Origin of the sequence: Haematobacter massiliensis (assembly GCF_000740795.1) — a bacterium.
Classification (GTDB): Bacteria; Pseudomonadota; Alphaproteobacteria; order Rhodobacterales; family Rhodobacteraceae; genus Haematobacter; species Haematobacter massiliensis.
Map to the genome: position 1 here is coordinate 1 of NZ_JGYG01000012.1, position 56073 is coordinate 56073.

A 56073-nucleotide genomic window follows, 5' to 3' on the forward strand; every position below is an offset into this window, starting at 1 on the left:
GCTCTCAGCTCTCAGCTCTCAGCTCTCCCCCGCAAAGCTCTGTTCCCAGCCCACGACGACTGGCCTTGACAGCGGGCGCGCCTCCGGGAAGCTACGGTCATGCTGAACGTGCGACCTGTCGGATACATCATCGGTCTGCTGGTCGCCGTCATGGGGTTGGCGATGCTTGCGCCGCTTGCGCTGGAGGTGGCTCTCCGTACCCCACATTGGCGCCCGTTCGCGGAAAGTGCGATTGTCACATTTCTCACGGGCGCTCTGGTCGCACTTGCCTGCAGGGGGGAGAGCCGGCAGGGTCTCACCATCCGTCAGTCCTTTCTGCTGACCGCGGGAACATGGATCGTGCTGCCGTTCTTCGGCGCGCTGCCGCTGATGATCGGGGCGCCCCATGCGAATATCACAGATGCCTATTTCGAGGCGATGTCCGGCTTCACCACCACGGGAACCACGGTCTTCGTCGGGCTGGATGATCTGCCGCGGGGCACAAACCTGTGGCGGGTGATGATGAACGGCATGGGCGGGCTGGGCATCGTCATCGTGGCGATGATCTTCCTGCCGGTCATGCGCGTGGGGGGCATGCAGTTCTTCCGCTCCGAAGGGTTCGACACGCTGGGCAAGGTTCTGCCGCGGGCCATAGACATCGCTGGCGCGCTTCTGCGGCTTTACATCGTGCTGACGGTCGCCTTCGTCGTGATCTTCCGCATGCTGGGCCTTTCGGCCTATGACGCGACGGTGATGGCGCTCTCCTCCGTTTCGACGGGGGGATTTTCCAGCTACGACGACAGCTTCGCGCGATTTGGGCCGGGGCCGCAGTGGGCGGCGGTGGTGTTCATGATCATCGCTTCGACCCCGTTCATCCGCTACATCCAGCTCGTCCGAGGCGATCCCACACCGCTCTGGCGCGATGTGCAGGTCCGGGCCTATCTCCGCTGGCTGTTCTACGCGGTGATGCTGGTCTTTCTGTATCGTACGCTGGTTTCCGGCGCACCCGTCCTTCAGACGTTGCAGGAGAGTGCCTTCAACGTGGTGTCGCTGTTCTCCGGCACGGGTCTGACGACGGCGGATGCCTCCAGCTGGGGGCAGTTTCCGCTGACGGTCGTCATCCTGGCGGGATTGGTCGGGGGTTGCACGTCCTCCACCGGTTGCTCGATCAAGGTGTTCCGCTTCCTGATCCTTTTTCAGGCGATCCGCAGCCAGATCCTGCGGATCAACTCCCCCCATGCGATGCATCCTGTCCGATTGGAGGGACGGGTGGTGGATGCGGATGTGCTGAACTCGGTGATCCTGTTCTTCACCATATTCATGCTGAGCCTTGGCGTGCTGACACTTGGCCTGTCGGTCTGCGGATTGCATTTCCGCACCGCCATGACGGCTGCCTGGACGGCGATCGCCAATGTCGGCACCGTCTATGGCCCGGAGGTGGAGGCCAGCGGGGCGGTAGGGGGCTTTCCGCACAGCGCGAAATGGCTGATGACCTTCGGTATGTTGCTGGGGCGGCTGGAGCTGATCGCGGTATTCGTGCTGCTGATGCCCCGCTTCTGGCGCGCCTAGTTCCAGCAGGCGATGCGGAGGCTGATTGCCCGGGCCAGTGCGGCCAGCGCATCCGGCTCGAGCGTGACAGTCGGGGATGCGCCTTCCAGCGGCAGATCGTGGGCAGGGATGGCCCGGGCGACGGCGCCCGGCCCGGTCGCAGGCAGCAGCATGCCCAGCACTCCCCCCGTCCGGTCGAGCACCGGCCCGCCCGCATCCTCCGGCGTCGTGCGAAGGGCAAGGCGCGCCCGCCCGTCCGTCTCTCCGTTGTAGCGCCCGTTGAGGATGGCCGCCTGCGCGCCGCCCGGCACCGCCCCATAGCCCGCCGCGACGATCTCTCCGCGTCCCAGCGGTTCCGCAGAGACGCCTGCAGGGCGAGCGACGGGGCCGGATGGCGCGCGGCCCTCCGGCCGCAGAATGGTCAGATCGCCGCGTTGTTCCTCCACGACCATCGCGGTCGGGGAGGTTGCCTCCGCCGCCGCGGTGATGCGGGTGCAGCCGGCCACGGCCTCCGTGACGGTCGCCACGCGCCCTGCCGCATCGAGCCGGAAGCCGGTGGCACGGCGCGTGGGCCTGCCGATATCCACCCCGGCCAGCAGGGCGGCGCGATCCGCCTCGGCCATGCTGCCGGCCGTGGGGTCCAATGCGCGACCGGGCAGGGGCTGGAAGCTCCGCCGCATCTCCGCCAGGACACGTTGCATTTCCGTGTCCTTGGCCAGCGGCCAGACCACGATCCAGCCCTTGACGGTATCGCCGTCCAGCCGGGCCTCCCCTTCCGCCGCGCGGCTGTCATCCTTCGCGCTGAGAGTGAATCCCTCCGGTCCGAAGCTGTTCATGCGACCGCCGGGAAGGGCGAGGGTCTCCGTCGCCTCGAACGTGCGTGTCAGTGGATCGCCGGGGGCGGAGATGAGCAGCACCTCCACACCCTTTTCGCCAACATAGCGGACGAAAGGCGGCTCATAGCCGCTGAAGGCCACAAGGCCGAGCGGCAGGGTGATGCGGATACCGGAGGGGCCTTCGGTGACGTCCGTCATGCCGAGATCGTCCCGCTGCTCGCGATGGCGCGTCAAAAGGGCCATACGGCTTTCGGGGCTGAGCGCGCCTGTCTTCGGTTCCCCGTTCGCGCGCTGCCATGCGGAAAGTGCCGCGCGCGTGCCGGGACCGAAGGCCCCGTCGATCATGCCGTCGTAGAGGCCGAGCCATGCGAGCGCCGTCTGCACCTCCCTGCGTTCGTCGAGCGAAAGTTGGCTCTCTGCCCGCCGCGCGCTGTCTGGGCCGGTCGGGGCGGTTGGCGTTGACGGGCGGGGCGGCGGGCTGGCGACAAGCATGGCCTCTGCCTCGGCGCGAACGCCGGGGGGCCAGAAGCGCGCGCCATAGGCCGCGCCGCGCATCAGGTAGCTGTCATGCGGCACCCGACCTTCGCCCTGCATCTGTGCAAGCCGCTTCTCCGCCTCCGCCCGTGAAAACGGGCCAATGGCGAGCGCGTGCCAGCCGGTGGGCAGGACGAAGCCGGCCAGATCAGGAAATTCCCGCTGCCAAAGATGCGCCCGATCCAGCGCCTCTGCCTCTGCCGGGCGGGCCTCGATCTGGATCCAGACAGCATCCTCGGCCCTTGCCGGCTGCCCCAGCAAGAGTGCGAGCACGGTAACCCATGCTGCCACAACAAAAATCCGCATCTCTGCCCCTTCTTTTGCCGTGTTCCCGGCCTTGACGGCGACATTAGCGTGCCTGCCGCGATTTAGCATCCGCGAAAACGGGTGCTGACGTTGACCGCCCCGCGCCCCGCGCCTATGGAGATGACGACCTTTCAGGAGGCAGCATGGCACCCGCAACCACCCCCCGGAGCTTTCAGGAAATCATCCTGCGGCTTCAATCCTACTGGGCCGCGAAAGGCTGCGCGGTGTTGCAGCCCTATGACATGGAAGTCGGGGCGGGCACGTTCCATCCGGCGACCACGCTGCGCGCGCTGGGAACGAAGCCCTGGGCCGCCGCCTATGTGCAGCCGTCGCGCCGTCCGACCGACGGGCGCTATGGCGAGAACCCGAACCGCCTCCAGCACTATTACCAGTATCAAGTGCTCATCAAACCCTCGCCGCCCGATCTTCAGGCGCTGTATCTGGGCTCGCTCGATGCCATCGGCATCGACACGGCGCTCCACGACATCCGTTTTGTCGAGGACGACTGGGAAAGCCCCACGCTGGGCGCTTGGGGGCTGGGCTGGGAGGTCTGGTGCGACGGGATGGAGGTGAGCCAGTTCACCTATTTCCAGCAGGTCGGCGGCCATGACTGCAAGCCGGTCTCTGGCGAGCTGACCTACGGGCTGGAACGGCTGGCCATGTATGTGCTGGGCATCGACCATGTGATGGACATGCCGTTCAATGATCCTTCCGCGCCGATCCCGCTCACCTACGGCGACGTGTTCCGCCAGACGGAGCAGGAATACAGCCGCTGGAACTTCGATCAGGCCGATACGGCGATGCTGCTCCGGCACTTCGAAGATGCGGAGGCGGAGTGCGAACGCATCCTCTCTGCCCCGGAAGTGGACAAGGCGGGACGTCGGATCGTCATGGCGCACCCGGCCTACGACCAATGCATCAAGGCCAGCCACCTGTTCAACCTGCTGGATGCCCGCGGTGTGATCTCCGTGACGGAGCGGCAGGCCTATATCGGGCGGGTGCGCGCGCTGGCCAAGAAATGCGCGGACGCCTTCGTCACGACAGAGGCAGGCGGAGCAGGGGAAGCGGCGTGAATGGCAGGCTCGTCGGCGGGATCCTGATCGGCGCGGCGCTCCTTTCGGGCATCGCGATCTATTGGCTGCAGGTCTATGCCTTCTACCGCGACGTGCCGGAGGCGGAGGCTGCGCTCACGCTGACCGACCGGGACGGACGGGTGGAGCCGCTGGCGGTCAGCGATTTCCGCGCCATCGACGCCTCCTCCTCCCCCATCCGGTTCCGCGCCTGCTTCCGCACCAGCGTGGCGGCCAGTGAGATGGAGCGCTTTGCCCCCTATCCCGGTGCGGAGCCGCTGATCGCGCCCCGCTGGTTCGATTGCTTCGACGCCCCTGCCATCAGCGCGGCGCTTGCCTCCGGTGCAGCGAAGGCTTTCCTTGGCGCGGCGCATTCCGAAGGGTATGACCGCGTCATTGCCCTATATCCCGACGGCCGGGCCTATGCCTGGCAGCAAATCAACCCGACTTTCGCGCGAGAGACCGATGCCAGACCTGCTCCTTGAACTCTTCTCCGAGGAAATCCCGGCGCGGATGCAGGCCAAGGCCCGCGACGATCTGAAGAAGCTCGTGACGGACGGGCTGGTGGAGGCGGGGCTGACCTATGCGGGCGCCGCGGCCTTTTCCACACCGCGACGGCTCGCGCTGACCGTACATGGCCTGACGGCGGAGAGCCGCGCCGTGCGCGAGGAGCGCAAGGGCCCGCGGGTGGATGCGCCCGAACAGGCCATCGAGGGCTTCCTGCGTGCGACCGGTCTGACGCGGGACCAGCTTGAGGTGCGCGCCGACAAGAAGGCGCAGGTCTATTTCGCCGTGATCGAAAAGCCCGGCCGCGCGGCGCCGGAGATCGTGGCGGACGTGGTGGAGCGGACGATCCGCACCTTCCCCTGGCCGAAGTCCATGCGCTGGGGGTCCGGGTCGCTCCGCTGGGTGCGGCCGTTGCATTCGATCCTCTGCCTGCTCACCAGCGAGGCGGGGGCGGAGATCGTGCCCTTCAGTGTGGACGGGATCAAGGCAGGCGCCACCACGGAGGGCCACCGCTTCATGGCGCCGGGCCGCTTTGCCGTCACGGGATTTGAGGACTATGCCGCGAAGCTGAAGGCTGCGAAGGTGATGCTCGACCCCGCCGAACGGGCGGAGCATATCCGCAACGACGCGGCCCAGATGGCCTTTGCGCAAGGGCTGGAGATCGTGGAGGACGCCGGCCTTCTGACGGAGGTCGCGGGGCTGGTCGAATGGCCGGTCGTTCTGATGGGCCCGATCGGCGAGGAGTTCCTGAGCCTGCCGCCGGAGGTGCTGCAAACCTCCATGAAGGAGCACCAGAAGTTCTTTTCCGTCCGCGACAGGGCCGGGCGCATCGTGAAATTCGTGACCGTCGCCAACCGGGAGACGGCGGATGACGGCGCGACCATCCTGCAGGGCAACGGCAAGGTTCTGCGCGCCCGGCTTTCGGATGCGCGCTTTTTCTGGGAAAACGACCTGCGCACGGTGAAGACGGAAGGGCTGGAGGGCATGGCCGCGGGGCTTGCCCATGTGACCTTCCACAACAGGCTTGGCTCGCAGGCCGACCGGATCGGCCGGATCGAGGCGCTGGCGCGGGAGATCGCGCCGCTGACAGGCGCCTCTCCCGATCTCGCGGCGGAGGCTGCGCGCGTGGTGAAGGCGGATCTCCAGTCGGCCATGGTCGGCGAATTCCCGGAGCTTCAAGGGGTGATGGGCGGTTACTATGCCCGCGCCGCCGGGCTGCCCGATGCGGTGGCCGATGCCTGCAGGGCGCATTACTCGCCGCTCGGACCCTCCGATGAGGTGCCGACGGAGCCGGTTTCCGTTACCGTGGCGCTGGCGGACAAGCTGGACACGCTCACCGGCTTCTGGGCGATCGACGAAAAGCCCACAGGGTCGAAGGATCCCTTCGCGTTGCGCCGTGCCGTATTGGGCGTGATCCGGCTGATCCTGACCAACGGGCTGCGGCTCGACCTGCTCGATGTGCTGCTCGCACCGATCCGGCGGAGCCGCGCGGCCATGGCGGCAATCACGCCGGAATTTGCCGGCGCCCCCGATCTTTCCAACGAGCGGGTGGAAAAGGAATGCGCGCTGGTGCTCGCGGGTGACCTGCTCGCCTTCTTCCATGACCGGCTGAAGGTATATCTCCGGGATCAGGGCATCCGCCATGACGTGATCGACGCCTGTCTGGCGATGCCGGGGAACGATGATCTGACGCTTCTGGTGAAGCGGGCGGAGGCGGTGGCGGCCTTCCTGAAATCGGAGGACGGCGAGAACCTGATCCAGGGCTTCAAGCGTGCCAACAACATCCTGACGGCGGAGGAGAAGAAGGACGGCGTGGAGTATTCCTTCGGGCCGGACGTGAAATACGCCGAAGCGCCTCAGGAAAAAGCGCTCTTTGCCGCGCTGGACAGGGCGGAGGCGGAAATCGCGCCCGCGCTGGCCGCAGAGGATTTCGCCGCCGCGATGACGGCGACCGCCGCCCTGCGCCAGCCGATCGACGCATTCTTCGAGGCCGTGCAGGTCAATACCGAGAATCAGGTGCTGCGGAGAAATCGGTTGAACCTGCTGAACCGGATCCGCACCATCTGCACACGGGTCGCCGATCTGGGTCGCGTCGAAGGCTGACGCTGCGTCGCGGCAATTTTCCGAGCGCCGGGCTTGTCGGCCCGGCGGGAGCGGATATCTTGAAGGGGGGATTGCTGCGGTGCAGAAAGTGACGGATTTCGTCTCCATCACACCGACGGCGACGATCGCCGTCCAGAGCCACGGCTGGCGGGCGAAATGCCTCCAGCGGCTTGTGCGTCTTCAGATGCCGGTTCCGCCGACAGTGGCGCTCTCCTTTGATGCGGTGCGGGCGCTGGCGGCGGGCTATCCGCTGGATGCCTCCGCGCTTACCGATCTGCTGGGGCCGGGGCAACTTATCTGTGTCCGGCCCAGCCCCGAGAATACCGAATGGGGTGGCCCCTCTGCCGTTCTGAACATCGGCATGAGCGAGGCCTGTCACAGCGCGCTTTCGGAAACCCACGGGCGGGAGGCGGCAGATGCGCTCTATCTCCGCTTCGTGCAGGCCTATGCCGTCAACGTCGCGCGTCTGGACCCCGACATGTTCGAGAGCGACATGCCGACGGCGCAGGCCCTGCGTTTCGCGCTGCGGGCCTATGAGGATGAGACGGACGAACCCTTCCCGCAGGAGGCAGAACGGCAGCTCGCCGACGTGCTCCGCTCCATGTCGCGGGCTTGGGAGGGTACCTCGGCGCGGCTGCTGCGCCAGGCGAAGGGCGCACCGGCGGAGGCGGGGCTTGGTCTTGTCGTGCAGGCCATGGCGTTGGGTCTGGGCCAGGTGGAATCCGGGTCTGGCGTCATGCAGTTCGTCGACAGCACGACGGGCAAGCCGCGCGTCACCGGCCGTTACCTCAGCCAGAGCCAGGGGCGCGAAGCACTGGCGCGGCAGGAAGGGTCGCTCTACCTCACGCGCGATCCGCGCGGCCCATCGCTGGAGGAGCTCTGCCCCGGACCCTTCGACGAACTGATCCGGCTGGGCGCGGTGAGCCGTCAGGGTCTGCGCGAGGAAATGCAGATCGAGTTCACCATCGAGAACGGCCATCTGCACGTATTGGACGCGCTGAAAGTCGCGCGAACCTCCCGCGCGGCCGTCACCATCGCGGTCGCGCTGGCGGAGGACGGCGTCATCGAGCGGGAAGAGGCGCTTCTGCGCATTCAGCCCCGGGCACTCTCCGAACTGCTGCACCCACAGGTGGACCCGGCGGGCGAACGCGACGTGATCGTCAAGGGCATTGCCGCCAGCCCCGGCGCAGCACAGGGGCGGATCGTGTTCAGCGCCATGGCGGCGCAGGCCATGTCCGCGCGCGGGGAAGCGTGCATCCTTGTCCGCCGCGAAACTGCGCCCGAGGATGTTCGCGGCATGCACGCGGCGAAGGGTATTCTGACGGAACGCGGCGGGATGACCAGCCATGCGGCGGTGATCGCCCGGGGACTTGGCCTGCCCTGTGTCGTCGGTGCTTCATCGCTCCGCTTCAACCCAAGGGACAGGACGCTCACCGCCATGGACGGGCGCATCTTTCACGAAGGCGACGTGATCACGATCGACGGCACACGTGGTGAGGCCCTGGCGGGCGCGCCGGGTTTGCTGGAGCCGGCCCTGGACGATGCTTTCTACAGCCTCCTGCATTGGGCGGATGCGGTGCGCGATATCGGTGTCCGTGCCAATGCGGACACGCCGGATGACGCCCGCATGGCCCGTGTGTTCGAGGCGGAAGGTATCGGCCTTTGCCGCACCGAACACATGTTCTTCGAGGAAAATCGCCTGACAGTGATGCGGGAGATGATCTTTGCCGACCGGTCCGAAGATCGGGCCGAGGCTCTGGATCGTCTGCTCCCCATGCAGCGCGAGGATTTCATCGAGCTTTTCGAGATCATGGACGGCCATCCCGTCTGCATCCGGCTGTTCGACCCGCCATTGCATGAGTTCCTGCCCCAGACCCGTGACGGGATGCGCGAATTGGCCGAAGCGCTGGACCGCCCGCTGTCGGAGGTCACGCGCCGGGTGGAATCCATGACTGAATTCAACCCCATGCTTGGCATGCGCGGTGTTCGTCTCGGCATTGCGATGCCCGAGATCTACGACATGCAGGTCCGCGCGATCTTTGAGGCGACGCTGGAAATCGGCCGTCGCGGCAAGCGGGTTGTGCCGGAAATCATGATCCCGCTCGTCTCCGCTCAGCGGGAGGTCGAACTTGTGAAGGCCCGGATCGATGCCGTCGCCGCGCTGGTGCAGGCCCGCATGGGCGTGCCGCTGGATTTCCGGCTCGGGGTCATGGTGGAAACGCCGCGCGCGGCGTTGCGGTCGGGCGATCTTGCGCAGCACAGTGCGTTTCTGAGCTTCGGGACGAACGACCTGACGCAGATGACCTATGGCCTGTCGCGGGACGATGCCGGCCGGTTCATGGGCACCTACGTTCAGCAGGGTGTGTATCCCGAAGACCCCTTCCACCGGCTCGACACCGAGGGGGTGGGGGAGCTTCTGCTGATAGGGGCGGAGCGAGGGAAACGGGTGAATCCTGGTCTCACCATCTCCATCTGCGGGGAACATGGCGGCAATCCCGAATCGATTTCCTTCTGCAGGGCGGCCGGGTTCGACTATGTTTCCTGTTCGCCGTTTCGCGTTCCGGTTGCAAGACTGACGGCTGCTCACCTTGCGTTAGAGAGATGGCGGCGTCGGTAATTATCTAGAAGTTTCCGCTTAGTATCGGAAATATCTCGTATTATTTGCAAAAAACGATCGGCAAGGTTCCGCCAATAATCGTTGTATTTTTGCCACGTGAGTGGACCGCCTCTGCAATTGGCGCCTATTCCCGTTCGCGTAGCCCTTGGGGCGCGCGAATGAAAACCAGTCGGGGAATGGCATGACCAGGACAGGACGGGGTATCGTGGTGGCTCTGGCTCTGGCCTTGGGAACACCGGCGACCGCCTTTACCGATGCGGCGACAACCGCGACGAAAGCGCAGGATGCGGCGAGTACAACGAACGATGTGCGAAGGCCCGTCGATCCATGGCTGGTGAAAGCCGTCTCCGCCACGCCGGCAGGAGAGATGCGTGTCCGCTATGATGCGGACTGGCTCGACGAGCAGCCGAAGGCAAATGGCGATGCGAACTGGCGTTGTCTGGCCAAGGCCGTCTACTTCGAATCGCGCGGTGAACCGTTGCAGGGACAGTTCGCGGTTGCGGAGGTGATCCTCAACCGGGTCGAGAACCGCCAGTGGCCCAATTCGATCTGCGGTGTGGTGAAGCAGGGCTGCCAGTTCTCCTTCATGTGCGACGGTACGCCTGATCATATCGCGGAACGCAAAGCCTATGAGCGCGCAGGCAAGATCGCGCGGCTGATGCTGGACGGGGCTCCTCGTCAGCTCACCTACGGCGCGACCTTCTTTCACACGGTCCATGTGAAACCCGGCTGGTCGCGCAAGATGGCGCGGACCACCCTGATCGGCGACCATCTGTTCTACCGGCTGCCTGGCGCGACCCAGCGCGTAGCGGTGGATTGAGGTTGCGAACGGCATTGCTGGCATCTTCGGCTTCATCGTCCTAGGATCGGCACCTTGCAGACGCCGCGCGAGGAGCTTCCGATGACTGATGAAACCCGCCTCGCCTTCGCTCACCCGGAGGCGCGTGCGGCCGCTACGGCGCCGGAGCCGCCGCACGACCGGATCAGCCTGCGCGATCACGTGGTAGAGGCCGATATCGGTGCCTTCGCGGAGGAGCGGGGCAGGCGGCAGCGCCTGTGTTTCGACATCGTGGTGGAGGTGGCGGCCCGGCCGGAGGGCAGCGACGACGATGTGGATCACATTCTGTCCTACGACCGCCTGACGGAAGCGGTGCGTGATGAGCTGGCGGAGGGGCGGGTCAACCTGCTCGAGACGCTGGCGGAAGGTGTGGCGAAACGCATTCTGTCGCATCGTCTGGCGCGGCGCGCTTTCGTCCGTATCCAGAAGCTCGACCGGGGGCCGGGCGCGCTCGGGGTTGAGATCATGCGGACAGCGGGGGACGGGGCGCGGGCAGAGACTGCGCTTCCCGCTTTTGCTGTGCTGCTGGTGCGCGCGGGGGAGGCTGGGCGCGCTTCCGCCTTGCTGAGCGGGGTTGGGGAGGTCGTGGTGATCTGTCCGGGCCTTCCAGACGAACGTCCCTTGACTCCCAGTATGGCGGCGCAATGGCGGATCGACCTGCTCGCGCTCGATCAGGCGGCATGGCTTATTGCCGCCGCGGATCCGCGGCTGTCCGTCGTGGCCTCCCGGACGGAGATGGATTGGTCGCTGCGCCAGGGTCGTCCCATGGTCTGGGCGCCCGCAAAGATGCTCCTCGACGCGGGCGTGGAAGCGCTTCCCGCACCGGATGATCTCGCGGCGCTCGGCCTCTGGCTGGCGGACCGCTATGGCGCGGCGCGGATCATCGCACCGGAGGAACTCTTGCTGCCGGCGGGTCCGGTGGCCGTCACGCGTCGACCGGCCTAGCCCTTGCCTCCAAGGCTGCTTTCCGCCACAGAAACCGGATGACTTATTGGCGTCCTATAGTGATGAGCGACCCAGCCATGCCGGAGACGGCATTGCCGCTGGCGGGGGGACCGCTCTGGTTCGACCGGGTGGAGATGTGGGAACGGGGCGGGCCGAGGAGCCTGCTGCCGGCATGCGATCTGCCGCCGGAGATGCGGGCACGGCTGACAGAGCCGCGTGCGCCGGTATGGGGACTTACGCTCGACCATCCGGTGGTCATGGGGATCCTCAACGTCACACCCGACAGCTTCTCCGACGGCGGGCGTCACGACGCCCCTGATGCTGCGCTGAACCATGCCCGGAGCATGATCGCCGCTGGAGCCGGGGTCATAGACATCGGCGGAGAATCGACGCGGCCCGGCGCTCCCGAAGTGCCTGCGCGGGAGGAAATTGCCCGAACCGAGCCGGTGATCGCCGCGCTGAGTGCCGGGACGGCGGTTCCTCTCTCCATCGACACGCGCAAGGCCGTGGTGGCACGTGTTGCGGTCGCGGCAGGGGCGGCGCTGGTCAACGACGTGACGGGTCTCGACTTCGACCCGGGCATGGCTGCTGCCGTCGCGGAGACGGGGGCGGCCCTTTGCCTCATGCACTCCCGGGGCACGCCGGAGACGATGAACAATCTGACGCTCTATGACGATGTGCTGGCCGACGTGTATGACTGGCTGGAGGCCGCAGTCGCACGGGCGGAAGGGGCGGGCATTCCTCGCAGCCGGATCGTGGTGGACCCGGGCATCGGCTTCGCCAAGACGGCGGAGCAGAACATCGCTCTGCTGCGGGGACTGTCACTGTTTCACGGGCTGGGCTGCGGATTGCTGCTCGGGGTATCGCGCAAGCGCTTCATCGGAACGATCGGCGGTGCGTCGGAGCCTCGCCAGCGGATGCCCGGATCTATCGCCGTGGCTCTTGCCGGTGCCGGGCAGGGTGCGCAGATCCTGCGGGTACATGATGTGGCCGAGACGGTTCAGGCACTGCGTTTGTGGCGCGCCATGACAGGCAGAGGTTGGGAGACGGAAGAATGACACGCAAGCTCTTCGGCACGGACGGAGTGCGGGGGCAGGCCAACACCTACCCGATGACTGCCGAAATGGCATTGCGTCTTGGCGCGGCCGCCGGGCGCTATTTCCGGCGCGACGGGCTGAACCGGCATCAGGTGGTGATCGGCAAGGATACGCGGCTGTCGGGATATATGCTCGAAAATGCGCTGACGGCGGGGCTGACGTCCACCGGCATGAATGTGCTGCTGCTCGGGCCGGTGCCGACGCCTGCGGTGGGCTTCCTCACGCGGTCCATGCGGGCGGATGTCGGAATCATGATCTCCGCCAGCCACAACCCGCATCAGGACAACGGCATCAAGTTCTTCGGCCCGGACGGGTTCAAGCTCTCCGACGAGGCGGAGGCGGAGATCGAGGCGATGGTGGCGGGGGAGATCCTGCCTGCCAAACCGCAGAACATCGGGCGGGCCAAGCGGATCGACGACGGGCGTGGGCGCTATGTGGAATATGCCAAGACGACCTTTCCCGGGCGCGGACGGCTGAACGGGCTGAAGATCGTGGTGGATTGCGCCAATGGCGCGGCCTATCGCGCGGCGCCGGAGGTGTTGTGGGAGTTGGGAGCGGAGGTGATCGCCATCGGCGTGTCGCCTGACGGCTTCAATATCAATGCCAACTGCGGCTCCACCCATCCCGAAACTGCCGCGCGGCGCGTGGTGGCAGAGGGGGCGGACCTTGGCATCGCGCTCGACGGTGATGCCGACCGGGTGATCCTGATCGACGAGCAGGGGGTGATTGCCGATGGCGATCAGATCATGGCCCTTCTGGCACGGCGGATGCAGGAGAGCGGCACGCTTGCACATGAGACGCTCGTCGCGACCGTGATGTCGAACCTCGGGCTGGAGCGCTACTTGGCGGAGCGCAACATCGGGTTGAAACGGACCCCGGTCGGTGACCGTTACGTGGTCGAGGCGATGCGGGAGGGCGGCTTCAACCTTGGCGGGGAGCAGTCGGGCCATATCGTGATGACCGACTACACGACCACGGGCGATGGTCTTGTCGCGGCGCTGCAATTTCTGGCCGCGATGGCAGATACGGGTGAGAAGGCAAGCGTGCTCGCCCGTCAGTTCATGCCCGTTCCCCAGTTGCTGCGGAATGTCCGGTATACCACCGGGCAGGAGCCGCTTTCCCTCAAGAGCGTTCGGGATGCGATTGCTGAGGCGGAACGTGCGCTGGATGGCCGTGGCCGGCTTCTCATCCGCAAATCCGGTACGGAGCCGTTGATCCGGGTGATGGCCGAGAGTGAGGATGACTCACTGACGGAAACGGTCGTGTCGGGCGTCGTCGATGCGGTGGAAGCGGCGACCCGCGGCTAAAAGGGCCGCCGTGGCTGGCGACCCTCTCCAATGACCACCGGGCCGCCGCCGTGGCGGCCCTGTCGTGTCATGCCACCGCGGCCGCAGCGCGCTTGCGCTTGATCTCCTCATGCATCCAGGCGGTGATGTAGAGGGGGAGCGGCGAAAGCAGCACGATGATGTTTGCAGTCATCGCGGAAACGTCCCGGCCCTCCGCCCAGATCTCTATGACATAGACGGCGAGGATATGGATGGTGAACACCTGCAGCGAATGCCGCCCCAGCGTCGTCAGGAACGGCCGGGTGAAAAACCAGTTGGCGAAGACCGAGGCCTTGTTGATCCAGCGACGGCTGCTTTCCTGGCCCGCCGAGATCAGCCAGACGATCAGGAACAGGTCGAGGAAGAACGCCACCACATAGATCGGCGCCAGCATGGCCCTGTCAGATGTCCAGTAGAGCGTGTTGCTGTAGTCCGCTCCAAACCAGTGCTGACGCACCGCGATATCAAACACTGCCAGAGCGGTGAAGCCAACCAGCCCGACAAAGAAGGCCTGCTCGTAGGCGGGCTTCTTCAGGAACTCGAGCGACAGCGTCTTGTTCGCCATGAGATAGCCCGGATAGAGACCTGCAAAGAACAGAACCTGCCAGCCCAGAACGTCGAAATAGATACCGATGTTGACGGGATGGCCCATCTCGCGCAGCGCGCCCTCTATCGGCGGTTGCAGGATGTCCGTCAGTCCGAGTTGCGCGCCCAGCCACAGCAGCACAGAGGTGATGAGGACCACCGGCCCGCGACCCGTCTTGAAGGCCCAGAGCACGAAGGGGGTGGCGATCATAAAGAAGACATACATCGGCAGGATGCCCATATGCATCGAGCCGCCCACGAGCAGCAGCGAGACGAGCGTGAACAACACCGGCTCCCGCGCATAGGAAGACAGGATCGACGGCACCTCTGCAAAGGCCGCGAATACCAGGGCCGCCACCAGAAACACACCGATCAGGGCGGCTTGGTAGGCGTATATCTTGCGGATGCGGGACCAGATGCTGCTGGTCATAGTTTCGTAGCCGCGCTTGAGGAGGAGCTTGCCGTAGACAAGCCCCACCACGAGCCCGGAAACAAAGACGAAGCCCTGAGCGTCCTCTACCCAGCCGATGGAATGGTGAGTGAGAACACCGATGGGCGCGTTCACGACGGGCGCGACATGGGCGATCATCATGAAAAGCAGGAAATACCCGCGAAATCCGTCTATTAGCGTGAGTCGCATGGGATCTCTCCGAATGAAAAGCAGGGTTCGGAAACCGGAACCCTTTGGCGGCTAACGCTGTAGGCCGGGATTCGATCCGTGAAAAGATCGCGACGGGCAAAATCCCGCCATAACCCCGCAAGGGCGCGGAAAGTTATCGCCGATGGCGGCGAACCGCAAAAAAAGCCGTGCGCGGGCTTGACGCGCCAACGGGGCTGGAATACCTACGCGCCACTTCGGCGGAGTAGCTCAGTTGGTTAGAGCAGAGGAATCATAATCCTTGTGTCGGGGGTTCAAATCCCTCCTCCGCTACCATTCATCCTGCACAGATCGATATCCTGAGGGGCGCGGATGGTGCCACGTCGCAGCCATGAGCTACGGCGTCTTGGGGCATCGCGGGTACGGGGTTGAGCCCCTATATATCGCCGCCGATGCGGCCTTCATGGTCGCATGAATTTTCGGCACGGCCCCATCGCCGTCCTGACCACGCCGCGGAAGCATGGCACCTATGCGACTGTGTGGATTGCAAAAAGCTCGCGTGCGGGCTGTGCTGCACCGGATATTTTTAAGGTGCATTCATGGAAACCAGCACGGATTTGCAACTCATCCTGCATGTCAGGAACATCAACGGCTTCCTGAAGACCTTTCTCGATACGATGGGTGAGGGTCTCAGCCCCGACGCCAGAACTCAACTCGAGACCCTGATCGACGCTTCGAACATGCTTTTGCTTACGCTGGCGTCTCCACAGGATGACGCACTGACGCCCGGCGCAAGCATCGTATTGCCCTGCGCCCCCTCAAACGGGTGATCTGGCAGCGGACAGGGGTTAGCGGTCGCTGTCAGGCTGATTGGCAGACTTGCGTTGCATTTTGTCACGGAGCGCTATTTGTAACACTCGTGCCCAAGCGTTGGGCGAGATGCACGGGGAAGCTGGTCTCAGCTTCATCCGCGTCCGGGTCCGCGCTCATCAGGAGTTCTCCATGACCGTGAAAGCAGGAACCGCCAAGGCGGGCAAAGCCCGCGTTGCCCCTAAGTCCATCTTTGATGACGTCTACGACGACGCGCAATGGGGAAGGGGCAGGAACTTCGCTACACGTCCCGCAGCGAAAGCGCCGGAGGGGGGCGATGTCTGGAAACTGACGTTAGGGAAGGCGCGGGATAACCCACGCAAGGTCAAGTAAGTCAGATATTCGATCAGGAGCTGTGCCGCCGCGGCCCGGCGACAAGAGTTTCAGACACGAAGCCAGCGCTCCGTGCAGCAGCAATGAACGCGCGGCGCGCAGTTCCGACAGAAACCATGCAGTCCATGGCCGCGTCGAGCTGGTCCACAGCTTGCTGGCGTGCGTCGTCGGATACAGGCCACTTGCGACGAAGCCAGTAACTTGCCTGTTCAATAGTGCTGAATTTCTGCACATCTCCGTCGGGAGACGTGACAAAAGACAGGGGTTCACCCCAGTTAATCTCGATCAAAATGTACTTCTTTCTGGAAGGTGGATTGCCCGCATTCGTGATGTCGAGGCAGTCCATGAAGGTGCGGGATCGGCATGTCGCCGGTCCCGCGTCAGCATCGTAGAGGCTGGAAGATTAGGCCAGCGAGAGGTTCGTCGCCGATTCGCGACCGTTGCGGTCACGCTCGATATCGAACGTCACGGCTTGGCCATCATTGAGGCCGCGGAGACCCGCGCGCTCAAGAGCGCTGATGTGGACGAACACGTCCTTGGAGCCGCCTTCGGGCTGAATGAAGCCGAAGCCTTTGGTGGAGTTGAACCATTTTACGGTGCCATTGGCCATCGTAATAATCCTTATCATAGATGTCGCCCGCAGGAGGCGGCGACCCGGCAAAGCTGAAAATCGAAAGCTGAGCCGAAAGGAACAGGTTCGAAAAGCATAGATGCCGGTCGTATATAAGTGTTGTGGAAATAAATGCGAGTGGGCAAGTGAAAATTTCTGGGATTTCGTCCAAGAAAGTTCCGGAAGCGCTGGAGCCGCCGGCCGTCGGATCGCTCCGCCGCCCCCAGCTCCTCGGGCGAGCGAGACCAGGCCAGATTGGGCTTGGCCTCCCCTGCCGCGGGAGCGAACTGTCGCCAAGGTATGCGGAGGCTGCTAGCGTCGCGGGATGCGATTCCCCCTGCTCCTTGTCCCCTGTCTGCTATCCGCCGCCTGTGCTTCTGCGCAGGAGACGGGGGAGCGTGACTGCGTGGTGCTGTTGCACGGGCTGGCGCGAACGGATGCGTCCTTTCTGTTGATGGAGGAGGCGCTCGAACATCGTGGCTACCATGTAGTGAATTCGAACTATCCTTCCACGGCCGCGCCGGTGGAGGCCCTTCTGGGCGATGTCGATACCGCGGTTGCGGCCTGCGGCGATGCGGAGGTGAGCTTCGTGACGCATTCCATGGGCGGTATACTGCTCCGCGCATGGTTCGCACAGTCCCGCCCGGCGCAGCTGGGGCGGGTCGTCATGCTGGCGCCGCCCAACGGCGGATCAGAGATCGTGGATGAATTCTCGGGGCTTGACCTGTTCCGCTACATCAACGGACCGGCGGGGATGGAGCTCGGAACCAGCCCCGAGAGCCTGCCTAACCGCTTGCCGCCTGTGGATTTTCCGCTTGGCATCATCGCGGGCGACCGGTCGCTGAACCCGATCTTCTCATCTCTGATAGACGGGCCGGATGATGGAAAGGTTTCGGTCGAAAGCACCAAGGTGGCGGGCATGACGGATCATATCGTGCTGAACGTCACGCATACATTCATGATGAACAACCCGTTGGTCATCGCCGAGACGATAAGGTTTCTTGAAACCGGCGCCTTCGATCATGCCATGACCGGCGGCGAGGCGCTGCGCAGCCTCACCACCGGGCCGGGAGGGCTGTTCAGCGCCCCGCCGGAATGATCCGGTTCACGTGCCCCATCTTGCGGCCAGGACGCGCTTCGGACTTCCCATAGAGATGCAGGGCGGTATTCGCCTGTTGCGCCAGTTCGGGGACGCGCTGGACATCGTCTCCGACCAGGTTCTCCATCTCCACATCCGCGATACGGTGCCCATCGCCCAGCGGCCAGCCCGCGACGGCGCGGATGTGCTGCTCGAACTGATCGACGACACAACCGTTCTGAGTCCAATGGCCGGAATTATGGACGCGGGGGGCAATCTCGTTCACCAGCAGCCCGGTTTCCGTGACGAACAGTTCTACGCCCATCACCCCGACGTAATCGAGCGCATTCAGAATCCGCGCCGCGATGAGAACCGCGTCGCTCCGCTGCGCTGAGGTGAGAGTGGCGGGGACACGGGTGGTGTGCAGTATCCCCTCCCGGTGGACATTCTCGCCGGGATCATAAGCAGCGACCGAACCATCAAGGCCGCGCGCGGCGATGACCGACACTTCCCGGCTGAAACTGACAAACCCTTCCAGCACGGCCTCCGCTCCCGCCATTGCGGTGAAGGCATGGTCTGCTTCCTCCAGGTGGCGGATACGGGCCTGCCCCTTGCCGTCGTAACCGAGACGGGTGGTCTTGAGGATCGCAGGGGCGCCGATCTCCGCCAGCGCCTGTGTCAGATCGTCCCGCGTGATGACACGGCGGTAGGGCGCGGTGACAAGACCCAGAGATGTCAGGAAGTCCTTTTCCGCGATGCGCTCCTGACTGACGGCCAAAGCCCGACGACCAGGGCGGATCGGGCGGATCGCCTCAATCGCGTCGAGAGACGCGGCAGGCACATTCTCGAACTCATAGGTCACCACATCGACGGAGGCGGCAAAGGCAACCAGCGCTTCCCGATCCTCCCAGGCGGCGGTCGTGACGCGTTCCGCGACCTGCGCGGCGGGCGGGCTCGGCGCAGGATCGTAGATGTGGCAGCGGAGTCCCAGCCGTGCAGCCGCGACGGACAGCATTCGGCCAAGCTGACCACCGCCAAGAATGCCGATCATTGCGCCGGGGGGGAGGGTGTCACTCATCAACCGGCTCCTCGGGAATGGAGGCGGAAAGCGCCTCTCGCCAGGCGTCGAGGCGGGCGGCAAGGGCCGCATCGCCGAGCGCCAGTATGCCTGCCGCCAGCAGGCCGGCATTCGCCGCGCCCGCCGCTCCGATCGCCATGGTCGCGACCGGATAGCCTTTGGGCATCTGTACGATGGAATAAAGACTGTCGACGCCCGAAAGCGCCCGCGTCTGCACCGGCACTCCGATCACCGGCACCCGTGTCTTGGAGGCCATCATGCCGGGAAGATGCGCCGCGCCGCCTGCTCCCGCGATGATGACCTTCAACCCGCGCGAAACAGCGGTGCGACCATATTCCCAGAGCCGGTCGGGCGTCCGGTGCGCCGACACGATGCGCTTTTCGTAAGCCACGCCGAGTTCGTCGAGCACGGCCGCCGCTTCGCGCATCGTCGGCCAGTCCGACTGGCTGCCCATGATGATGCCGACCTGAAAGTCCATCCCGATCTCCCGTCTGATGGCGCGGGACTATAGCCATCACGCGGCGGCGAGCAACCGTCGCCAGCCGGCCTCAGGCAATGATGTCGGGGGTAAGCAGGTCTTCGTAGCGCTGAATGCGGTCCTTCAGCAGCAATTTCTGCTTTTTCAGACGGCGAAGGGTGAGCTGATCACCACGGCCCGTCTCCTCCAGCGCGAGGATCGCCTCGTCCAGATCGCGGTGCTCGCGCTTCAGCAGCTCAAGCCTGATGCGCATGGCTTCTTCCGTCTCGAATTCCTGCGGAACGTTCATCCTGACATCCGTGCGACTGGCGTAGAAGACCGAATATAGCGGGGCCGTGCCATGAAGGCAAAGCCGCAGCACTTGCGATAGCGGAAAGCACGCCCCATATTCAAACTCGAGGGTCGCCGATATCCGGGGCTCCAAGCACGTCGCTTTTCAAGGGCTTGCCACGATGACGAAACTGACTTTTGCTGCCCACCCCTATCTTCTGGGCTTCGATCAGCTTGAGCGGCTGGTGGAACGGACGGCGAAGAACGGCAATGATGGTTATCCGCCGTATAATATCGAACAATCGGGTGAGAACGCCTACCGGATCACGCTTGCTGTGGCAGGCTTCCGGGATGAGGATCTGTCTATAACGCTGGAAGACCGCCAGCTCGTCATTCGGGGCCGGCAGGCCGATGACCCGGCCGAACGGGTCTTCCTGCATCGCGGCATAGCCGCCCGACAGTTCCAGAGGAGTTTTGTCCTTGCCGAAGGCGTCGAGGTCAGAGGGGCCAGTCTTGAGAACGGGCTTCTGCATCTCGATCTGGCGCGGAGCCGCCCGGAATCGGTTGTCCGGACCATCGAAATCAACAAGGGTTGAAGGAGGACATCATGGACGCGGAATTTGAACTTTCCCAAGCTGGCGCGGAGCGCATCGTCTATGTCCGCCCGGTAGAAGTGTCCGATCTGCCTGAAATCGTTCAGGAGCAGGCACTGGGAGCAAAGCAGTTGTATGCGCTTTACGATGAGGACGGAGAGCGTCTCGCGCTCGTTCGGGATCGTCGGATCGCCTTTGCTCTGGCGCGGGAGAACAATCTGGCTCCGGTGAGCGTTCACTGAGATTGCAGCGATAGCGAAGAATTACAGTGGCCCCCGGTGAGCATCCGGGGGCCACTGTCATTATGCTGTCCTTTTCAGTGTCCGGTGGAGCCGGAGGATACTTCTCCATCACTTTCGAGCAACGCGGCGAGAGCGAGGGCAACGTTCTCCGGCTGGGTTGGTTTCGCGCAGACAGCGGCACCCTTGTATCGGCTTATCAGCTCACTCGAATTGTTCCGACCGGTATGAAAAACGATGGGAACGTGCCGACGAGCGAGACCATCGGCCAGCGGGAAGACTGCCTCCCCCGCCAGATCGACGTCAAGGATGGCGCCGTCGATCTGCTCCTGACCGAGCACTTCGAGCGCACGTCTCAGCCGGTGACAGGGGCCGATCACGCTCGCCCCCATGTCCTCCATTACGAAAGTGAGGTCGAGCGCCAATATGGCCTCATCCTCAACGATCAGAATATTCTTTCCACTCAGCATTTTGCCACTAATCGCGCTGCTCATCGCGACCCTTTCCTTGTGCCGTCTTTATGTGTCCAAAGACGATCACGAAATTTCTCTGGCCGAGCGATTCCGGGGTTTCAGCGGGCACGATCCGACCTTGTTCGATGTTCTAATGGGTCAGTGACGCCATTTGATTTCGTTTGGAACGCCAAAATGGGCCGGAGGGTTCCCGCGACGGTTCCGGAAAACCGACGATCCGCAGCGAACTATGAGTAATTTGAGGGACTGCGGCCGCGATGCCACATCCGCGCGGCAGAAACCATACGGGCGGCGCCGATAAGGCGCCGCCCGTGGTCAGACACCCGACTTCGGGTGGTCAGTGCCGGATGAGGCCCAGGGCCGTAAGTTTTTCGAGAATTTGCGAGGCGCAGTCGGCGACGTTCTGACCTTCGGTCTCGATCCTCAGGTCGGGCGATGCAGGTACTTCATAGGGGTCGGAAATGCCGGTGAACTCCGCGATCTTCCCGGCGCGGGCAAGTTGATAGAGACCTTTCCGATCCCGCCGTTCACATTCCTCCAGGCTGGTCGAGACATGAACCTCCAGAAATGTGCCATGCGATTCGACCATCTCCCGCACCGCCTGCCGGGTGGCGGCATAGGGCGCGATGGGGGCGCAGACAGCGATCCCGCCGTTCTTGGCGATCTCTGCGGCTACAAACCCGATGCGGCGGATGTTGATGTCCCGATGCTCGCGCGAGAAACCCAGTTCCGACGACAGATGCTTGCGCACCAGATCACCGTCCAGCAAGGTCACCTGCCGCCCGCCGATTTCCATCAGCTTGACCAGCAGCGCGTTTGCGATCGTCGATTTTCCCGAGCCGGAAAGACCCGTCATGAACACCACGAAGCCCTGCTTCGACCGGGGCGGAGAGGTCCGGCGCAGTTCCGTCACGACGGAGGGGAAGGAGAACCAGTCCGGTATTTCCTGTCCCTCGCGCAGACGACGGCGAAGTTCGGTGCCGGAGATATTGAGGATGGTTGCGCCATCCTCCACCTCGTCACGGGGCTCATACTGGCCGCGCTCCGCCACATAGACCATCTGACGGAAATCGACGAGCGTCACGCCGATCTCGTCCGCATGCGTGCGAAACAGGTCCTGCGCGGCATAGGGATCGTAGAAATCCTCCCCTTTGCCGTTCTTGCCCGGCCCTGCGTGATCGCGGCCGACGATGAAATGCGTGCAGCCATGATTGCGGCGGATCAGGCCATGCCACACCGCTTCCCGCGGACCACCCATGCGCATGGCAAGGTTCAGGAGGCTGAGTTCCGTGCTCTCCGTCGGATACTGGTCGAGCACCGCCTCATAGCAGCGCACACGGGTGAAATGGTCGATGTCGCCCGGCTTGGTCATGCCGACGACGGGGTGGATCAGCAGGTTCGCCCCGGCTTCCCGTGCGGCGCGGAAGGTCAGCTCCTGATGCGCGCGGTGCAGCGGGTTGCGCGTCTGGAAGGCCACGACGCGGTTCCAGCCGCGCTCCCGGAACAGGGCGCGGAGTTCGTTGGGCGACTTGCGCCGAGCCTGGAAATCGTAATGAACGGGAGCCTGCAGGCCGGTAATCCGCCCGCCAAGATAGACCTCGCCTGCAGTATCGTGGAGATAGGCGACAGCCGGGTGCGAGGGGTCGTTCGCGCCGAAGACATGCTCTGCCTCCCGCACCTTGTCGGGCGACCATTTGTCGTTGACGGTGAGGATGGCAAGGATCACGCCCTCCGCATCGCGGAGCGCGATTTCCGTTCCTTGCGCGACATTGGCCGCAAAGGCCGTGGACACATCCAGCGTCACTGGCATCGGCCAGAGCTGACCATCCGCCAGACGCATCGTCTCCACCACGCTGTCATAATCGGCGCGGTCCAGAAAGCCCTCCAGCGGCGCGAAGCCGCCGTTCATCAGAAGCTCCAGATCGCAGAGTTGTCGCGGCGTCAGATCCCAGGACAGAAGACCCGCGGCATGGGCTTTCAACGCCGGGACATCCTCGGGAGCGGCGTAAAGCTCCCGGATCGGCGAATGGGTATCCTGATAGGCAATTTGCGCGACGGAGGCGTCTGCGACGAGATCTTTCATGCTGGCCCTCGGCTTTCTTCGCCACGGAGAAACCGCAGCGTGCCGGGGCTTTAGAGCCGCGCTACCCTTCCGATCAAGCTTGGACAGGCGGGTATGACGACGAAAAGGCGGATGATCCGCCTTTTCCATCCGGGTCGGGAGAAAAATTTTCTCAAAACCCGAAATGCACAACGCTGTTTTTGGACCAATCGTCCTGCGCAGCCGTCACTCTGCCGGTCGGGCGACTCTGCCCGACGCCTGCATCACATCCGCAGGCATGTCATTGGAGATCATGGAGACCCCGAGGTCCGGGGTGACCGGCTCCGCTTCGCCCTGCTGTGCGAGCCAGCGCTCCGCATCGAGCGCGGCCATGCAGCCCATGCCGGCCGAGGTCACCGCCTGCCGATAGGTGTGGTCCGTCAGGTCGCCCGCGGCGAAGACGCCGGGGATGGAGGTCTGCGTGGTGCCCGGCTCCACCCACACATAGCCGCCCGAATGCAGGCGGAGCTGATCCCTTACCAGTTCGGAGGCCGGATGATGGCCGATCGCGACGAAGAAGCCGTCGCAGGCCACCGTCTGTTCCTCCCCTGTTTCCGCATCACGCAGCCGGACACCGGTCACGCCCAGCGGGTCCGTGGTGCCGAGGATCTCCTCCACCTCCCGGTTCCAGAGCACCTCCACCTTCGGATTGGCGAAAAGGCGGTTCTGCATGATCCGCTCCGCCCGGAGAGAATCGCGGCGGTGGACGAGGGTGACCTTGCTGGCGAAGTTCGTCAGGAACAGCGCCTCCTCCACGGCGGTATTACCACCACCGATCACCACCACGTGTTTGCCGCGGTAGAAGAAGCCATCGCAGGTCGCGCAGGCAGAGACGCCGAAGCCCTTGAACCTCTCCTCGGACGGCAGGCCGAGCCATTTCGCCTGCGCGCCGGTGGCGAGGATCACGGCATCGGCGGTGAAGGCCTGCCCGCTGTCGGTTTCCGCGCGGAACGGGCGCGAGCGGAGGTCGAGCCGCGACACCATGTCCGGGATCACTTCTGCGCCCATCTCGCGCGCGTGGTCGCCCATGCGGAGCATGAGATCCGGCCCCATCACCGCGATATCGCCGGGCCAGTTCTCCACATCCGTGGTGATGGTGAGCTGGCCGCCGGGTTGCAGCCCCTCAATCACCACAGGTTCCAGCATGGCCCGCGCCGCATAGATCGCGGCGGTATAGCCGGCGGGGCCGGAGCCGATGATCAGGACACGGGTATGACGGGTGTCGGCCATGGGGATCTCCATCTTTGTCGGATAGGGGATATAAGCGTTCAGGGCGCGCGACGGAAGCCGCCGCGCGGCAGGAGAGTGACGCAGCGCGAACGTTGCCCGGAAGGCTTGCCCTGTCGGCCATAGGGGAATACATCCCCACCGGCGCCGGGCAACAATCTTGCCCCGGCCTCCCCTTTTACGCATCAGATGGAGCGGAGCCGCCAATGGCAGGCGAGAAACTCGACCAGATCGACCGGATGATTCTCGCGGAGCTGCAGGCCGACGGGCGGATGACCAACGTGGAGCTTGCGCGCCGGGTCGGCATTTCTGCGCCGCCCTGCCTGCGCCGCGTGCGCTCGCTCGAGGAACAGGGCTATATCCGCGGCTACCATGCCGAGGTGGATGGCCAGATGCTGGGCTTCGAGGTGCAGGTCTTCGCCATGGTGCGCCTGACGAGCCAGGCCGAGAAGGATCTGCAGTCCTTCGAGCGTCAGTGTCAGGATTGGCCGCTCGTACGCGAATGCCACATGCTGAACGGCGAGATCGACTTCATCCTGAAATGCGTGGCTCCCGATCTGACGAGTTTTCAGCGCTTCCTGACCGGTGATCTGACCGCCGCGCCGAACGTGGCCAGCGTCAAGACATCCCTGGTCATCCGGGGAGCCAAGGACGAACCGGGCGTACCCTTCGAGGTGCTGGAGGAGCGGCTGAAGCGGCTGGCTTGAGGCGGTCTCGCGTGAAGCGGGTGGCCTGAGGAGGCACCGACGCGAACCGGCTTGGGTGGAAGAAGCCCTACAACCGGATGGCGGAGAGAAGGCGGCCATAGTCTGCCTCTCCCGCATGGACGGTACGGCGGTAGGAGAAGAACCGCTCCGGGTCCGAATAGGTGCAATGCCCTGTCCATTCCGCCGCCCCGATTCCCGCTTCGCGGAGACGATGAAGGCCGAAGGCGGGAAGATCGAACATCATCCTGTCTCCCTTTCCCTGAGCAAAGAACCGGGAATAGGTGCGATCCTCATCCGTGAAAGTGTAGAAGAACTCCGGCCCTACTTCGTAGGCGCGCTGGCTGATCGTGGGGCCGATGACGGCGACCGTATCCGCGCGCCGGGCGCCCAGCGTCTCCATCCGGTCGAGCACGGTTTCCAGCACACCCTCAAGCGCGCCGCGCCAACCCGCATGGGCCGCGCCGATCACGCCAGCCTTCTGATCCGCGAACAGCACCGGCTCACAATCTGCGGTAAGGATGCCGAGAGCGAGGCCCGGCGTTCGGGTTACCATGCCATCGGCGCGGAGCGGCGTCTCCGGCGGTGCCTCCAGGACGACGACATCGGGAGAATGCACCTGGGCGAGCGTCACCAGCGACTGCACCGGCAGTTCCAGTGCCTTGGCGGCGCGCGCCCGGTTGATTGCGACAACTTCCGCCATATCGCTGGAGCCGGGGCCGCAGTTCAGCCCGTGGAATATGCCGGATGACGCACCTCCCTTCCGGGTGAAGAACCCGTGTTTCAGCGGGGCGAGGGCAGGAGAGGTGATCGGGTCGAGCGTCATGCGGTAAATCCGGGGGGCAGGGGGGCGGACTGGGGATAAAGGGCGAGAGCTTTGAACACAGTTCCCATCGCATTGGCCGCGGTCAAGCGCTCCGTTGCCGCCTCATGGCTGAGGAGGGTATCTCCGCTCATCCGCTGCGCGAGTTGCCGGGCGCGCGCACGGAGGCCGAGCCGCTCCAGGAAGACGCCTTGCTCGACCATCCCGGTTGCACGCGCAGGTGGCGCGGCACGGGCCACAGCCTCGAAATCCACATGCGCCGTCAGGTCTGCCAGACCGGGTTCCGAGAGCGGGTTGGTGAAGCGGTGGTTGCGCACGGCCTGAAGCGTGTCCCCCCGCGAATGCCAGCCGCCATAGTCCACGAAAAGGGCAGTGCCGCCGTGGCGGGCGAGCCGCGCGCCGACCTCCCCCACCACGGTGCGCAGGCCCGGACAGAGTTCGACGATATCGCCGGGCCGCGTGTCCGTGATCCGGTCAGCCAGCAGCGAGACGGGCACGGGTGGGGAGAGAGCAAAGGCGAGCTTGCCGCCCTCTTCCGTCACCATCACCTCCTGCCATCCCGTGGCATGGCGGTGGAACTGCCGGATGGGGAGAGCATCCAGAAACTCGTTGGCCAGCAGGAAAAGCGGCAGCTCCGGGAGCGTTGCGACACTGTCGTACCACTGCGGCTCATAGCCGGCCAGGGCCGCGCCCTGAGCCGTGCGGAGTGTGGGGGATGCCTCCATCAGACAGATACGCATCGCCTGGTGCAGCCCCGGCACACCCCGGGTCGCGCGAAGGACGTCGGCCATCAGTGTCCCGCGTCCCGGCCCCAGCTCCGCCAGCGCGAAGGGAGCGGGCGCGCCCTGATCCAGCCAGCACTGAGCCAGCCACAGACCCAGCAATTCGCCGAACATCTGGCTGATCTCGGGTGCGGTCACGAAGTCACCGCCCCGCCCGAGAGGGTCGCGGGTGGTATAATAGCCATGGTGCGGGTCGAGCAGGCATTCGGCCATGTAATCGGCAAGCGTGATCGGCCCTGTCCGGGCGATCCTGAGCGCGATCTTCCGGCCGAGCGGCGTCACCTTGCCCGCGCTCGCAGGATGAGCAGCAGGCCCACCGCGATCATCGGCAGCGACAGAAGCTGCCCCATGGAAAGCCCCCAGCCACCGCCGAACTGGACCGCATGACCCAATGGGTTGCCGGGTCCGATGAACTGATGATCCGCCACGCGGACGAATTCCACGATGAACCGCGCGAGTCCGTAGCCCACGGCAAAGACGCCCATCAGCGCTCCCGGCGTCCTGAGCCAGCCCTTGCGCCAGGCGAGCCACAGAAGCAGCGCCCCCAGGATCGCGCCCTCCATCAGCGCTTCGTAGAGCTGCGAGGGGTGACGGGCGCAGGGCAGGCTCCACCCGGGGCAATCCTGCGCTGCAGCGCCGGGAAAGATCACCGCCCAGGGCAGTTCAGAGGGGCGGCCCCAAAGCTCGGCATTGATGAAGTTGGCGATCCGCCCGAGCATCAGCCCCGGTGGCGTCGCAACGGCCAGCGCATCGCCGAGCGACAGCGGCGGCACCTTTTCCTTCAGCGCGAACAGCAGCGCGGCCAGCGTCACGCCGATCAGCCCGCCGTGGAAGGACATACCCCCCTCCCATACGCGCAGGATCTCCGCCGGATGCGCAAGATAATAGCCCGGCTGGTAGAACAGCACGAAGCCAAGCCGTCCGCCAAGCAGGACGCCGAAGATGATCCATGTGAGCAGCCGTTCCACCTGCTCCGCCGTCATCGGTGCGGTGTCGTGGGGCCAGAGGTCGGGCCTGCGGATCAACGCGACGATCATCCGCCATCCGATCAGCAGCCCTGCGATATAGGCAAGGGCGTACCAACGGAGCGCCAAGTTAAAACCACCAATGGTAACGGAGAAGATCTCCGGCGAAATGTCGGGGAAGGGGAGCACGGCCTGCATGAGGGCCTTCCTTCCCGCTTGTCCACGGCAAGTCAAGGTGACGCGCGCGATATGCGTGGCTGCGCCGCAGGATCGGCGCGGGGGCGGGGCTATCTTCGGCGTCCGGCTTGTGCATGGGGCGCACGCGTCCATATAAGAGAAACCTGTCAAGGAGGCCCTGATGCAGACCCGTAACCGCATTTTCGACGATCTGTCGCAGCTCATGACCAACGCCATGGGCGTGGCGCAGGGTGCGCGGTCGGAGGCTGAGACAGCCATGAAGGGCTGGGTCGACCGCTTCCTTGCCGATCGTGATCTCGTGACGCGGGAAGAATTCGACGCCGTTCGCGCCATGGCACAAAAGGCGCGCGAGGAAAACGCCGCGCTCAAGGCGCGGCTCGACGCTCTGGAGGCCCGCTTCGCGGAGGCGGCCCAACGCGCGGAGCCTGAACTCCCTCCGAACGCCGACGCGCCAGACGCCTGAGCGCCGCCGTTGCGGAGGCGGATATTACGCACCCGCGGTGCGTGATCCTGCGTGCATGAGGCGGCGGTTCGGTCCCCCTCCTTGCGAAAGTCATGGCTGGCGAAGGCCCTGCCGATCTCCGGTACTGTGATTGGCATTAACGGTGGCTGTCGGCTGGTCACTCTGCGACCCCGTTCGCCGTTTCAAGGACACATGCCTTCCTGCATCGCGACGTTGGATGATCGGGTCGCCGCCACGTTGTTAGGCGTTCCCTTCCGGCAAAGCGTCAGCAACGGCGCTCGTGCAAGATCGCGCTCGCAGGATGGAAGCCGTTCCGGGCGGGAGTTCTGAAAAGCATTTCAGGCACATCCGGCGGCGGAGATCTTCTACACATTGTCGAGGCGCGTTCGGGAAACCGCAAGTCTCGGTGCGTACCCGGAGCGGTTTGCCGGCCTTGGGCTTAGCCCCGGACCGATGCCCGGCTTTCTGGCCGCCCGACAAGGGCCGGGATGTTTCGGATGCGGCTCCATGACCGCGTCATGGCCCAATGAGCGATTCCCTTTAATTGAGCAGAGTCCGGCGCCTGTCGGGGGGTATTTTTCCTCCCTTCCTCCACCTCTGCCTATCCATAGCCTTACCCACAGGATTTTGCGGTTCATCCACGACTGTCACCGAAATATCGCTTTACAGAATGGGTCATTAACCGCACCATATCTGGTAGAAAGAGTTGGCTCCTCCCGCTCCTTCTTGTCGGACACCCAGCGTCTTGTGGGGTCTTTCCCCCAACGCCAATTCAAAGAGGTCGGGCCATGTCGCTATCCGAGGACTTCATCGACAGCACGGAAATCCACCCGATCGACATCGTGGAAACGCTGGCCGAATACCGCGACTGGGACTTTGAGCGTGTGGCGGAGGATCAGATCGCCATGACGGTGGAGGGGCAGTGGCGGAGCTATTCCATCACCCTCGCCTGGTCGCCGCAGGATGAGGTGCTGCGCCTGCTCTGCACCTTCGAGATGGACCCGCCGGAAGGCCGCTCTGCGGATCTGCATGACCTGCTGAACCTTGTGAACGATCAGTGCTGGACGGGCGCCTTCGCCTATTGGGCGGAGCAACGGCTGATGGTCTGGCGCTACGGGCTCGTGCTGACCGGCGGGCAGGTGGCGGGGCCGGAGCAGATCGACAGGATGATCGCCACGGCCGTGCTGGCGGCAGAGCGCTACTACCCGGCGTTCCAGCTTGTCGGCTGGGGAGACCGCAGCGCGAAGGAAGCCCTTCAGGTCGCCATTGCCGAGGCTTACGGTCGCGCCTAGTCTCTGCGCCGTCTGACGGATGGAGACGGCGGAATGAAGATGGATGAGCTTTCGGCGCGCGGCCTCGTGCTGCTCGGATGCGGAAAGATGGGGTCGGCGATGCTGGAAGGCTGGCTGACTCGTGGGCTGGCGCCAGCAGGGGTGACGGTCATAGACCCGCGCCCCTCCGACTGGCTGAAGAAGACCGGCGTCCATCTTGGCAGCGATCTGCCCCCCGCGCCGGCCATCGTGCTCATCGCCGTGAAGCCGCAGATGATGGCCGAGGCGCTCCCGGTTCTGAAGCCGCTCGGGGAAGGCGAGACCTTGTTCGTCTCCGTCGCTGCGGGCACGCCCATCAGTCATTATGAAAACGTGCTGGGCGGGGCGACGCCGATCATCCGCGCGATGCCGAATACGCCGGCTGCCATCGGACGCGGGATCACCGCCTTGATCGGCAACGGGGCGGCGACAGAGGCTCACCTCGCGCTGGCCGAGAGCCTGCTCTCCGCCGTTGGCGAAACCGTGCGGCTGCAGGAGGAGAGCCAGATGGATGCGGTCACCGCCGTCTCCGGTTCCGGCCCGGCCTATGTGTTCCACCTGATCGAGGCCCTGGCGGCGGCGGGAGAGGCGGAGGGGCTACCCTCCGAGCTTGCCATGCAGCTCGCCACGGCGACCGTTGCGGGCGCAGGCGCGCTGGCTATGGAAAGCGGTGAAACACCGACCCAGCTTCGCATCAATGTCACCAGTCCGAACGGCACCACCGCTGCCGCGCTTCAGGTGCTCATGGATGAGGAAACCGGGTTCCCGCCGCTTCTTCGCCGTGCGGTAAAGGCCGCCGCCGACCGCTCCCGCGAGCTGGCTCGATGAGCGGCGGTCGTGCAGCGGAGATCGGCTGGGAGGATTTCGCGAAGGTGGATATCCGCGTCGGCCGGATCGTCCGGGCCGAGCCCTACCCGGAAGCGCGCAAGCCTGCCATCAAGCTCTGGGTCGATCTTGGGCCGGAGATCGGCGAGAAACGCTCCTCCGCGCAGATCACCGACCATTATACGCCGGACTCGCTGGTGGGCCGCAGGGTGATGGCCGTGGTCAACTTTCCGCCGCGCCAGATCGGCAAGGTGATGTCGGAGGTTCTGGTGCTGGGCGTGCCTGATGGTGCGGGCGGTGTGGTGCTGATCGCCCCCGATCAGGACGTGCCGCTCGGCGGGCGGCTTTACTGAGCTCCGCCGTGGCAGGGTTGCCGATGGCCGGCGCATATCTTTTTGCCCGGCCCTCTTCTCATTGAGCCGCGAAACTCGCGACCGGGAGCAGCGGACCGCCTGCTATTCCAGCAGGCCCGCTTCGCGATAGTACCGCTCCGCTCCCGGGTGGAGCGGGATCTGAAGCATGTCGAGCGCGGTTTCGATGGAGATGTCGACACCCTGTGATGGCCCGTTGTCCAAGGCCGCCCTCGTCTTGTCGTTCCAGAGCGCGCGGGTCAGGGCATAGACCATTTCCTCCGGCTCATCTGCGGTGGTGACCCAGACCGCGCCGAGAGCGAGAGTAGGGATATCCTCCTCGATACCTTCATAGGTCCCGCCGGGAATCACTCCCTCTCCCAGAAAGCCGAGATCGACGGCCAACGCCTCGGCCGGAAACCCCTCCAGAGGAACGAGCGCCAGATGCGTCTTCTCCGCCAGCGTCGCGATGAAGGGCGCAGGGAACCCGCCGACGAAGAAAAAGGCATCCAGATCCCCCGCCGCCACTTGCGCAGCGGCCTCGCGCGCGGCCATGGGCAGGAGCGTGACGGCCTCCCGAGGTACATCCCATGCGGAAAGCACAAGTTGCGCATCGAAGGCCGTTCCGGAGCCGGATTCGCCCGGTGAAACCCGCCGGCCCTTCAGATCCGCTGGAGAACGGATGCCGCTATCGGCACGGGTGACGAGATGGATGCTTTCGCTGTGCAGCGTGGCGATGGCACGAAGATTACCGACTGCCTCCCGCCCGTCCCACAGACCGGTGCCGGTTTCCGCCCAGGTTGCCACGTCGGACTGGACGATGCCGGAATCCGCCTTTCCGCTCGCCAGGGCCTCTATATTCGCGACCGATCCGGTGGAGGTCGTTGCCTCAACGCTTACGCCCGGGACGCCGCAATCCAACGGGTCAGGACAGTCGGCCTCCGCGTTCGGGCCGGAGACGGCGGTGGCGATGGTCTGTCCGATGGGGTAGTAGCTGCCGCCTTCCTCCCCCGTCGTTATGGTGAAGGTGGTTCCCGCACTGGCGATGCCTCCCGCGAGGGTTGCTGCCAGAAGTGCCAGAAGTCCGCGTCGCATGGCCGCCATCCCCGCTTGTCTTTTTTGCCAAGGGAGCAGTCTCCGCCGGGAAACTCAACGCCAAAGATGGCGCGGCGGCGGATCTTCACTGTCGCTTGTGCAGGGGCTCGTGTGCAGGGCTGGTCCCGAGGCTAGTGCCTGATCTCTACCCGTTGCCGCAGGGCACCTGTCGCAAGGTCGAAGATCAGAATCTCGTTCTCCGCCGTCACGACCGCATACCAGTCCGGCCCTTGCGTAAAGGCGATTGGGGTCGTTCCGTCCGGGAGCGTGACCGTCGCCGGCAGAGGTGGCGGTGCCGCGCGGTGCGGCAGGCGGGTGACAAGCAGCGCCACGATCGTTATCACGCCGATAATCAGCGTTGCCGTCAGCACGGTGACCAGCAGTTTCAGAAAACGCAGGCTCGGGGGCAGCGCCTCCGGGGGGGGAGCATCATCCATGTCGGCCTCCAGTTCAGCGCCATCGGGCAGGGTTCTCTCCGTTCTGATCGGAGAGGCTCCGCCCGCGCGTCTTGATAAGGCGCTCGCTCGCGACGTGCCAGAGGGGGAGGCGCTCTCACGCTCCCGCCTTGCGCGGCTCATTGCCGCCGGCGCCGTGCGGCGCGGGGAGGAGGCGCTGACCGATATCTCTGCCCGTGTGGCGGCGGGTGATGAGATCACCATCCTGCTCGACCCGCCCGAGGAGCTGGAAACGCTGCCGGAGGCGATCCCCCTTGTGGTGATCTGGGAGGACGATGACCTGATCGTGGTGGACAAGCCCGCGGGCATGGTCGTCCACCCCGCACCCGGCTCCACTTCGGGGACGCTGGTGAACGCGCTGCTCCACCATTGCGGCGACAGCCTCTCCGGCATCGGGGGGGCGCGGCGGCCGGGCATCGTTCACCGGATCGACAAGGAAACCTCCGGCCTGCTCGTCGTCGCCAAGACCGACCGTGCCCATCACGGCCTTGCCCGGCAGTTCGAGGCCCATACCGTCCACCGGCATTACCGCGCGCTGGTTCATGGTGTTCCCGACGCCGCCGATCCCCGGCTCCGGGGTGTCCGGGGCGTGGGATTTGAGCCGGGGGGCATTCTGCGCATCGTGACCGGTATCGACCGCCACCGCACCGACCGTCAGCGTCAGGCGGTCACCTTCACCGGGGGCCGCCACGCGGTGACCCGCGCGCGTGTAGAGGAGCGCTTTGGCCAGCCGCCCGTCATCGCGCTGATGGACTGCTGGCTGGAAACCGGACGGACCCACCAGATCCGCGTTCATCTGGCCCATGCAGGGCACGGGCTGGTCGGGGACCCGGTCTATGGCGGGCGTCGCAAGGCTTCTGCCCGCGCACTGGGCCCTGAGATCGCAGCGGCAGTCGACGCCTTCCCGCGGCAGGCGCTCCATGCGGCGACGCTGGGATTCACACATCCGGCAACCGGTGAGGATCTCGCCTTCGAATCGCCGCTGCCTGAGGACATGGCGATTTTGGTCGGCCTTCTGCGTGGCGAGTGACGTGTCTGTTGCTCCAGCGGCTCCCCGCGCCTGCAGAGCGCCGCATGGGGAGAATTCTGAATAGAGCAGGGCTGCCGGAGAGACACTTGTCCTGCACCGCCGCCCCGATCCGCAAGCTCATATCGTGAGCAAGGCAGCCTTCGCCACCGACAGTTGGTCACCCGCGCAAGCGGCGCCATATATTCGATGAACCGTGCGGAGTGCCATGCAGAGCTATCTCACCCTCATCTTGCTTGTTCTCGCTCAAGGGGCGGTCATTGCCCGCGTCCTGATCCGCAAGGACAGGCAACCGGCTGCCCGGCTCGCCTGGATCATGGTCGTCGGTACCGTGCCTCTGCTGGGTATGGTGCTCTACTTCTTTTTCGGAGAGGTGACGATCCGGCGGGAAACGCTGACCCGTATGGAGCGCGCCATCCGCATTCTGCCCAAGGTGCCGCCTCCGGATCCTCCGGCCAAGGTGCCCGAACGGCTTGTCTCCAGCTTTCAGCGGGTGAGCGGGGTAAACGGCTTTCCCGCAGTCGGGGGCAACCATGTCGAGATGGCGCATGACAGTGACGATGCAATCACGCGTCTCGTCTCCGATATCGATGGGGCGACGGACCATGTGCACCTGATGTTCTACATCTGGCTGACCGACAACAGCGGGCTGCGGGTTGCGGAGGCCGTGGAGCGCGCGGCGCGCCGCGGCGTGACCTGCCGCGTCATGGTGGACGCTTTCGGCTCCCGCGCCATGCTGTCCTCCGATGTCTGGAGCGGAATGGGGGAGGCCGGGGCGAGCATGGGTGTCGCATTTCCCACATCACACCCGCTCCTGCGCATGTTCATTTCCCGCATCGATGTGCGCGATCACCGCAAGGTGGCCGTGATCGACGGTGACCTGTGCTGGTTCGGCAGCCAGAACTGTGCCGATGCGGCCTTCCGGGTGAAGCCGCGCTACGCGCCCTGGGTGGACGTGTTCTTCCGTGGCGCGGGTCCGGTGGCACGGCAGATGCAGATGATCTTTGCGGCGGACTGGCTGGCGCACAAGGGAGAGGACCTGACGCCGCTGCTGTCCGCGCCATTGCCGTCGCCGCAAGGGGACGAAGTGGCTATTGCCTATGGCACCGGGCCACGCATCAACCCGCACGCGGTTTCCGACAGCTTTCAGCTTGCCATCGGCGCCGCGCAGCGCAACCTGACGGTCACCACCCCGTACTATGTCCCCAACGAGCCGCTGCAGGACGAACTTTGCTCAGCGGCCATGCGGGGGGTGCGGGTCCGCATTCTGTTCCCCGCGAACAACGACAGCCGCTTCGTCGCCTGGGCCAGCCAGAGCTACTATGAGGCGTTGCTGGAAGCGGAAGTAGAGATTTACGAATACCGCGGCGGGCTCCTGCACGCCAAGACCATGTCCATCGACGATGACGCCGTACTGGTAGGGTCGGCGAACATGGATCGCCGCAGCCTCGACCTCAACTATGAGAACAATGTCCTGCTCTTCTCGCCGGACCTGAACCGGGCCTTGCGGGCGCGACAGGAGGAATGGCTTGCGGACTGCAACCGCATCACGCTGGAGGAAGTTCGGGCGTGGTCGCTGCCGCGCCGCCTGCTCAACAGCGCCATGGCGACTCTCGGGCCGGTGCTGTGACGCTGCGCACATCGGCGTGAGACTCAAGAAACATCGCTGCTTTTGGAACGAAACGCCACCCTTCATGAGTTAATAGGGTCAGTGAAGCCGGGTCTTGAACGTTATGGGCCGGGCAACCATATCTTGCTGCCCCCTGAGGAACTCGCCCGACAGGGGCAAGAAGGGAGATGCGATGGCAACCTATACCAATCTTCCGGCCCCCAGCCCGGAACAGGGTCTGAACCGCTACCTTCAGGAGATCCGCAAGTTTCCCATGCTGGATCCCAACGAAGAATATATGCTCGCCAAGCGGTGGGTGGATCATCAGGACGCTGGTGCCGCTCATAAGCTGGTTACATCCCACCTGCGCCTCGCGGCGAAGATCGCCATGGGGTATCGTGGCTACGGCCTGCCGCAGGCGGAAGTGATCTCGGAAGCGAATGTCGGGCTCATGCAGGCCGTCAAACGCTTCGAGCCGGAGAAGGGATTCCGCCTTGCCACCTATGCGATGTGGTGGATCCGGGCGAGCATTCAGGAATACATCCTGCGGTCCTGGAGCCTTGTGAAGCTTGGGACGACTTCCGCACAGAAGAAGCTGTTCTTCAATCTGCGCAAGGCCAAGGCCCGCATCGGCGCGCTGGAGGAGGGTGACCTGCGGCCGGAGAACGTCAAGCAGATCGCCCACGACCTCAACGTCACGGAGGACGAGGTCATCGCGATGAACCGTCGTCTTTCCGGCAGCGACGCCTCGCTCAACGCCATGATCGGCGCCGAGGGCGACAGCGCGACCCAGTGGCAGGACTGGCTGGAGGATGAGGATGCCGATCAGGCTTCCGACTTTGCCGAACGTGACGAACTGGAAGCGCGGCGCGAGCTGCTGGAGGAGGCAATGGGCGTACTGAACGACCGGGAGAAAGACATTCTCGTTCAGCGCCGTCTGTCCGAGGCACCTGTGACGCTGGAGGATCTCTCCGGCCAGTACGACGTGAGCCGGGAGCGTATCCGGCAGATCGAGGTTCGCGCTTTCGAGAAACTCCAGAAGCGGATGACCGAACTGGCTCGTGAACGGGGAATGCTGGCGACTGCCTGAGGGCTTGTCCGGGAGCGGGGACGATGTACCTTCCCCCGCTCCCCGCAGCGCATTGCTTGAGTCGGTTTTCACTTCGAGAATTTCTTGCTCGATCCAAGGTTATTTTCGCAGTGCTGTTGTTCTGCAAAAATTCATCGCATGCGGAACATAATCCTGCGCGCCTCATGGGTTTGTCACCAGCGCGCGTCCTTCGTGTTCAGGCGTTTTCGTCACCGCCAAGCAGCTCTCCATCATTGGTAGAGGTGTGAGGAGCTGTCACGCTCCGGCTTGTGCTGCGTTTTTCTCAGAGGAGTGCCGCGTGGTTCTCAGAGAGCCTGTCTCAGGCAACCTCTTCCTCTCCATGGATGCAGGAGAAGGCGGGCGGGTACGGCAGTTCTACCGGTCCCCAGAAGCGTCCGGATGATCTTGAACGGCTCGACGCAGCCTTGGAGCAGAGCAGCAGCTCCCGCCGCTTGTTTCAGCAGATCCTGGCCCTTAGGCTTTCGGCGAGGCGTTGCGCCAATCGCGTCCTTGTGCCCTCCCCCCGCCCGCGAGCCTGCGCCGGGGTGGATCGCGTTTCGTATAAGACATTCTTCCGCTCCATGCTTCGCGGCGGAAGTACTGATGGGTCGCGCTGCTCCCACACCCGCTCTCCTGAAAAACCCGCCAGGTCGTCATGTGCGGCGACGCGCGTCATCGCGTGGCCAACGGCGGCTTCATCCCCTGCCTGGACGGGGCGGCCGCGATCTCTTCGCCCAAGGGAGTGGCGGTTGCCGCTGCCGCTGCCCGTTCCGCGGGCAGCAGGGCGGGGGCAGCTGCAACAGGCTGGAACGCCCCGGAAAAGTGTGAAACGGTTTCCTCGACATGACGGCGAAGCCGCGAGACGGGGGCAAGACCATGGCAATCAAGGCGGCGATCTATCACCTCACCCACTACCGCTACGACAGGCCGGTTATTCTCGGGCCGCAGGTGATCCGCCTGCGCCCCGCCCCGCACAGCCGTACGCGGGTGATATCCCACGCTCTGAGAGTGTCGCCCGACCGGCATTTCGTGAACTACCAGCAGGATCCCTACGGCAACTGGCTGGCGCGGTATGTCTTTCCCGAGCCGGTGACCGAGTTGAAGATCGAAGTCGATCTGGTCGCGGACATGACCGTCTATAACCCGTTCGACTTCTTTGTGGAGGAAAGCGCGGAGTTCTGGCCCTACGACTACCCTGAGGATGTTCAGGCCGATCTGTCGATCTATCGCGCGCCGGAACCGGTCGGGCCGTTGCTTGCCGACTTTCTTTCGAGCGTGCCACGGGAACGGCAACGGACCGTGGATTTCATCGTGGGTCTGAACGCCCGCGTCGCACGCGAGATAGGCTATGTCATCCGCATGGAGCCGGGCGTGCAGACACCGGAAGAGACCTTTGCAAGTGGTCTCGGATCGTGCCGTGACTCGTCGTGGCTGCTGGTGCAGGCACTGCGGAACCTGGGCTTCGCGGCGCGGTTCGTCTCCGGCTATCTGATCCAGCTGAAGCCGGACCTGAAGGCGCTGGACGGTCCGTCCGGTACGGAGGTCGATTTCACCGATCTGCATGCGTGGTGCGAGGTCTATCTGCCGGGTGCAGGCTGGGTCGGGCTGGACCCGACCTCCGGCCTGTTGACGGGAGAGAGCCATATCCCGCTCGCCGCCACACCGCATTTCCGCAATGCCGCGCCGATCTCCGGCCTCGCCTCCTACGCGGAGGTGGATTTCAACTTCGACATGCGCGTGACCCGGGTGGCGGAGCATCCCCGTATCACCAAACCCTTCTCGGAAGAGGCGTGGAGCGCGCTGAACGACCTGGGCCGCAAGGTGGATGCCTCGCTTGCCGCAGGGGATGTGCGGTTGACGATGGGAGGTGAGCCGACCTTCGTCTCCATCGACGATTTCGAGAGCGCGGAATGGAATACCGCCGCCGTCGGGCCGACGAAGCGGGTGCTGGCCGACAGGCTGATCCGCCGCCTGCGCGACCGCTTCGCGCCGAACGGATTTCTGCACTACGGTCAGGGCAAGTGGTATCCCGGCGAGACGCTGCCGCGGTGGACCTTCTCGCTCTACTGGCGGAAGGATGGCAGGCCGCTTTGGGGCGATGCCACGCTGATCGCGGCCGAGGGGGAACAGACCGGGGCCACGCCGGAGCAGGCGCAAGAGTTTCTGAAGGTGATGGCGACCGAGCTTGGCGTGCCGCCGGACAATGTGATGCCCGCCTACGAAGACCCCGCCGAATGGATGGTGCGAGAGGCCCGCCTGCCGGAGAACGTCACCCCGCAGAACTCCAAGATCAAGGACCCGGAGGAGCGACACCGCATCGCCAGGGTCTTTGACCGGGGGCTGACGACACCCTCTGGCTATGTGCTGCCGGTGCAGAGCTGGCAGGCACGGGCCGGGCGGCGCTGGTTCTCGGAGAAGTGGCGGACACGCCGGGGTAGCCTGTTCCTCGTTCCGGGGGACAGCGCTGTGGGATACCGCCTGCCACTCGGCTCGCTGCCCTATGTCTCGCCTTCTCAATTCCCCTATGTGAACCCCGCCGATCCGACGATCCCGCGCGATCCGCTCCCCGTGGCCGATGCGGTAGACCGTGCGCGGCGCCAGCAGCCGGTGATGCGCTTCACGGGCACGCCACGGGAAAACATCGTTGCGCCCGCCCCCGCGGGGGAGGTGGGAGGTGTCGTGCGAACGGCGCTGTCGGTGGAGCCGCGGGACGGGCGGCTTTGCGTGTTCATGCCGCCGACGGAGCGGGTGGAGGATTACCTCGACCTGCTGGCGGCGGCAGAGGCGACCGCGGCCCGCATGGGCCTGCCTATCCACATTGAGGGCTACACGCCCCCGCAGGACAGCCGCCTGAACGTGATCCGCGTCGCGCCGGATCCCGGCGTGATCGAGGTGAACATCCATCCTGCCGCAAGCTGGGAGGACTGCGTCGCCATTACCGAAGGCGTGTATGAAGAGGCGCGGCAGACGCGTCTGGGCGCCGACAAGTTCATGATCGACGGCAAGCATACCGGCACCGGCGGGGGCAATCATGTGGTGGTGGGCGGCGCGACGACGCTTGACAGCCCGTTCCTGCGCCGCCCCGATGTGCTCCGCTCAATCATCCTGCATTGGCAGCGGCACCCCTCCATCTCCTATCTGTTCTCGGGGTTGTTCATCGGGCCGACCTCTCAGGCCCCGCGGATCGACGAGGCGCGGCACGACGCGCTCTATGAGCTGGAGATCGCGCTGGCCCAGATGCCGCCTCCGGGGCAGGGGGAGGCGCCGATGCCCTGGCTGGTGGACAGGCTGCTGCGCAACCTTCTGGTCGATGTCACGGGGAATACCCACCGGGCGGAGATCTGCATCGACAAGCTCTATTCCCCCGACGGGCCGACGGGCCGCCTCGGACTGGTGGAGTTTCGTGGGTTCGAGATGCCGCCCGATCCGCGCATGTCGCTGGCCCAGCAGCTGCTCATCCGCGGGCTCATCGCCCGGTTGTGGCACGCGCCGGTGACGGGCGAACTGGTGCGCTGGGGGACCACGCTCCACGACCGCTTCATGCTGCCGCATTTCGTCTGGGAGGATTTTCTCGACGTGCTCCGCGACCTCGACCGCCATGGTTTCCCGATGCGGTCGGAATGGTTCGAGGCACAGCAGGAGTTCCGTTTCCCCTTCGCGGGGGAGGTGGAATACGAGGGCGTCCACCTCGAGCTGCGACAGGCACTGGAGCCTTGGCACGTTCTGGGTGAAACCGGCGCCATAGGCGGCACGGTCCGCTATACCGACAGTTCCGTGGAGCGGATGCAGGTGAAGCTGACGACCGCCGATCCGGGGCGTTACGTGGTGGCCTGCAACAAGCGCCGGGTGCCCCTGACGCCTGTGGGGACCAGCGGCGTCGCCGTCGGCGGTGTCCGGTTCAAGGCGTGGCAACCCGCGGCGGCGCTGCATCCGGTGCTTCCGGTCAATGCGCCGCTGACGCTCGACATCTTTGACACATGGACGGGGCGGGCGCTGGGGGGATGTACTTATCACGTGGCTCATCCGGGCGGACGGAACTATGACACCTTCCCGGTCAACGGCAACGAGGCCGAGGCCCGTCGTCTCGCACGGTTCGAGCCAAGGGGCCATACCCCCGGCCTTTACATGCCGCCTGCCGAAGCGCCCAACCGGGAATATCCGATGACGCTCGACCTGCGGAGAGCGCCGGGGCTTTGAGATGGGAAGTCTCAGCGCCCCAGCCACGAACGATGCACTAGGCAGGCTTCTCGCCGACTATCATCCGAAGAGCGGCGTTCCCGACGAGTTGCTCGATAGAAGCGGACGGGTGCGCCCGGTCTGGCGCGCCTTCATGGAGCGTCTCTCCCTCATGACGGAGGAGGAGATCCGGTCCCGCGCGGCCCGGGCGGATCAGTATCTCCGCGATGCGGGCGTGTTCCATCGTCAGTACGGCACGGCCGATGCAGCCGACCGCGACTGGCCGCTCAGCCCTGTGCCGCTGCTCCTGCCCGAGAGCGAATGGCGCACCCTCTCGGCAGGCCTGATCCAGCGGGCGAACCTGCTGGAGGCGCTGGTGGCCGATCTCTACGGTCCCAACCGCCTCGTGCGAGAGGGTTATCTGCCGGCGGAACTGGTGGCGGCCAACCCGGAGTGGCTCCGCCCGTTGGTCGGTGTCACGCCGAAATCGGGAGATTTCCTGCATTTCCTTGCCTTCGACCTCGGACGCGGCCCGGACGGCGATTGGTGGGTGCTGAGCGACCGGGCGCAGGCGCCCTCCGGCGCGGGCTTCGCGCTGGAGAACCGGATCGCTACGGGACGCGCGTTCCCGGATGCGATCGCGGAGCAGAATGTCCACCGCCTCGCCGGCTTCTTTCGGGCCTTCCGCGACCGTCTGATGGACCTGAGGGGCGGGGAGGACGAACGCATCGGCATCCTGACCCCCGGCCCGATGAGCGAGACCTATTTCGAACATGCCTTTATCGCCCGCTACCTCGGTTTCAGCCTGCTGGAGGGGGACGACCTGACGGTGCGGAACGGCGCGCTCCTGATCCGCACCGTCGCGGGGCTGCGGCCGATCAGCGTTCTGTGGCGGCGCATGGACGCCGCCTGGACGGACCCGATGGAGCTGAACGAGGCGTCGCGTCTGGGCACACCGGGCCTGCTCGGGGCGATTCGTGCGGGCAACCTCGCGATGGTGAACGCCCTCGGCTCCGGTGTTGTGGAGATGCGGGCGCTGCTCGCCTTTCTTCCGCGCATCTCGGAGGCGATGACCGGTGCGCCGCTCCTGCTGCCGAACATCGCCACCTGGTGGTGCGGGCAAGCGGCGGAGCGGGATCACGTCCGGCGGCACGCAGGCGAGATGACGATCTCTCCCGCGCTTTCCAACAGGCTGTTCTTCGATCTCGAGCCAGAGGCCGCCGTCGCCGGCCGGTTCCGGGGTGAGCCGCCCGCCCCCTCCCTCGACGAGTGGATCATGGCAGGAGGCGGCGATCTGGTGGGGCAGGAAGCCGTACACCTTTCCACCATGCCCGCGCTGGTGGAGGGGCGGCTGGTGCCGCGTCCTTACAGCCTCCGCGTCTATCTGGCGCGGACGGCGGAGGGCTGGACGGTCATGCCGGGCGGCTTTACCCGGATCGGCACGTCGGAGGATCCGACGGCCGTCGCGCTCCGTCAGGGTGCTTCCGTGGCGGATGTCTGGGTCGTGGCCGATGCGCCGGTCGAGACCGACACCATGATCCAGCGGCCGAGCGTGGCTGAGTTCCGGCGACAGGCGCCGCTTTTGCCCGCGCGTGCCGCAGACAACCTCTACTGGCTGGGCCGATATGTCGAGCGCGCGGAAACGACGGTCCGGCTGCTGCGCGCCTGGCACGCCCGCGTGGCCGAGACAGGAGAGCAGGACGCGCCGCTCCAGTTGCTGATCGGCGACTGCCTTGAGGATCGCGGTGCAGAGCCGGGGGGCGGTGTCCCCGCTGGACTGCGCGACATGCTCCGCGGCGCGCTGACAGCGGCGAGCCATGTCCGCGATCGGTTTTCCGTTGATGGCTGGATGGCGCTTACCGATCTCGACAGCACCGCGGGGCGGCTGGCAGGTGTGCTGAAACCCGGCGATGACGGTGCGCGGGGAATGAGTGTCCTGCTTCGCAAGATCACCGGCTTCTCCGGCCTGGTGCATGAGAACATGTATCATACAATGGGCTGGCGCTTTCTCTCCACCGGGCGGGCGCTTGAGCGGGCACTGGGAACCGCGCGGCTGCTCGCCGTTCTGGCCGATGAGGCGGCGCCCGATGGCGCGCTCGATGTCGCGGTGGAGGTCGGGGACAGCGTGATGACCCACCGTAGCCGCTTCGCCGCAGAGGCCAACCGCGCAACCGTCATCGACCTGTTGGCGCTGGACCGTCTGAACCCACGCGCGGTGCTTTATCAGCTCGATCTGATCCAGGAGCGTATGGGTATGCTGTGGCGGGGGCAGGGCAATGCGCCGATGGGAGAGGTGGAGCGCGCGGTTCTGCGCCTGCGCACCCGCGTCGCCACCGCGACACCGGAAGAACTGACCAGCCCCGCGCTCGATGCCGTGGCGGAGGGTCTGGGCGAGATCTCCGTTCTCATCGGGCGGAAGTGGCTGATCTGAGCAGGAGGGCCCATGCGTTATGAGCTGAAGATGAGCCTCGATTATATCTATGAGGGCGGGGCGGAGGCCGGGCGGCACCTGCTGCGGATCGTTCCGCTTCAGCTCGCCGGGGAGCAGCGCGTGGAGGAAAGCCGTGTGACGGTCGATCCTTCACCGGCGGAATGGCACGAGCGGACGGATTTCTTCGGCAACAGGGTGATCGAACTCGCCTTCGACGGGCTGGTGGAGGAGACATGCTTCCGCCTTGAGGCGCGGGTGGAGCGGCTGCCGCAGGGCGCGCTGTTCGATGTTTCGCCGCGACTTGCCGACATCGCGCGAGAGGTGATGGAGCATCGCGATCTGGGGCCGGAGTCGCCGCATCATTTTCTTGGCCCTTCGGCCCGTGTGCCGCGCGCCGCCGCGCTTATCGGCTATGGACACGGGTTGGCGCTGCCCGATCCGACGGTCTGGGAAACGGTCGTGGCGCTCGGGCAAGCGGTTCATCGTGACATGATCTATGATCCCGACGCGACGGAAGTGGACACCCCTGTGCTGGAGGCATTCGCCGCCCGCCGTGGCGTGTGTCAGGACTTTGCCCATGCGATGATAGGCGCGCTCCGCGGGCTCGGGATTCCGGCGGGTTACGTCTCGGGTTTCCTGCGCACCGAACCGCCCCCCGGCGCTCCCCGGCTTGAGGGGGCAGATGCCATGCATGCCTGGGTGCGGGCATGGTGCGGGCATGAGATGGGCTGGCGCGAATACGATCCGACCAATGCAATGGCGGTGGGGGAGGATCATATCGTCATCGCGCAGGGGCGCGACTATGCCGATGTCTCACCCGTTCGCGGCGCGCTCCGCACAGCGGGCAGCCAGAGTTCGGAGCAGGCGGTGGATGTCATCCCTCTTGGCTGAGCCGCGCCACTGCCGGGAGACGTGTTGACACATGAGGATATCGGCAACGGAGAACTTGGTGGGAGCTGCTCCCACCTGCCAAGCCAGCCAGCGGCGTCAGCTCTTCGCGCTTCGCGGCCTCTGGCTGAGCCGCTCCCCTCCGAAACGGCGACTCCCGGAGGTACCGGTGGCGCCATTCGCGCTCGTGAACCCCTAGAAACGCCGCCAGAGCGACAGTTCCACATAGTTGCCCTTCTTGCCATGCCCGGCGGAGATGCGGCTTTCGGACGCGAGCGGCAGAGGTATGCCTGTCGCATGCAGACCGAAGCGGCTGCCCTGCCATGTGTCCGATACTTCCGGCCCGAACCACGGCCCGTCGTCGCCCAGTCTGAAGCCGGTTGCGGCGCGAAGGTTGCGATCGGTTTCCTTAACCCATTGCCCCCGGAAGCTGGTCATCCAGTCCTGGTTGTCCCACCAGAAATCCAGCGCGCCGAGCGGGTTCGCGTCATCCTTCTGCTCCACGCCGGCCAGTGCCGTGAGATAGGCGCCATGCCCGACAAAACGCCAGCCCCCCGCAAGGGCCAAGCGGGTGCCGCCGTCGTCCGGGCGGCCGATCTCGACCGTCCCGACCGGGCCGGAACTGTCCAGACCGCTGAAGGTGCCCATCAGCCCGACACCGCCATAGGTGCTTCCCGCCGATCGCTCTGCGGAAAGGTAGGCAAGCGAACGGGGTTCCGCCACGACGCTTGCCGCAGGCAGGAGGGCGAGGATGAGCACGGATATAAATCGCATGTCATCGGATAAACCCCATGCGGCAAGGGATTGCAACCAGTGGATTATATCGACTTTTCTCTACCTGTCGCAGCAGAGCATTTCGGCAAGCTCGTCGGGGGCCGACAGAAACGGCGAGTGGGATGTCGCCAGCCGCCGGACTGCGGCTGCCGGCCAGTCGCGCACCATTGTGGCCTGAAACGCAGGGGGTATCGCGCGATCTTCGGTGCAGAGGATGTAGCGGCGCGGCAGCGCAACCGCGGCATCCGTGTCCGGCACGGGCGTCTCCTGCGGTGCGACAGGCTCCGGGCAGAGCAGCGCGGCCGCGCGGGCGGCACTCTCCGGCGGGCAGTCATGATAGAAAAGCAACTCAGCCAGGTCTGCGCGAAAGGTAAAGGCGGCGCCACCGTCCGTCATGACATAGCTGCCCCGGAGCGGCTGGTCGGGCCAGGCTTTGCGCATCTCCCGCAGTGATCTGCCCGGCTCGGGCACATAGGCCGCAAGATAGACAAGCTGTTCGATCCTGCCCGGCACAAGCGCCGCCGCCGCGGTGATCGGAAAGCCGGCGAAGGAGTGCCCGACCAGGACCGAGGGCTGATCTATCGCTCTGGCCACGCGCTCGGCAAAGCCCGCGAGCGTCGCCTCCCGCGCGGGTGTGTTGTCCTCTCCCCGGCAGGGGAGGTCTATGGCCACCGTCTCATGGCCGCGTCGACGGAGCGCCGCTTCCACAGCCGACCAGCACCATGCGCCGTGGCAGGCGCCGTGGACCAGCACGAACCGCGTCATCCCTCCCGCTGGCCTTGCCGACCGCTCTGGCCGTGCGCATCCTCGTGGTCGTGGTCGTGGTCGTGGTCGTGGTCGTGGTCGTGGTCGTGGTCGTGGTCGTGGTCGTGGTCGTGGTGACTGTGCTTCCGGGTCTGCGGCTCGCGCGGACCTGCGTGGGCGATGCGGGCGGCGAATGTGGCGATCAGTGCCGCATATGCGGCGGGGCGATCCACAGGCGGCAGGTGACCTGCGCCCCTGATCAGGGCGAACTCCGAGCCACGGACCAGATCGGCCGTTTCGCGGACCAGATCTGGCGGGGTGGAGCCGTCCTCCGTCCCTGCCACGGCAAGCGTCGGCAGGGTGAGCGACGCCGTCGTCGTGTAGAAATCGGCGCCTGCCAATGCCGCGCAGCAGCCAAGATAGCCCTCCACCGGCGTGGCCAGCAGCTTGGCCCGCCAGGGCAGGTCAAGACCATCGTCCCGGAAGGCGCGGGAGAACCAGCGCGCCATCGTCTCATCGGCCACAGCCGAAAGACCGGATTGGCGGACCGTCGCCATCCGCCGCTCCCACACGTTCGGCCCACCGATCCGGGCAGCGGTATTGGAGAGGATCAGCCCGCGCACCAGATCGAACCGCTTCACCGCCAGCCCCTGTGCCACCATTCCTCCGATGGACAGGCCAAGGAAGATGGCATCGCGCAGGCCAAGCCCGTCCATCAGCCCTTCTGCATCGCGGACGAGCGCGCCCATCCCATAGGGCGCGGGCGGCACGGATGATCGGCCATGCCCCCGAAGATCATAGCGGATGATCCGCAGCTCGGGCGGCAGGAGCGGCACCACCGCGTCCCATAGGGTATGATCGAGACCCAGCGCATGGGCAAGGACAAGCGGCGCGCCCTCCGGTGCGCCATCTTCACGCCAGTAGAGCGTGGCACCGCCCGCCTCTATCAGCCCGTCGCGCATCAGACCGCCTTGGCAAGGGCGCGGTTGAACATCGCTGCATCGGTATTTCCGCCGGAGGCAACGACGATCACGGTCTCGCCCTCGATCTCATCCGCGCGGTAGAGAGCCGCCGCCAGCGACGCCGCACCACCCGGCTCCAGAACGAGCTTCAGCCGCGTGAAGGCTTCGGCCATGGCGGAGAGCGCTTCGTCATCAGAGACGACCAGCCCCGGCCCGCAGAGCCGCTTGATGACCGGGAAGGTGTTCTGCCCCAGCTCCGGCGACAGGATCGCGTCGCAGATGGAGCCGGTGAGCTTCAGGTTCCGCTCCCGATTGCCGGAGGCGACGGAGCGGGCGGCATCGTCAAAACCCTCCGGCTCGGCCGTCCGAACACGCAGGCCCGGCGCCTTTGCCTCAAGCGCCAGCGCGATGCCGCTCGTCAGCCCGCCGCCGGAGCAGTTGACGATCACATCCGCGGTGGTCAGGCCAAGCTCCGCGACCTGTTCCGCGATCTCCAGCCCAACGGTGCCCTGACCGGCGATCACCTGCGGATCGTCGAAGGGATGCACGAGGGTGAGATTGCGGGCGGTCGCGATCTCCAGCCCGATCTCCTCGCGGCTGCGGTTGCCGCCACGATCATAGAGCACGACCTCCGCCCCATAGGCGCGGGTATTCGCGATCTTAAGGGCGGGAGCGTCTGCGGGCATGATGATAACGGCTGGAACCCCATGCATCGCCGCCGCCGCCGCAACCCCCTGGGCATGGTTGCCGGAGGAAAAGGCCAGAACGCCGCTCGCGCGCTGCATCTCAGGCAGGGCGGAGATGGCAGACCAGGCACCGCGGAACTTGAACGATCCGGTGTGTTGCAGGCATTCCGCCTTCACAAGAACCCGCCGCCCGGCAATCTCGTCGATGAAGGGGGAGGAGAGGAGAGGCGTGCGCCGGACTTCGGCCGGGAAGCGGGAGCGGGCGGCTTCGATGAGCGAGAGAGAGGTCATTGGCAGGCTTTCAGGAAGGATCGAACCACGGCAAGGGAGACGGGTTCGTCGAGGAATGGTACATGGGCACGGTCGGGAACCTCGCCGAACAGGATGTCGGGGCGGCGGGCACGCATGTCCTCGGCCATCGACTGGGTGAGCAGATCGGAATTGGCCGCGCGGATCAGCGCGACGGGCAGGTCCGCCAAAGCGTCGAACAGCGGCCACAGATCAGGAGGCGGGCCCTGGAAGGCAGCAAGGAACGCCTCGCGAAGCGCCGGGTCGTAGTTGATCTCCAGCCCCGAGGGAGTTTCGATGTAGTGATGGCGGACTTCCTCTTCCCAGCGATGGGCGGGGACATTCGCGAAGCCTGTCATGACGGAGGGCATGGCCTCCGCCGCCTCTGCATAGGTCTTCCACTTCGGATTGCGGCCGATATAGGCAAAGATGGCCTCCAGCCCCGGTTTCGCGATTTCCGGTCCCACATCGACGAGACACAGGCCGCGGAGCCGTGCCTTTTGCGTCGCAGCAAGGAACAACCCGTTCAATCCGCCGCGAGAGGTGCCGATGATCGCCGCCTTGTCTATGCCCAGATGGTCGAGCAGTTCCACGACATCGCGGGACTCACGCGGAACGGTATAGGTCTTCTCTCCGGTCCACGCGGATTGCCCGCGCCCCCGGTAGTCGGGCCGGATCAGGCGGACATCGGGCAGATGCGGCGCCAGATAGTCGAAATCCCGCCCCGTGCGCGACAGGCCCGACAGGCAAAGGACCGGGAGCCCGGAGCCCTCATCGGTATAGTGAATCTCCGCGCCGTCCGAGGCCTTGAATGTCGTCATGCCGCTTCTCCCCATGATGCGGGGAGGAGACTGGCACAGCGGCGGGCAGGACGGAAGAGGCGGCGCGCCACGGCTCCCCTGTCAGAGGTTCTCCGGCTGCGGCATTCCTATGACGTGAAAGCCGCCATCGACGCGAATGATCTCGCCCGAGGTGCAGGCGCCGTAATCGGAGAGCAGATAGACCGCTGTCCCGCCGATCGACTCGAGAGTGGCATTGGCACGGAGCGGCGCGTTCTCCTCCGTGAAGCGATAGGTCTTGCGCGCACCGCCGATCGCCGCGCCGGCCAGCGTCCGCATCGGGCCGGGAGAGATCGCGTTGACCCGGATGCCCTGCGGGCCGAGGTCGTTCGCCAGATAGAGGACCGAGCTTTCCAGCGCTGCCTTGGCCACGCCCATCACGTTGTAATAGGGCGTCACGCGCGTCGATCCCTGATAGGTCAGCGTAATGAGCGAGCCGCCCTCCGGCATCAGTTCCGCCGCGCGGCGGGCCACATCGATGAAGCTGAAGCAAGAGATGGAGAGCGATGTCTTGAAGTTCTCGCGGCTGGTATTGATGAACCGGCCGGTCAGTTCCTTCTTGTCCGAATAGGCGATGGCGTGGACGAGAAAGTCGATCTGTCCCCATTCCGCCCGAAGCCGCGTGAAGCAGGCATCGAGCGAGGCATCATCCTGCACGTCCACGTCAATCAGGAATTCGGAGTTCACGGACGCGGCCAGCGGCTCCACCCGCTTGCCGAACGCCTCGCCCTGATAGGAGAACGCCAGCGCGGCGCCTTCTGCATGAAGCGCCTTCGCAATGCCCCAGGCGATGGAGTGATCGTTCGCGACGCCCATCACCAGTCCGCGCTTGCCCGTCATCAATCCGGCCATGGTCTACCCCAGGTACTTGCTCATGATGAGCGTGGCATTGGTGCCGCCGAAGCCGAAGCTGTTGGACAGCACGCTGTCGAGCGCGACGTTTTCGCGGGTCTGGGTCGCGATCTCATCGGCATGGATGGCGGGGTCGAGGTTTTCGACATTGGCGGAGCCGGCGATGAAGCCGCCGTTCAGCATGAGCAGCGAATAGATCGCCTCATGCACGCCCGTCGCGCCCTGGCTGTGGCCGGCCAGCGACTTGGTGGAGGAGATCGGCGGAACCTTGCCTTCTCCGAAGACGCGGCGCACCGCCTGCACCTCCGTCACGTCGCCCACCGGGGTCGAGGTGCCGTGCGCGTTGATGTAGTCGATGCTGCGGTCTTCGGGCAGGGTGGCGAGCGCCATGCGCATCGCCCGTTCGCCGCCCTCGCCCGAGGGCGCGACCATGTCGTAGCCGTCCGAGGTCGCGCCGTAGCCGGTCACTTCGGCATAGATCTTCGCGCCGCGGGCCAGCGCGTGCTCCAGCTCCTCAAGCACCACGACACCGCCGCCGCCGCCGATGACGAAGCCATCCCGCGCCGCGTCGAACGGGCGGGAGGCCTTCTCCGGCGTGTCGTTGTATTTCGACGACATCGCGCCCATCGCGTCGAACAGGCAGGAGAGGGTCCAGTGCACCTCTTCGCCGCCGCCGGCGAAGATCACGTCCTGTTTACCCATCTGAATCTGCTCCACCCCGTTGCCGATGCAATGGGCGGAGGTCGAGCAGGCGGAGGTGATGGAATAGTTCACGCCCTTGATCTTGAAGGGCGTGGCCAGCGTCGCGGAGTTGGTGGAGGACATGCAGCGCGTGACCATGAACGGCCCCATGCGCTTCGGCCCGCCTTTCTCGATCACCGTCTGGAAGGCGGTGAGAAAGTTCGACGTGGACGATCCGCCCGACCCCATGATGAGGCCGGTACGCTCATTCGACACGTCGCTTTCCGGCAGGCCGGAATCCTTCACCGCCTGCTCCATGGCGAGGAAGTTATAGGCCGCGCCCGCGCCCATGAAGCGCAGGTTCCGCTTGTCGATGTGGTCTTCCAGAACGATCTGCGGCACGCCGTGGACGTGGCACCGGAAACCGCGTTCGGCGTATTCCGGTGCAAAGACGATGCCCGAGCGCCCGGCCCGGAGGGAGGCTTCGACTTCACCGGCATTGTTGCCAAGCGGTGAGACGATGCCCAGTCCCGTGATGACGACCCGGCGCATGGCTGGTCCTCCCCCTGTATCAGTCGGTGAAGAGTCCGACCTTCATGTCGGTAGTGTTGTAGATTTCCTTGCCATCCGCCAGCATCCTGCCATTGGCCATGCCAAGCTTCAGCTTCCGGTCGATGACGCGGGTGAAATCAACCAGATAGGTCAGCTTCCGCGTGGCGGGTGTCACCATGTCGGTGAACTTCACCTCTCCCACGCCCAGGGCCCGACCGCGACCGGGCATTCCGCGCCAGCCGAGGTTGAAACCGGTGAGTTGCCAGAGTGCGTCCAGGCCGAGACATCCCGGCATTACCGGGTCGCCGACGAAATGGCATTTGAAGAACCACAGGTCGGGGTTGATGTCATATTCCGCCACCACATGGCCCTTGCCGTGCAGCCCTCCATCGGCCGAAATATCGGTGATGCGATCCATCATCAGCATGGGAGGTTCGGGAAGCTGGGCATTGCCCTGTCCGAACAGCTCCCCTCGTGCGCAGAGAAGAAGACCTTCCTTGTCGAAGCTCGTCGGGTAGTCCGGCATGGGGCGCAGGCGTCCTTTGTCCTTGATCTGGGCTGCCCCCCTCTATCACCGCGCTTGCCGTCAAAGCAAGTCCGGCCCCCTCTCTCCGCAGCCAGAGACCTTGCTGCACTGGGATTTGGGTTTGCAAATGTGTCGCATGGGGCTTAGATGAAGATCAGGAGAAGCCTTATGTCAGCCAGCCAGAACATGTCAGCCGACGCGATCGACCGGGGGAGCCGCTGGCTCGCCGACGGGAGCGTGCGGCCTACGCGGCAACGTGTTGCGCTCGCTGCCCTGCTGGTCGGGGATGGCAAGAATCGGCATGTCACGGCAGAAAGCCTGTATGCCGCCGCGCTCGACAGCGGAGAGAAGGTCTCCCTCGCCACCGTCTACAATACGCTTCGCGCGTTCTGTGAGGCGGGGATCATGCAGGAAGTGCTGGTGGACGGGAACAAGTCCTATTTCGACACCCGCATCGACGATCACCCGCATTTCTACTGGGAAGATACGGCATCGCTTTCCGACGCGCCCGCCGATCAGCTTGAGATCGCCCGTATTCCCGAAGTGCCCGAGGGCATGCAGGTGAGCCGGGTCGATGTCGTGATCCGCCTCCGCCGCAGAGGCTGACCTCGCCATCGCCGGCATGGCCTAGGTCGCGTGTCACGACAGGTTCGTATGGCTCCGCCGGTAAGCCGGCACGTGACGCCTCCGATCGGGGCTTGGGGGTTGACCGTTCGCTCCGTCTCACTACGCAGCCTCGCAGCCTCGCAGCCTCGCAGCCTCGCAGCCTCGCAGCCTCGCAGCCTCGCAGCCTCGCAGCCTCGCAGCCTCGCAGCCTCGCAGCCTCGCAGCCTCGCAGCCTCGCAGCCTCGCAGCCTCGCAGCCTCGCAGCCTCGCAGCCTCGCAGCCTCGCAGCCTCGCAGCCTCGCAGCCTCGCAGCCTCGCAGCCTCGCAGCCTCGCAGCCTCGCAGCCTCGCAGCCTCGCAGCCTCGCAGCCTCGCAGCCTCGCAGCCTCGCAGCCTCGCAGCCTCGCAGCCTCGCAGCCTCGCAGCCTCGCAGCCTCGCAGCCTCGCAGCCTCGCAGCCTCGCAGCCTCGCAGCCTCGCAGCCTCGCAGCCTCGCAGCCTCGCAGCCTCGCAGCCTCGCAGCCTCGCAGCCTCGCAGCCTCGCAGCCTCGCAGCCGATCGCGCGCGCAAATCGCAGCCGACTGCTTCGGGCGGCGCAAGGTGCGCCTGAGCAGATGCCGCCGCAGCCCCTCTGTTGCGATTTCGGGCGTTCCGGTGTAGCAGGCGTGCTTCCTCACCGTTCGCCCCGGAGTAGCTCTCATGGCCACGCCCAAGAAGCTCTACATCAAGACCTACGGCTGCCAGATGAACGTCTATGACAGCGAACGCATGGCGGAGGCGCTGGGGGCGAAGGGCTATGTCACCACAGACGTGGCGGAGGAGGCGGACATGGTTCTGCTGAACACCTGCCATATCCGGGAGAAGGCGGCGGAGAAGGTCTATTCGGACCTCGGTCGTCTGAAACCGCTGAAACTCGCGAAGCCGGACCTGAAGATCGGTGTCGCGGGCTGCGTCGCGCAGGCGGAGGGCGAGGAGATCATGCGACGGATGCCGCTGGTCGATCTGGTGGTCGGCCCGCAGACCTATCACCGTCTGCCCGCCATGATGGAGAAGGTGGAGCAGGGCGCCCGCGCCGTCGACACCGAGTTTCCGGAGGAGGACAAGTTCGCGCATCTGCCGAAGCGGCCGCTTCCGAACCGGCCGCCCGCGGCGTTCCTGACCGTGCAGGAAGGCTGCGACAAGTTCTGTGCCTTCTGCGTCGTGCCCTATACCCGAGGTTCCGAAGTGTCCCGCCCCGCGGAGCGCATTCTGCGGGAGGCCCGCGATCTGGTGGAGCGCGGCGTGCGGGAGATCACGTTGCTTGGCCAGAACGTCAACGCCTATCACGGCGAGGGGGAGGGCGGCGACTGGTCGCTCGCCCGGCTCGTGCGCGCGCTGGCGGAGATCGACGGGCTAGAGCGCATCCGCTACACCACCTCCCACCCTAACGACATGTCCGACGACCTCATCGCCGCGCATGGCGAGGTGGCAAAGCTCATGCCCTATCTCCATCTGCCCGTGCAGTCGGGGTCCGACCGGATACTCAAGGCGATGAACCGGCGGCATACCGCGGAGAGCTATCTGCGCCTGATCGAGCGTATCCGCACCGCGCGCCCCGACATGATGATGTCGGGTGATTTCATCGTGGGCTTTCCCGGAGAGACGGAAGCCGATTTCGAGGCCACGATGGAGCTTGTGCGGCAGGTGAACTACGGCATGGCATTCTCGTTCAAGTATTCCTCCCGTCCCGGTACGCCTGCCGCGGATCGTCCGCCCGTGGCCGCTGATGTTTCGGACGACCGGCTGCAGCGGCTGCAGGCCTTGCTGACGACGCAGCAGAGGGCGGCGCAGCAGGGCATGGTGGGCCGGGAGGTGAGCGTGCTGTTCGAGAAGAAGGGCCGCATGCCGGGCCAGATGGTGGGCAAGTCAGACTATCTTCACGCCGTTCATGCGGTGACGGATGCGGCCCCAGGCACGCTGGCGCGTGTGCGGATCGTGGAGGCCGGACCGAACTCCCTCGCCGGTGAGCTTGTCGCCTGATTGCGGTACCTGCGGGAACCATGCCGCAGTGCATGGCGTTTTTTCGCTGCGGGAGCCAAAGCGCGCTTGCGTGAAGCCGGGCGTCTTGGCACCATCCCCTTGCGACCCTTTGCCATAGGAGTCCTTATTGGGCATCAGCGCGCTGACACCCCCGCCTCGCCCGGAAGACGTTTCGGAAACGCTTCTGGAATTTCCCGATAACAGGCTGCTCATCGACCTGTGTGGCGAGTTCGACAGGAACCTCGCGCGGATCGAGCAGAAGATCGGGGTGCATATCCTCCGACGGGGGAATCAGCTCGCAGTGATGGGAGGAGCAGGCGCGCGGGATGCCGCGGCAACTGCGCTCCGCGCCCTTTACGCGCGGCTGGAATCCGGCAAGCCGCTGGAACCCGGCGATGTGGATGCCGTGATTCGCATGGGAGATCAGACCTTCGCGCGGGGCGGCGACGCTCAGTTCGAGATGTTCCACGGCACGCCGATGGAAATCCGCACCCGCAAGAAACATGTGGAGCCGCGGACCGAAGCCCAGAAGGCCTATGTCGAGAACCTGTTCAAGAACGAACTTTGCTTCGGCATCGGCCCGGCGGGAACGGGGAAGACCTATCTGGCTGTTGCCGTCGGCGTCACCATGTTCATCGGGGGCCATGTCGACAAGATCATCCTCTCCCGTCCCGCCGTCGAGGCGGGCGAGCGTCTGGGTTTCCTCCCCGGCGACATGAAGGAGAAGGTCGATCCCTACATGCAGCCGCTCTACGACGCGCTGAACGACTTCCTCCCCGCCAAACAGGTGCAGAAGATGCTGGAGGAGAAGCGGATCGAGATCGCGCCGCTGGCCTTCATGCGGGGACGGACGCTCGCCAACGCCTTCGTGGTGCTCGATGAGGCGCAGAACGCTACGACCATGCAGATGAAGATGTTCCTGACCCGTCTGGGCGAAGGCTCCCGCATGGTCATCACCGGAGACAGGACGCAGGTGGACCTTCCGCGCGGTACCGCCTCCGGTCTTTCGGATGCGGAGCGGATCCTTGCGGGGGTGAAGGGCGTGTCCTTCAACTACTTCACTGCGCAGGATGTGGTCCGCCATCCGCTTGTCGCCCGTATCATCGAGGCGTATGAGCGGTCCGAAGCGGGCTGATCCGTTCGGGCGGGCGGCGCCCTTCTGTCCGCGCGGGTGCGCATGGCGCTTGTCGATACGATCATCGAGGATGATCGCTGGGAGGAAATAGACCTTCCGGCGATCGCCGAAATCGCGGCCGAAAGGGTACTTGCCCTGCTGGATATGGAGGGGGAGGGGTTCCTCGTCAGCGTTCTCGGCTGTGATGATGCGCGGATCGCGGTCCTGAATGCCGATTTCCGCGGCAAACCGCAGCCTACCAATGTGCTCTCCTGGCCTTCCGAGGAGCGGGGCGCTGAGGAGGATGGCGGCACACCCGATCGGCCCACGCCCGGGGATGAGGATGACCCCGAGGAACTGGGCGATATCGCCATCGCCTGGGAAACCTGCGGTCGCGAAGCGTCGGAACAGGGCATCCCGCTCAAGGATCACGTGACGCATCTGGTCATCCATGGTATTTTGCACCTGCTTGGATATGACCATGTGAGGGAGGCCGATGCCGCCCTGATGGAGGGACTTGAGGTCAGGATACTTGCCACGATGGGCATATCTGACCCATATGCTTGATCGGGGGGCACAGGCCCTCGCAATCTGGAAAGGAACAATGGGCGATTCCGTCGATGGGTCTTCTAGCGCGGCGCACCGCGCGCAGGACTCCGAAGAGAATTCACAGCGCGGCTTTTTTGGCCGCATCCTGAATGCTCTTTCAAACGATGCCGAAGACACGGCGCGCAACTCTGCAGGGGCAGGGGTGGCGCGATCGGGCTTCGGCGGACTCAGCAAACTCAGGACCATGCGCCTGTCCGATGTGATGGTGCCTGCGGCAGAGATCGTCGCAGTCGATGTCGACATCGACAAGGACGCTCTGGTCGAGGTATTCCGGGAACATGGCTTTTCTCGCGTGCCGGTTTACGAACAGACGCTGGACAGGCCATTGGGCCTTCTGCTGCTGAAGGATCTGGCGCTCCGCTACGGGTTCAACGGTCAGACCGGGCCATTCGACCTGCGGCCGCTTCTCCGCCCGCTGATCTACGCGCCGCCTTCCATGCCGCTTTCCGTCCTCTTGCAGAAGATGCAGGCGGAGCGGACGCATCTTGCGCTGGTGATAGACGAATACGGCGGCGTGGACGGGCTGGTCACTTTCGAGGATCTGCTGGAAGAAGTCGTCGGCGAAATCGACGATGAGCACGACATCGTCGAGGGCCGGCTGTGGTTGCAGGAGCGTCCCGGCGTCTGGATCGTTGAGGCCCGCGCCCCTCTGGAGGCGTTCGAGGAAGCGATCGGCATGCAGCTCGCCGATACGGAGGATGAGGAAATCGACACGGTCGGTGGCCTCGTCTTCATGCTCTCCGGCCGTGTTCCCGCTGAAGGCGAGGAGATCGAGCATGAAAGCGGCGCGGTGTTCGAGGTGATCGACGCCGAACCCCGCCGGCTCAAGCGGCTTCGCCTGCGTCTGCCCGCCGCGGCGGCGGCTGCGGCAGGATAGCATGACCGAAGGCCGGACGGCGCTGGCTGGTCATCCGGCCAGCGGGATCACGCTTCGGCATACCCTGCGCAGGGCGCTTCCCTCATTGCTGGCCGGTGCCCTGATGGCTTTGGGTCAGGCGCCTCTCGGGTTGTGGTGGCTGGCTTTGCCCGCGCTTTGCTGGCTGATGGCGCAGATCTCGGCGGGCGAAAGCCTGCGCGTGGCCGTGTGGCGGGGCTGGTTTGGCGGGGCGGGCTATTTCGCCGCGGCGCTTTTCTGGATCGTCGAACCCTTCATGGTGGATGCGGCGCGGCAGGGTTGGATGGCCCCGTTCGCGCTGGTTTTCATGGCGGCTGGCATGGCTCTCTTCTGGGGCCTGGGGGCGGGGGTTGGCTGGCGGCTGGGCCGGGGCTGGACGCGGCCGGTCGCGCTGGCGCTGAGCTTTGCTGCCGTCGAACTGATGCGCGGCTATGTGCTGACCGGCTTCCCCTGGGCGCTGATCGGGCACATCTGGATCGACACGCCGGTGGTGCAGGCG

53 protein-coding genes, 1 tRNA gene and 1 pseudogene (1 of these 55 only partly in view) are annotated in these 56073 nt (G+C 65.2%); 32 read left to right on the forward strand and 23 right to left on the reverse strand.

Features of this window, described 5'->3' with window-relative positions; all coding sequences use genetic code 11:
• The first annotated feature begins 99 nt into the window (after positions 1-99).
• Positions 100-1548, forward strand: a complete 1449-nt coding sequence (locus tag CN97_RS15500; RefSeq protein WP_035713259.1) for a TrkH family potassium uptake protein — start codon at positions 100-102, stop codon at positions 1546-1548.
• Here the strand turns inward: CN97_RS15500 and CN97_RS15505 are convergent.
• Positions 1545-3203, reverse strand: a complete 1659-nt coding sequence (locus CN97_RS15505) for a serine protease (RefSeq protein WP_035713261.1) — start codon at positions 3201-3203, stop codon at positions 1545-1547. The two genes, CN97_RS15500 and CN97_RS15505, sit on opposite strands and share 4 nt — an antisense overlap.
• A 143-nt stretch (positions 3204-3346) precedes the next feature.
• On the opposite strand from CN97_RS15505, the gene CN97_RS15510 reads away from it, so the two are divergent.
• The 8 genes from CN97_RS15510 to glmM all read left to right on the forward strand — a co-directional run bounded on the left by CN97_RS15510 (position 3347) and on the right by glmM (position 13687).
• A complete protein-coding gene (locus CN97_RS15510) occupies positions 3347-4276 on the forward strand; it encodes a glycine--tRNA ligase subunit alpha (RefSeq protein WP_035713264.1) in 930 nt (309 codons plus the stop codon).
• Positions 4273-4758, forward strand: a complete 486-nt coding sequence (locus CN97_RS15515) for a DUF6446 family protein (protein ID WP_035713265.1) — start codon at positions 4273-4275, stop codon at positions 4756-4758. Before CN97_RS15510 ends, CN97_RS15515 begins: the two co-directional genes overlap by 4 nt.
• Positions 4739-6883 carry a glycine--tRNA ligase subunit beta gene (gene glyS / locus CN97_RS15520; RefSeq protein ID WP_035713268.1) on the forward strand — a complete coding sequence of 715 codons (2145 nt, stop codon included), beginning with the start codon at positions 4739-4741 and terminating at the stop codon, positions 6881-6883. The genes CN97_RS15515 and glyS overlap by 20 nt, the downstream gene beginning before the upstream one ends.
• Positions 6884-6962: 79 nt before the next feature.
• A complete protein-coding gene (locus tag CN97_RS15525) occupies positions 6963-9500 on the forward strand; it encodes a putative PEP-binding protein (RefSeq protein WP_035713270.1) in 2538 nt (845 codons plus the stop codon).
• A 181-nt stretch (positions 9501-9681) separates the two neighbouring features.
• Positions 9682-10320, forward strand: coding sequence for a cell wall hydrolase (locus tag CN97_RS15530; protein ID WP_084684199.1), 639 nt, complete (start codon positions 9682-9684; stop codon positions 10318-10320).
• A gap of 81 nt (positions 10321-10401) precedes the next feature.
• On the forward strand, positions 10402-11283 hold the full coding sequence (locus CN97_RS15535; protein ID WP_035713273.1) for a dihydroneopterin aldolase: 882 nt from the start codon (positions 10402-10404) through the stop codon (positions 11281-11283).
• Positions 11284-11321: 38 nt separating this feature from the next.
• Entirely contained in the window at positions 11322-12341 is a 1020-nt protein-coding gene (folP, locus tag CN97_RS15540; protein ID WP_035713277.1) for a dihydropteroate synthase, read from the forward strand.
• Positions 12338-13687, forward strand: a complete 1350-nt coding sequence (glmM, locus tag CN97_RS15545) for a phosphoglucosamine mutase (protein ID WP_035713280.1) — start codon at positions 12338-12340, stop codon at positions 13685-13687. The genes folP and glmM overlap by 4 nt, the downstream gene beginning before the upstream one ends.
• 67 nt (positions 13688-13754) lie before the next feature.
• Here glmM and opgC read toward each other — a convergent pair whose 3' ends face one another.
• Entirely contained in the window at positions 13755-14930 is a 1176-nt protein-coding gene (gene opgC, locus CN97_RS15550; protein WP_035713284.1) for an OpgC domain-containing protein, read from the reverse strand.
• 217 nt (positions 14931-15147) lie between these two features.
• On the opposite strand from opgC, the gene CN97_RS15555 reads away from it, so the two are divergent.
• From CN97_RS15555 to CN97_RS15565, 3 genes are all read left to right on the forward strand, one after another.
• Positions 15148-15224 (forward strand) — tRNA-Met (locus CN97_RS15555).
• Between the two features lie 263 nt (positions 15225-15487).
• Positions 15488-15718: a hypothetical protein gene (locus CN97_RS15560; protein WP_035713286.1), complete on the forward strand. Its 231-nt coding sequence runs from the start codon at positions 15488-15490 to the stop codon at positions 15716-15718.
• Between the two features lie 172 nt (positions 15719-15890).
• The gene (locus CN97_RS15565; RefSeq protein ID WP_140418249.1) at positions 15891-16091 is read left to right on the forward strand and encodes a hypothetical protein; all 201 of its coding nucleotides are present in this window, start codon (positions 15891-15893) and stop codon (positions 16089-16091) included.
• Positions 16092-16104: 13 nt separating this feature from the next.
• On the opposite strand, the gene CN97_RS15570 is transcribed toward CN97_RS15565, so the two are convergent.
• Together CN97_RS15570 and CN97_RS15575 are read right to left on the reverse strand one after the other, a co-directional pair.
• Positions 16105-16437, reverse strand: coding sequence for a DUF982 domain-containing protein (locus tag CN97_RS15570; protein ID WP_088217045.1), 333 nt, complete (start codon positions 16435-16437; stop codon positions 16105-16107).
• A 57-nt stretch (positions 16438-16494) separates the two neighbouring features.
• On the reverse strand, positions 16495-16701 hold the full coding sequence (locus CN97_RS15575) for a cold-shock protein (RefSeq protein WP_035713291.1): 207 nt from the start codon (positions 16699-16701) through the stop codon (positions 16495-16497).
• Between the two features lie 325 nt (positions 16702-17026).
• Here CN97_RS15575 and CN97_RS15580 point away from each other — a divergent pair, with 325 nt between their 5' ends.
• Positions 17027-17800 (forward strand): lipase family protein, encoded by a 774-nt coding sequence (locus tag CN97_RS15580; protein ID WP_051911307.1) that lies wholly within the window; start codon positions 17027-17029, stop codon positions 17798-17800.
• On the opposite strand, the gene CN97_RS15585 is transcribed toward CN97_RS15580, so the two are convergent.
• From CN97_RS15585 to CN97_RS15595, 3 genes are all read right to left on the reverse strand, one after another.
• Positions 17781-18857: a 5-(carboxyamino)imidazole ribonucleotide synthase gene (locus tag CN97_RS15585; RefSeq protein ID WP_035713293.1), complete on the reverse strand. Its 1077-nt coding sequence runs from the start codon at positions 18855-18857 to the stop codon at positions 17781-17783. The genes CN97_RS15580 and CN97_RS15585 overlap by 20 nt on opposite strands.
• On the reverse strand, positions 18850-19335 hold the full coding sequence (purE, locus tag CN97_RS15590) for a 5-(carboxyamino)imidazole ribonucleotide mutase (protein WP_035713296.1): 486 nt from the start codon (positions 19333-19335) through the stop codon (positions 18850-18852). The genes CN97_RS15585 and purE overlap by 8 nt, the downstream gene beginning before the upstream one ends.
• A gap of 70 nt (positions 19336-19405) precedes the next feature.
• On the reverse strand, positions 19406-19624 hold the full coding sequence (locus tag CN97_RS15595; RefSeq protein WP_035713299.1) for a YdcH family protein: 219 nt from the start codon (positions 19622-19624) through the stop codon (positions 19406-19408).
• 163 nt (positions 19625-19787) lie between these two features.
• On the opposite strand from CN97_RS15595, the gene CN97_RS15600 reads away from it, so the two are divergent.
• Both CN97_RS15600 and CN97_RS15605 read left to right on the forward strand, forming a co-directional pair.
• Complete coding sequence (locus CN97_RS15600; RefSeq protein WP_035713302.1) at positions 19788-20201, forward strand: Hsp20 family protein; 414 nt, start codon at positions 19788-19790, stop codon at positions 20199-20201.
• 11 nt (positions 20202-20212) lie between these two features.
• Entirely contained in the window at positions 20213-20440 is a 228-nt protein-coding gene (locus CN97_RS15605) for a DUF1150 family protein (RefSeq protein ID WP_035713304.1), read from the forward strand.
• A gap of 74 nt (positions 20441-20514) precedes the next feature.
• Here the strand turns inward: CN97_RS15605 and CN97_RS15610 are convergent, their stop codons facing one another.
• The 3 genes from CN97_RS15610 to trxB all read right to left on the reverse strand — a co-directional run bounded on the left by CN97_RS15610 (position 20515) and on the right by trxB (position 24241).
• On the reverse strand, positions 20515-20931 hold the full coding sequence (locus tag CN97_RS15610; RefSeq protein ID WP_051911308.1) for a response regulator: 417 nt from the start codon (positions 20929-20931) through the stop codon (positions 20515-20517).
• A gap of 316 nt (positions 20932-21247) precedes the next feature.
• Positions 21248-22993 carry a bifunctional sulfate adenylyltransferase/adenylylsulfate kinase gene (locus tag CN97_RS15615; protein WP_051911309.1) on the reverse strand — a complete coding sequence of 582 codons (1746 nt, stop codon included), beginning with the start codon at positions 22991-22993 and terminating at the stop codon, positions 21248-21250.
• A 204-nt stretch (positions 22994-23197) separates the two neighbouring features.
• Positions 23198-24241, reverse strand: a complete 1044-nt coding sequence (gene trxB / locus CN97_RS15620; protein WP_084684200.1) for a thioredoxin-disulfide reductase — start codon at positions 24239-24241, stop codon at positions 23198-23200.
• A 203-nt stretch (positions 24242-24444) separates the two neighbouring features.
• On the opposite strand from trxB, the gene CN97_RS15625 reads away from it, so the two are divergent.
• Positions 24445-24945: an Lrp/AsnC family transcriptional regulator gene (locus tag CN97_RS15625; protein WP_035713307.1), complete on the forward strand. Its 501-nt coding sequence runs from the start codon at positions 24445-24447 to the stop codon at positions 24943-24945.
• 67 nt (positions 24946-25012) lie between these two features.
• On the opposite strand, the gene pgeF is transcribed toward CN97_RS15625, so the two are convergent.
• From pgeF to lgt, 3 genes are read right to left on the reverse strand one after another with little or no spacing between them, the layout of a single operon-like run.
• Entirely contained in the window at positions 25013-25768 is a 756-nt protein-coding gene (gene pgeF / locus CN97_RS15630; RefSeq protein ID WP_035713310.1) for a peptidoglycan editing factor PgeF, read from the reverse strand.
• Positions 25765-26829, reverse strand: coding sequence for a class I SAM-dependent methyltransferase (locus CN97_RS15635; RefSeq protein WP_035713312.1), 1065 nt, complete (start codon positions 26827-26829; stop codon positions 25765-25767). The genes pgeF and CN97_RS15635 overlap by 4 nt, the downstream gene beginning before the upstream one ends.
• Positions 26826-27710 (reverse strand): prolipoprotein diacylglyceryl transferase, encoded by an 885-nt coding sequence (gene lgt / locus CN97_RS15640; RefSeq protein ID WP_035713315.1) that lies wholly within the window; start codon positions 27708-27710, stop codon positions 26826-26828. The genes CN97_RS15635 and lgt overlap by 4 nt, the downstream gene beginning before the upstream one ends.
• Positions 27711-27870: 160 nt before the next feature.
• On the opposite strand from lgt, the gene CN97_RS15645 reads away from it, so the two are divergent.
• The 4 genes from CN97_RS15645 to CN97_RS15660 all read left to right on the forward strand — a co-directional run bounded on the left by CN97_RS15645 (position 27871) and on the right by CN97_RS15660 (position 30661).
• Entirely contained in the window at positions 27871-28173 is a 303-nt protein-coding gene (locus tag CN97_RS15645) for an accessory factor UbiK family protein (RefSeq protein ID WP_051911310.1), read from the forward strand.
• 788 nt (positions 28174-28961) lie between these two features.
• A complete protein-coding gene (locus CN97_RS15650) occupies positions 28962-29465 on the forward strand; it encodes a type III secretion system chaperone family protein (RefSeq protein WP_035713317.1) in 504 nt (167 codons plus the stop codon).
• Between the two features lie 33 nt (positions 29466-29498).
• The gene (gene proC / locus CN97_RS15655; protein WP_035713320.1) at positions 29499-30311 is read left to right on the forward strand and encodes a pyrroline-5-carboxylate reductase; all 813 of its coding nucleotides are present in this window, start codon (positions 29499-29501) and stop codon (positions 30309-30311) included.
• The gene (locus tag CN97_RS15660; protein ID WP_035713322.1) at positions 30308-30661 is read left to right on the forward strand and encodes a tRNA-binding protein; all 354 of its coding nucleotides are present in this window, start codon (positions 30308-30310) and stop codon (positions 30659-30661) included. Before proC ends, CN97_RS15660 begins: the two co-directional genes overlap by 4 nt.
• A gap of 102 nt (positions 30662-30763) precedes the next feature.
• On the opposite strand, the gene CN97_RS15665 is transcribed toward CN97_RS15660, so the two are convergent.
• Positions 30764-31753: a TAXI family TRAP transporter solute-binding subunit gene (locus CN97_RS15665; protein ID WP_248700104.1), complete on the reverse strand. Its 990-nt coding sequence runs from the start codon at positions 31751-31753 to the stop codon at positions 30764-30766.
• A 131-nt stretch (positions 31754-31884) separates the two neighbouring features.
• Positions 31885-32190 carry a DUF6476 family protein gene (locus tag CN97_RS15670; RefSeq protein ID WP_035713327.1) on the reverse strand — a complete coding sequence of 102 codons (306 nt, stop codon included), beginning with the start codon at positions 32188-32190 and terminating at the stop codon, positions 31885-31887.
• On the opposite strand from CN97_RS15670, the gene CN97_RS15675 reads away from it, so the two are divergent.
• The 6 genes from CN97_RS15675 to CN97_RS15700 all read left to right on the forward strand — a co-directional run bounded on the left by CN97_RS15675 (position 32189) and on the right by CN97_RS15700 (position 43432).
• Positions 32189-33238 carry an RluA family pseudouridine synthase gene (locus CN97_RS15675; RefSeq protein ID WP_035713330.1) on the forward strand — a complete coding sequence of 350 codons (1050 nt, stop codon included), beginning with the start codon at positions 32189-32191 and terminating at the stop codon, positions 33236-33238. The two genes, CN97_RS15670 and CN97_RS15675, sit on opposite strands and share 2 nt — an antisense overlap.
• Before the next feature lie 205 nt (positions 33239-33443).
• Positions 33444-34865, forward strand: a complete 1422-nt coding sequence (locus CN97_RS15680; RefSeq protein WP_035713332.1) for a phospholipase D-like domain-containing protein — start codon at positions 33444-33446, stop codon at positions 34863-34865.
• Between the two features lie 172 nt (positions 34866-35037).
• Positions 35038-35934 (forward strand): RNA polymerase sigma factor RpoH, encoded by an 897-nt coding sequence (rpoH, locus tag CN97_RS15685; RefSeq protein ID WP_035713334.1) that lies wholly within the window; start codon positions 35038-35040, stop codon positions 35932-35934.
• An 876-nt stretch (positions 35935-36810) separates the two neighbouring features.
• Positions 36811-40131, forward strand: a complete 3321-nt coding sequence (locus CN97_RS15690; RefSeq protein WP_035713443.1) for a transglutaminase family protein — start codon at positions 36811-36813, stop codon at positions 40129-40131.
• Between the two features lies 1 nt (position 40132).
• Entirely contained in the window at positions 40133-42541 is a 2409-nt protein-coding gene (locus tag CN97_RS15695; protein ID WP_035713336.1) for a circularly permuted type 2 ATP-grasp protein, read from the forward strand.
• Positions 42542-42553: 12 nt separating this feature from the next.
• Positions 42554-43432 (forward strand): transglutaminase family protein, encoded by an 879-nt coding sequence (locus tag CN97_RS15700; RefSeq protein WP_035713338.1) that lies wholly within the window; start codon positions 42554-42556, stop codon positions 43430-43432.
• A 192-nt stretch (positions 43433-43624) separates the two neighbouring features.
• On the opposite strand, the gene CN97_RS15705 is transcribed toward CN97_RS15700, so the two are convergent.
• From CN97_RS15705 to fabA, 8 genes and pseudogenes are all read right to left on the reverse strand, one after another.
• Positions 43625-44203 carry a hypothetical protein gene (locus tag CN97_RS15705; RefSeq protein WP_035713341.1) on the reverse strand — a complete coding sequence of 193 codons (579 nt, stop codon included), beginning with the start codon at positions 44201-44203 and terminating at the stop codon, positions 43625-43627.
• A 60-nt stretch (positions 44204-44263) separates the two neighbouring features.
• Positions 44264-44968 carry an alpha/beta fold hydrolase gene (locus CN97_RS15710; protein ID WP_035713344.1) on the reverse strand — a complete coding sequence of 235 codons (705 nt, stop codon included), beginning with the start codon at positions 44966-44968 and terminating at the stop codon, positions 44264-44266.
• A 152-nt stretch (positions 44969-45120) separates the two neighbouring features.
• Positions 45121-45909 (reverse strand): annotated as a pseudogene (pcaD, locus tag CN97_RS15715) (3-oxoadipate enol-lactonase); the annotation flags it as partial.
• A complete protein-coding gene (locus CN97_RS15720) occupies positions 45909-46886 on the reverse strand; it encodes a threonine ammonia-lyase (RefSeq protein ID WP_035713347.1) in 978 nt (325 codons plus the stop codon). The gene CN97_RS15720 and the pseudogene pcaD, both read right to left, overlap by 1 nt.
• Positions 46883-47704: an alpha/beta fold hydrolase gene (locus CN97_RS15725; protein WP_035713350.1), complete on the reverse strand. Its 822-nt coding sequence runs from the start codon at positions 47702-47704 to the stop codon at positions 46883-46885. Before CN97_RS15725 ends, CN97_RS15720 begins: the two co-directional genes overlap by 4 nt.
• 81 nt (positions 47705-47785) lie before the next feature.
• Positions 47786-48574, reverse strand: a complete 789-nt coding sequence (locus CN97_RS15730) for an enoyl-ACP reductase FabI (protein WP_035713353.1) — start codon at positions 48572-48574, stop codon at positions 47786-47788.
• A gap of 3 nt (positions 48575-48577) precedes the next feature.
• Entirely contained in the window at positions 48578-49807 is a 1230-nt protein-coding gene (gene fabB, locus CN97_RS15735) for a beta-ketoacyl-ACP synthase I (protein ID WP_035713357.1), read from the reverse strand.
• Between the two features lie 19 nt (positions 49808-49826).
• The gene (fabA, locus tag CN97_RS15740; RefSeq protein WP_035713360.1) at positions 49827-50333 is read right to left on the reverse strand and encodes a 3-hydroxyacyl-[acyl-carrier-protein] dehydratase FabA; all 507 of its coding nucleotides are present in this window, start codon (positions 50331-50333) and stop codon (positions 49827-49829) included.
• Between the two features lie 186 nt (positions 50334-50519).
• Here fabA and irr point away from each other — a divergent pair, with 186 nt between their 5' ends.
• The 6 genes from irr to lnt all read left to right on the forward strand — a co-directional run.
• On the forward strand, positions 50520-50939 hold the full coding sequence (gene irr, locus CN97_RS15745; RefSeq protein ID WP_035713447.1) for a Fur family transcriptional regulator Irr: 420 nt from the start codon (positions 50520-50522) through the stop codon (positions 50937-50939).
• Between the two features lie 697 nt (positions 50940-51636).
• On the forward strand, positions 51637-52956 hold the full coding sequence (gene miaB, locus CN97_RS15750; protein ID WP_035713365.1) for a tRNA (N6-isopentenyl adenosine(37)-C2)-methylthiotransferase MiaB: 1320 nt from the start codon (positions 51637-51639) through the stop codon (positions 52954-52956).
• A gap of 127 nt (positions 52957-53083) precedes the next feature.
• Complete coding sequence (locus CN97_RS15755; RefSeq protein WP_051911311.1) at positions 53084-54091, forward strand: PhoH family protein; 1008 nt, start codon at positions 53084-53086, stop codon at positions 54089-54091.
• 42 nt (positions 54092-54133) lie between these two features.
• The gene (ybeY, locus tag CN97_RS15760) at positions 54134-54637 is read left to right on the forward strand and encodes an rRNA maturation RNase YbeY (protein WP_035713367.1); all 504 of its coding nucleotides are present in this window, start codon (positions 54134-54136) and stop codon (positions 54635-54637) included.
• Between the two features lie 37 nt (positions 54638-54674).
• On the forward strand, positions 54675-55556 hold the full coding sequence (locus CN97_RS15765; RefSeq protein ID WP_035713370.1) for a transporter associated domain-containing protein: 882 nt from the start codon (positions 54675-54677) through the stop codon (positions 55554-55556).
• 103 nt (positions 55557-55659) lie between these two features.
• Positions 55660-56073, forward strand: partial view of an apolipoprotein N-acyltransferase gene (gene lnt / locus CN97_RS15770; RefSeq protein WP_407059739.1) — the start only. The gene runs 1014 nt beyond the window's last position; 414 of the gene's 1428 nt are visible here — the first part of the coding sequence; it begins with the start codon at positions 55660-55662; its stop codon lies off the right edge, out of view.

What these genes read in the sequence shown, in the direction of transcription:
- CN97_RS15500 (WP_035713259.1), top strand. Translation starts at nt 100, where the DNA reads ATGCTGAACGTGCGACCTGTCGGATACATCATCGGTCTGCTGGTCGCC.
- CN97_RS15505 (WP_035713261.1), bottom strand. Translation starts at nt 3,203, where the DNA reads ATGCGGATTTTTGTTGTGGCAGCATGGGTTACCGTGCTCGCACTCTTG.
- CN97_RS15510 (WP_035713264.1), top strand. Translation starts at nt 3,347, where the DNA reads ATGGCACCCGCAACCACCCCCCGGAGCTTTCAGGAAATCATCCTGCGG.
- glyS (WP_035713268.1), top strand. Translation starts at nt 4,739, where the DNA reads ATGCCAGACCTGCTCCTTGAACTCTTCTCCGAGGAAATCCCGGCGCGG.
- CN97_RS15530 (WP_084684199.1), top strand. Translation starts at nt 9,682, where the DNA reads ATGACCAGGACAGGACGGGGTATCGTGGTGGCTCTGGCTCTGGCCTTG.
- CN97_RS15535 (WP_035713273.1), top strand. Translation starts at nt 10,402, where the DNA reads ATGACTGATGAAACCCGCCTCGCCTTCGCTCACCCGGAGGCGCGTGCG.
- folP (WP_035713277.1), top strand. Translation starts at nt 11,322, where the DNA reads ATGACTTATTGGCGTCCTATAGTGATGAGCGACCCAGCCATGCCGGAG.
- glmM (WP_035713280.1), top strand. Translation starts at nt 12,338, where the DNA reads ATGACACGCAAGCTCTTCGGCACGGACGGAGTGCGGGGGCAGGCCAAC.
- opgC (WP_035713284.1), bottom strand. Translation starts at nt 14,930, where the DNA reads ATGCGACTCACGCTAATAGACGGATTTCGCGGGTATTTCCTGCTTTTC.
- CN97_RS15560 (WP_035713286.1), top strand. Translation starts at nt 15,488, where the DNA reads ATGGAAACCAGCACGGATTTGCAACTCATCCTGCATGTCAGGAACATC.
- CN97_RS15565 (WP_140418249.1), top strand. Translation starts at nt 15,891, where the DNA reads ATGACCGTGAAAGCAGGAACCGCCAAGGCGGGCAAAGCCCGCGTTGCC.
- CN97_RS15570 (WP_088217045.1), bottom strand. Translation starts at nt 16,437, where the DNA reads ATGGACTGCCTCGACATCACGAATGCGGGCAATCCACCTTCCAGAAAG.
- CN97_RS15575 (WP_035713291.1), bottom strand. Translation starts at nt 16,701, where the DNA reads ATGGCCAATGGCACCGTAAAATGGTTCAACTCCACCAAAGGCTTCGGC.
- CN97_RS15580 (WP_051911307.1), top strand. Translation starts at nt 17,027, where the DNA reads ATGCGATTCCCCCTGCTCCTTGTCCCCTGTCTGCTATCCGCCGCCTGT.
- CN97_RS15585 (WP_035713293.1), bottom strand. Translation starts at nt 18,857, where the DNA reads ATGAGTGACACCCTCCCCCCCGGCGCAATGATCGGCATTCTTGGCGGT.
- purE (WP_035713296.1), bottom strand. Translation starts at nt 19,335, where the DNA reads ATGGACTTTCAGGTCGGCATCATCATGGGCAGCCAGTCGGACTGGCCG.
- CN97_RS15595 (WP_035713299.1), bottom strand. Translation starts at nt 19,624, where the DNA reads ATGAACGTTCCGCAGGAATTCGAGACGGAAGAAGCCATGCGCATCAGG.
- CN97_RS15600 (WP_035713302.1), top strand. Translation starts at nt 19,788, where the DNA reads ATGACGAAACTGACTTTTGCTGCCCACCCCTATCTTCTGGGCTTCGAT.
- CN97_RS15605 (WP_035713304.1), top strand. Translation starts at nt 20,213, where the DNA reads ATGGACGCGGAATTTGAACTTTCCCAAGCTGGCGCGGAGCGCATCGTC.
- CN97_RS15610 (WP_051911308.1), bottom strand. Translation starts at nt 20,931, where the DNA reads ATGAGCAGCGCGATTAGTGGCAAAATGCTGAGTGGAAAGAATATTCTG.
- CN97_RS15615 (WP_051911309.1), bottom strand. Translation starts at nt 22,993, where the DNA reads ATGAAAGATCTCGTCGCAGACGCCTCCGTCGCGCAAATTGCCTATCAG.
- trxB (WP_084684200.1), bottom strand. Translation starts at nt 24,241, where the DNA reads ATGGCCGACACCCGTCATACCCGTGTCCTGATCATCGGCTCCGGCCCC.
- CN97_RS15625 (WP_035713307.1), top strand. Translation starts at nt 24,445, where the DNA reads ATGGCAGGCGAGAAACTCGACCAGATCGACCGGATGATTCTCGCGGAG.
- pgeF (WP_035713310.1), bottom strand. Translation starts at nt 25,768, where the DNA reads ATGACGCTCGACCCGATCACCTCTCCTGCCCTCGCCCCGCTGAAACAC.
- lgt (WP_035713315.1), bottom strand. Translation starts at nt 27,710, where the DNA reads ATGCAGGCCGTGCTCCCCTTCCCCGACATTTCGCCGGAGATCTTCTCC.
- CN97_RS15645 (WP_051911310.1), top strand. Translation starts at nt 27,871, where the DNA reads ATGCAGACCCGTAACCGCATTTTCGACGATCTGTCGCAGCTCATGACC.
- CN97_RS15650 (WP_035713317.1), top strand. Translation starts at nt 28,962, where the DNA reads ATGTCGCTATCCGAGGACTTCATCGACAGCACGGAAATCCACCCGATC.
- proC (WP_035713320.1), top strand. Translation starts at nt 29,499, where the DNA reads ATGAAGATGGATGAGCTTTCGGCGCGCGGCCTCGTGCTGCTCGGATGC.
- CN97_RS15660 (WP_035713322.1), top strand. Translation starts at nt 30,308, where the DNA reads ATGAGCGGCGGTCGTGCAGCGGAGATCGGCTGGGAGGATTTCGCGAAG.
- CN97_RS15665 (WP_248700104.1), bottom strand. Translation starts at nt 31,753, where the DNA reads ATGCGACGCGGACTTCTGGCACTTCTGGCAGCAACCCTCGCGGGAGGC.
- CN97_RS15675 (WP_035713330.1), top strand. Translation starts at nt 32,189, where the DNA reads ATGTCGGCCTCCAGTTCAGCGCCATCGGGCAGGGTTCTCTCCGTTCTG.
- CN97_RS15670 (WP_035713327.1), bottom strand. Translation starts at nt 32,190, where the DNA reads ATGGATGATGCTCCCCCCCCGGAGGCGCTGCCCCCGAGCCTGCGTTTT.
- CN97_RS15680 (WP_035713332.1), top strand. Translation starts at nt 33,444, where the DNA reads ATGCAGAGCTATCTCACCCTCATCTTGCTTGTTCTCGCTCAAGGGGCG.
- rpoH (WP_035713334.1), top strand. Translation starts at nt 35,038, where the DNA reads ATGGCAACCTATACCAATCTTCCGGCCCCCAGCCCGGAACAGGGTCTG.
- CN97_RS15690 (WP_035713443.1), top strand. Translation starts at nt 36,811, where the DNA reads ATGGCAATCAAGGCGGCGATCTATCACCTCACCCACTACCGCTACGAC.
- CN97_RS15695 (WP_035713336.1), top strand. Translation starts at nt 40,133, where the DNA reads ATGGGAAGTCTCAGCGCCCCAGCCACGAACGATGCACTAGGCAGGCTT.
- CN97_RS15700 (WP_035713338.1), top strand. Translation starts at nt 42,554, where the DNA reads ATGCGTTATGAGCTGAAGATGAGCCTCGATTATATCTATGAGGGCGGG.
- CN97_RS15705 (WP_035713341.1), bottom strand. Translation starts at nt 44,203, where the DNA reads ATGCGATTTATATCCGTGCTCATCCTCGCCCTCCTGCCTGCGGCAAGC.
- CN97_RS15710 (WP_035713344.1), bottom strand. Translation starts at nt 44,968, where the DNA reads ATGACGCGGTTCGTGCTGGTCCACGGCGCCTGCCACGGCGCATGGTGC.
- CN97_RS15720 (WP_035713347.1), bottom strand. Translation starts at nt 46,886, where the DNA reads ATGACCTCTCTCTCGCTCATCGAAGCCGCCCGCTCCCGCTTCCCGGCC.
- CN97_RS15725 (WP_035713350.1), bottom strand. Translation starts at nt 47,704, where the DNA reads ATGACGACATTCAAGGCCTCGGACGGCGCGGAGATTCACTATACCGAT.
- CN97_RS15730 (WP_035713353.1), bottom strand. Translation starts at nt 48,574, where the DNA reads ATGGCCGGATTGATGACGGGCAAGCGCGGACTGGTGATGGGCGTCGCG.
- fabB (WP_035713357.1), bottom strand. Translation starts at nt 49,807, where the DNA reads ATGCGCCGGGTCGTCATCACGGGACTGGGCATCGTCTCACCGCTTGGC.
- fabA (WP_035713360.1), bottom strand. Translation starts at nt 50,333, where the DNA reads ATGCCGGACTACCCGACGAGCTTCGACAAGGAAGGTCTTCTTCTCTGC.
- irr (WP_035713447.1), top strand. Translation starts at nt 50,520, where the DNA reads ATGTCAGCCGACGCGATCGACCGGGGGAGCCGCTGGCTCGCCGACGGG.
- miaB (WP_035713365.1), top strand. Translation starts at nt 51,637, where the DNA reads ATGGCCACGCCCAAGAAGCTCTACATCAAGACCTACGGCTGCCAGATG.
- ybeY (WP_035713367.1), top strand. Translation starts at nt 54,134, where the DNA reads ATGGCGCTTGTCGATACGATCATCGAGGATGATCGCTGGGAGGAAATA.
- CN97_RS15765 (WP_035713370.1), top strand. Translation starts at nt 54,675, where the DNA reads ATGGGCGATTCCGTCGATGGGTCTTCTAGCGCGGCGCACCGCGCGCAG.